56 protein-coding genes, 2 tRNA genes and 1 riboswitch (1 of these 59 running past the window's edge) are annotated in these 53,419 nt (G+C 70.2%); of the genes, 28 read left to right on the top strand and 30 right to left on the bottom strand.

What is annotated here, in order from left to right; all coding sequences use genetic code 11:
* Positions 1 to 94 precede the first annotated feature (94 nt).
* A complete protein-coding gene (locus ABZ815_RS02580; protein WP_357693160.1) occupies positions 95 to 532 on the bottom strand; it encodes a hypothetical protein in 438 nt (145 codons plus the stop codon).
* 219 nt (positions 533 to 751) lie between these two features.
* Here ABZ815_RS02580 and ABZ815_RS02575 point away from each other — a divergent pair, with 219 nt between their 5' ends.
* A complete protein-coding gene (locus tag ABZ815_RS02575; RefSeq protein WP_357693158.1) occupies positions 752 to 1,288 on the top strand; it encodes a peptidylprolyl isomerase in 537 nt (178 codons plus the stop codon).
* Between the two features lie 109 nt (positions 1,289 to 1,397).
* On the top strand, positions 1,398 to 2,261 hold the full coding sequence (locus ABZ815_RS02570; RefSeq protein ID WP_357693156.1) for a rhomboid family intramembrane serine protease: 864 nt from the start codon (positions 1,398 to 1,400) through the stop codon (positions 2,259 to 2,261).
* A 34-nt stretch (positions 2,262 to 2,295) separates the two neighbouring features.
* On the opposite strand, the gene ABZ815_RS02565 is transcribed toward ABZ815_RS02570, so the two are convergent.
* Positions 2,296 to 2,541 carry a cell division protein CrgA gene (locus ABZ815_RS02565; protein WP_357693154.1) on the bottom strand — a complete coding sequence of 82 codons (246 nt, stop codon included), beginning with the start codon at positions 2,539 to 2,541 and terminating at the stop codon, positions 2,296 to 2,298.
* A gap of 144 nt (positions 2,542 to 2,685) precedes the next feature.
* On the opposite strand from ABZ815_RS02565, the gene ABZ815_RS02560 reads away from it, so the two are divergent.
* Genes ABZ815_RS02560 through ABZ815_RS02550 form a run of 3 tightly spaced genes read left to right on the top strand, consistent with a single transcriptional unit; the run spans position 2,686 to position 4,038 of the window.
* On the top strand, positions 2,686 to 3,309 hold the full coding sequence (locus ABZ815_RS02560) for a class E sortase (protein WP_357693152.1): 624 nt from the start codon (positions 2,686 to 2,688) through the stop codon (positions 3,307 to 3,309).
* A 1-nt stretch (position 3,310) separates the two neighbouring features.
* Positions 3,311 to 3,469: a hypothetical protein gene (locus tag ABZ815_RS02555; protein WP_357693150.1), complete on the top strand. Its 159-nt coding sequence runs from the start codon at positions 3,311 to 3,313 to the stop codon at positions 3,467 to 3,469.
* Positions 3,466 to 4,038, top strand: coding sequence for a gamma-glutamyl-gamma-aminobutyrate hydrolase family protein (locus ABZ815_RS02550; RefSeq protein ID WP_357693148.1), 573 nt, complete (start codon positions 3,466 to 3,468; stop codon positions 4,036 to 4,038). Before ABZ815_RS02555 ends, ABZ815_RS02550 begins: the two co-directional genes overlap by 4 nt.
* A 173-nt stretch (positions 4,039 to 4,211) precedes the next feature.
* Here ABZ815_RS02550 and pknB read toward each other — a convergent pair whose 3' ends face one another.
* From pknB to ABZ815_RS02515, 7 genes are all read right to left on the bottom strand, one after another.
* The gene (gene pknB, locus ABZ815_RS02545) at positions 4,212 to 6,053 is read right to left on the bottom strand and encodes a Stk1 family PASTA domain-containing Ser/Thr kinase (RefSeq protein WP_357693146.1); all 1,842 of its coding nucleotides are present in this window, start codon (positions 6,051 to 6,053) and stop codon (positions 4,212 to 4,214) included.
* 83 nt (positions 6,054 to 6,136) lie between these two features.
* Entirely contained in the window at positions 6,137 to 7,507 is a 1,371-nt protein-coding gene (locus ABZ815_RS02540) for a protein kinase (RefSeq protein ID WP_357693144.1), read from the bottom strand.
* Between the two features lie 21 nt (positions 7,508 to 7,528).
* Positions 7,529 to 8,989 (bottom strand): penicillin-binding protein 2, encoded by a 1,461-nt coding sequence (locus ABZ815_RS02535; protein WP_357693142.1) that lies wholly within the window; start codon positions 8,987 to 8,989, stop codon positions 7,529 to 7,531.
* A complete protein-coding gene (locus ABZ815_RS02530) occupies positions 8,986 to 10,404 on the bottom strand; it encodes an FtsW/RodA/SpoVE family cell cycle protein (RefSeq protein ID WP_357693140.1) in 1,419 nt (472 codons plus the stop codon). The genes ABZ815_RS02535 and ABZ815_RS02530 overlap by 4 nt, the downstream gene beginning before the upstream one ends.
* Entirely contained in the window at positions 10,405 to 11,703 is a 1,299-nt protein-coding gene (locus ABZ815_RS02525) for a Stp1/IreP family PP2C-type Ser/Thr phosphatase (RefSeq protein WP_357693138.1), read from the bottom strand.
* A complete protein-coding gene (locus tag ABZ815_RS02520; protein ID WP_357693136.1) occupies positions 11,700 to 12,170 on the bottom strand; it encodes an FHA domain-containing protein in 471 nt (156 codons plus the stop codon). The genes ABZ815_RS02525 and ABZ815_RS02520 overlap by 4 nt, the downstream gene beginning before the upstream one ends.
* Positions 12,171 to 12,187: 17 nt before the next feature.
* Positions 12,188 to 12,928, bottom strand: coding sequence for a DUF3662 and FHA domain-containing protein (locus tag ABZ815_RS02515; RefSeq protein WP_125640997.1), 741 nt, complete (start codon positions 12,926 to 12,928; stop codon positions 12,188 to 12,190).
* Between the two features lie 197 nt (positions 12,929 to 13,125).
* On the opposite strand from ABZ815_RS02515, the gene ABZ815_RS02510 reads away from it, so the two are divergent.
* Positions 13,126 to 13,208 (top strand) — tRNA-Leu (locus ABZ815_RS02510).
* A 380-nt stretch (positions 13,209 to 13,588) separates the two neighbouring features.
* On the top strand, positions 13,589 to 14,668 hold the full coding sequence (pdhA, locus tag ABZ815_RS02505; protein WP_357693134.1) for a pyruvate dehydrogenase (acetyl-transferring) E1 component subunit alpha: 1,080 nt from the start codon (positions 13,589 to 13,591) through the stop codon (positions 14,666 to 14,668).
* On the opposite strand, the gene ABZ815_RS02500 is transcribed toward pdhA, so the two are convergent.
* Both ABZ815_RS02500 and ABZ815_RS02495 read right to left on the bottom strand, forming a co-directional pair.
* Entirely contained in the window at positions 14,638 to 15,684 is a 1,047-nt protein-coding gene (locus ABZ815_RS02500) for a hemolysin family protein (protein ID WP_357693132.1), read from the bottom strand. The genes pdhA and ABZ815_RS02500 overlap by 31 nt on opposite strands.
* Positions 15,681 to 17,027 (bottom strand): hemolysin family protein, encoded by a 1,347-nt coding sequence (locus ABZ815_RS02495; protein WP_357693130.1) that lies wholly within the window; start codon positions 17,025 to 17,027, stop codon positions 15,681 to 15,683. The genes ABZ815_RS02500 and ABZ815_RS02495 overlap by 4 nt, the downstream gene beginning before the upstream one ends.
* 244 nt (positions 17,028 to 17,271) lie before the next feature.
* Between ABZ815_RS02495 and ABZ815_RS02490 the strand changes: the two genes are divergently transcribed.
* The gene (locus ABZ815_RS02490; protein WP_357693128.1) at positions 17,272 to 18,531 is read left to right on the top strand and encodes an LCP family protein; all 1,260 of its coding nucleotides are present in this window, start codon (positions 17,272 to 17,274) and stop codon (positions 18,529 to 18,531) included.
* 46 nt (positions 18,532 to 18,577) lie between these two features.
* Here ABZ815_RS02490 and ABZ815_RS02485 read toward each other — a convergent pair whose 3' ends face one another.
* The gene (locus ABZ815_RS02485) at positions 18,578 to 19,225 is read right to left on the bottom strand and encodes a GPP34 family phosphoprotein (RefSeq protein WP_357693126.1); all 648 of its coding nucleotides are present in this window, start codon (positions 19,223 to 19,225) and stop codon (positions 18,578 to 18,580) included.
* A 22-nt stretch (positions 19,226 to 19,247) separates the two neighbouring features.
* Between ABZ815_RS02485 and ABZ815_RS02480 the strand changes: the two genes are divergently transcribed.
* From ABZ815_RS02480 to ABZ815_RS02465, 4 genes are all read left to right on the top strand, one after another.
* A complete protein-coding gene (locus ABZ815_RS02480) occupies positions 19,248 to 19,853 on the top strand; it encodes a TenA family protein (protein ID WP_357693124.1) in 606 nt (201 codons plus the stop codon).
* 37 nt (positions 19,854 to 19,890) lie between these two features.
* Positions 19,891 to 20,769 (top strand): DNA-formamidopyrimidine glycosylase family protein, encoded by an 879-nt coding sequence (locus ABZ815_RS02475; RefSeq protein WP_357693122.1) that lies wholly within the window; start codon positions 19,891 to 19,893, stop codon positions 20,767 to 20,769.
* Between the two features lie 26 nt (positions 20,770 to 20,795).
* Entirely contained in the window at positions 20,796 to 21,119 is a 324-nt protein-coding gene (locus ABZ815_RS02470) for a rhodanese-like domain-containing protein (RefSeq protein ID WP_357693120.1), read from the top strand.
* A gap of 51 nt (positions 21,120 to 21,170) precedes the next feature.
* Positions 21,171 to 21,284, top strand: a riboswitch (TPP riboswitch).
* On the top strand, positions 21,275 to 22,642 hold the full coding sequence (locus ABZ815_RS02465) for a cytosine permease (protein WP_357693118.1): 1,368 nt from the start codon (positions 21,275 to 21,277) through the stop codon (positions 22,640 to 22,642). It overlaps the preceding riboswitch by 10 nt.
* Here ABZ815_RS02465 and ABZ815_RS02460 read toward each other — a convergent pair.
* Positions 22,628 to 23,200 (bottom strand): methylated-DNA--[protein]-cysteine S-methyltransferase, encoded by a 573-nt coding sequence (locus ABZ815_RS02460; protein ID WP_357693116.1) that lies wholly within the window; start codon positions 23,198 to 23,200, stop codon positions 22,628 to 22,630. The genes ABZ815_RS02465 and ABZ815_RS02460 overlap by 15 nt on opposite strands.
* A gap of 95 nt (positions 23,201 to 23,295) precedes the next feature.
* Between ABZ815_RS02460 and ABZ815_RS02455 the strand changes: the two genes are divergently transcribed.
* Together ABZ815_RS02455 and ABZ815_RS02450 are read left to right on the top strand one after the other, a co-directional pair.
* Positions 23,296 to 25,164, top strand: coding sequence for a PAS domain-containing sensor histidine kinase (locus tag ABZ815_RS02455; protein WP_357693114.1), 1,869 nt, complete (start codon positions 23,296 to 23,298; stop codon positions 25,162 to 25,164).
* Positions 25,165 to 25,315: 151 nt separating this feature from the next.
* Positions 25,316 to 25,741, top strand: coding sequence for an ATP-binding protein (locus ABZ815_RS02450; RefSeq protein WP_357693112.1), 426 nt, complete (start codon positions 25,316 to 25,318; stop codon positions 25,739 to 25,741).
* Here the strand turns inward: ABZ815_RS02450 and ABZ815_RS02445 are convergent.
* From ABZ815_RS02445 to ABZ815_RS02435, 3 genes are all read right to left on the bottom strand, one after another.
* A complete protein-coding gene (locus tag ABZ815_RS02445; protein WP_357693110.1) occupies positions 25,738 to 26,379 on the bottom strand; it encodes a YidC/Oxa1 family membrane protein insertase in 642 nt (213 codons plus the stop codon). The two genes, ABZ815_RS02450 and ABZ815_RS02445, sit on opposite strands and share 4 nt — an antisense overlap.
* A 72-nt stretch (positions 26,380 to 26,451) precedes the next feature.
* On the bottom strand, positions 26,452 to 26,652 hold the full coding sequence (locus ABZ815_RS02440; RefSeq protein ID WP_357693109.1) for a DUF6412 domain-containing protein: 201 nt from the start codon (positions 26,650 to 26,652) through the stop codon (positions 26,452 to 26,454).
* Entirely contained in the window at positions 26,649 to 26,822 is a 174-nt protein-coding gene (locus ABZ815_RS02435; protein ID WP_357693107.1) for a hypothetical protein, read from the bottom strand. The genes ABZ815_RS02440 and ABZ815_RS02435 overlap by 4 nt, the downstream gene beginning before the upstream one ends.
* A 94-nt stretch (positions 26,823 to 26,916) precedes the next feature.
* Here ABZ815_RS02435 and ABZ815_RS02430 point away from each other — a divergent pair, with 94 nt between their 5' ends.
* The gene (locus ABZ815_RS02430) at positions 26,917 to 27,615 is read left to right on the top strand and encodes a response regulator transcription factor (protein WP_357693105.1); all 699 of its coding nucleotides are present in this window, start codon (positions 26,917 to 26,919) and stop codon (positions 27,613 to 27,615) included.
* 50 nt (positions 27,616 to 27,665) lie between these two features.
* Entirely contained in the window at positions 27,666 to 28,763 is a 1,098-nt protein-coding gene (locus ABZ815_RS02425; RefSeq protein WP_357693103.1) for an ATP-binding protein, read from the top strand.
* A gap of 81 nt (positions 28,764 to 28,844) precedes the next feature.
* Here ABZ815_RS02425 and ABZ815_RS02420 read toward each other — a convergent pair whose 3' ends face one another.
* Positions 28,845 to 29,258 carry a hypothetical protein gene (locus ABZ815_RS02420; protein WP_357693101.1) on the bottom strand — a complete coding sequence of 138 codons (414 nt, stop codon included), beginning with the start codon at positions 29,256 to 29,258 and terminating at the stop codon, positions 28,845 to 28,847.
* A gap of 172 nt (positions 29,259 to 29,430) precedes the next feature.
* On the opposite strand from ABZ815_RS02420, the gene ABZ815_RS02415 reads away from it, so the two are divergent.
* From ABZ815_RS02415 to mptB, 3 genes are all read left to right on the top strand, one after another.
* Positions 29,431 to 29,778: an STAS domain-containing protein gene (locus tag ABZ815_RS02415; protein WP_357693099.1), complete on the top strand. Its 348-nt coding sequence runs from the start codon at positions 29,431 to 29,433 to the stop codon at positions 29,776 to 29,778.
* Complete coding sequence (locus ABZ815_RS02410) at positions 29,775 to 30,506, top strand: glycosyltransferase (protein WP_357693097.1); 732 nt, start codon at positions 29,775 to 29,777, stop codon at positions 30,504 to 30,506. Before ABZ815_RS02415 ends, ABZ815_RS02410 begins: the two co-directional genes overlap by 4 nt.
* A 122-nt stretch (positions 30,507 to 30,628) precedes the next feature.
* Entirely contained in the window at positions 30,629 to 32,251 is a 1,623-nt protein-coding gene (gene mptB, locus ABZ815_RS02405; RefSeq protein ID WP_357693095.1) for a polyprenol phosphomannose-dependent alpha 1,6 mannosyltransferase MptB, read from the top strand.
* Here the strand turns inward: mptB and ABZ815_RS02400 are convergent.
* Positions 32,136 to 34,466, bottom strand: a complete 2,331-nt coding sequence (locus tag ABZ815_RS02400; RefSeq protein WP_357693093.1) for a hypothetical protein — start codon at positions 34,464 to 34,466, stop codon at positions 32,136 to 32,138. The two genes, mptB and ABZ815_RS02400, sit on opposite strands and share 116 nt — an antisense overlap.
* Positions 34,467 to 34,721: 255 nt before the next feature.
* Between ABZ815_RS02400 and ABZ815_RS02395 the strand changes: the two genes are divergently transcribed.
* From ABZ815_RS02395 to serS, 4 genes are all read left to right on the top strand, one after another.
* On the top strand, positions 34,722 to 35,912 hold the full coding sequence (locus tag ABZ815_RS02395; protein ID WP_357693091.1) for a glycosyltransferase 87 family protein: 1,191 nt from the start codon (positions 34,722 to 34,724) through the stop codon (positions 35,910 to 35,912).
* Positions 35,913 to 35,934: 22 nt separating this feature from the next.
* Entirely contained in the window at positions 35,935 to 36,357 is a 423-nt protein-coding gene (locus ABZ815_RS02390; protein WP_357693089.1) for a DUF4446 family protein, read from the top strand.
* 73 nt (positions 36,358 to 36,430) lie between these two features.
* Positions 36,431 to 37,351: a prephenate dehydratase gene (gene pheA, locus ABZ815_RS02385; protein WP_357693087.1), complete on the top strand. Its 921-nt coding sequence runs from the start codon at positions 36,431 to 36,433 to the stop codon at positions 37,349 to 37,351.
* Positions 37,352 to 37,449: 98 nt separating this feature from the next.
* On the top strand, positions 37,450 to 38,712 hold the full coding sequence (gene serS, locus ABZ815_RS02380) for a serine--tRNA ligase (RefSeq protein ID WP_357693085.1): 1,263 nt from the start codon (positions 37,450 to 37,452) through the stop codon (positions 38,710 to 38,712).
* Here serS and ABZ815_RS02375 read toward each other — a convergent pair.
* Together ABZ815_RS02375 and ABZ815_RS02370 are read right to left on the bottom strand one after the other, a co-directional pair.
* The gene (locus ABZ815_RS02375) at positions 38,676 to 40,043 is read right to left on the bottom strand and encodes a hypothetical protein (protein WP_357693083.1); all 1,368 of its coding nucleotides are present in this window, start codon (positions 40,041 to 40,043) and stop codon (positions 38,676 to 38,678) included. The two genes, serS and ABZ815_RS02375, sit on opposite strands and share 37 nt — an antisense overlap.
* 384 nt (positions 40,044 to 40,427) lie before the next feature.
* A complete protein-coding gene (locus tag ABZ815_RS02370) occupies positions 40,428 to 40,631 on the bottom strand; it encodes a cold-shock protein (RefSeq protein WP_080043977.1) in 204 nt (67 codons plus the stop codon).
* 250 nt (positions 40,632 to 40,881) lie between these two features.
* Between ABZ815_RS02370 and ABZ815_RS02365 the strand changes: the two genes are divergently transcribed.
* Positions 40,882 to 41,661, top strand: a complete 780-nt coding sequence (locus ABZ815_RS02365) for an HAD family hydrolase (RefSeq protein WP_357693080.1) — start codon at positions 40,882 to 40,884, stop codon at positions 41,659 to 41,661.
* Here the strand turns inward: ABZ815_RS02365 and ABZ815_RS02360 are convergent.
* On the bottom strand, positions 41,652 to 42,167 hold the full coding sequence (locus ABZ815_RS02360; protein WP_357693078.1) for a bacterial proteasome activator family protein: 516 nt from the start codon (positions 42,165 to 42,167) through the stop codon (positions 41,652 to 41,654). The genes ABZ815_RS02365 and ABZ815_RS02360 overlap by 10 nt on opposite strands.
* 5 nt (positions 42,168 to 42,172) lie before the next feature.
* The gene (locus tag ABZ815_RS02355; protein ID WP_357693076.1) at positions 42,173 to 43,129 is read right to left on the bottom strand and encodes an NAD(P)H-quinone oxidoreductase; all 957 of its coding nucleotides are present in this window, start codon (positions 43,127 to 43,129) and stop codon (positions 42,173 to 42,175) included.
* A gap of 114 nt (positions 43,130 to 43,243) precedes the next feature.
* On the opposite strand from ABZ815_RS02355, the gene ABZ815_RS02350 reads away from it, so the two are divergent.
* Positions 43,244 to 45,184 carry an AAA family ATPase gene (locus tag ABZ815_RS02350; protein ID WP_357693074.1) on the top strand — a complete coding sequence of 647 codons (1,941 nt, stop codon included), beginning with the start codon at positions 43,244 to 43,246 and terminating at the stop codon, positions 45,182 to 45,184.
* 1 nt (position 45,185) lies between these two features.
* Here ABZ815_RS02350 and ABZ815_RS02345 read toward each other — a convergent pair.
* The 7 genes from ABZ815_RS02345 to ABZ815_RS02315 all read right to left on the bottom strand — a co-directional run bounded on the left by ABZ815_RS02345 (position 45,186) and on the right by ABZ815_RS02315 (position 49,978).
* A tRNA-Ser gene (locus ABZ815_RS02345) sits at positions 45,186 to 45,272 on the bottom strand.
* Between the two features lie 131 nt (positions 45,273 to 45,403).
* Positions 45,404 to 46,252 carry an NUDIX domain-containing protein gene (locus tag ABZ815_RS02340; RefSeq protein WP_357693072.1) on the bottom strand — a complete coding sequence of 283 codons (849 nt, stop codon included), beginning with the start codon at positions 46,250 to 46,252 and terminating at the stop codon, positions 45,404 to 45,406.
* A gap of 11 nt (positions 46,253 to 46,263) precedes the next feature.
* Positions 46,264 to 46,995, bottom strand: a complete 732-nt coding sequence (locus ABZ815_RS02335) for a M15 family metallopeptidase (protein WP_357693070.1) — start codon at positions 46,993 to 46,995, stop codon at positions 46,264 to 46,266.
* Between the two features lie 29 nt (positions 46,996 to 47,024).
* Positions 47,025 to 47,510, bottom strand: a complete 486-nt coding sequence (locus ABZ815_RS02330) for a universal stress protein (RefSeq protein ID WP_357693068.1) — start codon at positions 47,508 to 47,510, stop codon at positions 47,025 to 47,027.
* A gap of 13 nt (positions 47,511 to 47,523) precedes the next feature.
* Positions 47,524 to 47,760 (bottom strand): hypothetical protein, encoded by a 237-nt coding sequence (locus tag ABZ815_RS02325; protein ID WP_357693066.1) that lies wholly within the window; start codon positions 47,758 to 47,760, stop codon positions 47,524 to 47,526.
* Entirely contained in the window at positions 47,757 to 48,182 is a 426-nt protein-coding gene (locus ABZ815_RS02320; RefSeq protein WP_357693064.1) for a hypothetical protein, read from the bottom strand. The genes ABZ815_RS02325 and ABZ815_RS02320 overlap by 4 nt, the downstream gene beginning before the upstream one ends.
* Positions 48,179 to 49,978 (bottom strand): MDR family MFS transporter, encoded by a 1,800-nt coding sequence (locus tag ABZ815_RS02315; protein ID WP_357693062.1) that lies wholly within the window; start codon positions 49,976 to 49,978, stop codon positions 48,179 to 48,181. Before ABZ815_RS02315 ends, ABZ815_RS02320 begins: the two co-directional genes overlap by 4 nt.
* Positions 49,979 to 50,077: 99 nt before the next feature.
* Between ABZ815_RS02315 and ABZ815_RS02310 the strand changes: the two genes are divergently transcribed.
* From ABZ815_RS02310 to ABZ815_RS02300, 3 genes are all read left to right on the top strand, one after another.
* Positions 50,078 to 50,638 carry a TetR family transcriptional regulator gene (locus ABZ815_RS02310; protein ID WP_357693060.1) on the top strand — a complete coding sequence of 187 codons (561 nt, stop codon included), beginning with the start codon at positions 50,078 to 50,080 and terminating at the stop codon, positions 50,636 to 50,638.
* Positions 50,639 to 50,780: 142 nt separating this feature from the next.
* Positions 50,781 to 52,103, top strand: a complete 1,323-nt coding sequence (locus ABZ815_RS02305) for a glycoside hydrolase family 6 protein (protein WP_357693059.1) — start codon at positions 50,781 to 50,783, stop codon at positions 52,101 to 52,103.
* Positions 52,104 to 52,228: 125 nt separating this feature from the next.
* On the top strand, positions 52,229 to 53,224 hold the full coding sequence (locus ABZ815_RS02300; protein WP_357693057.1) for an LLM class flavin-dependent oxidoreductase: 996 nt from the start codon (positions 52,229 to 52,231) through the stop codon (positions 53,222 to 53,224).
* On the opposite strand, the gene ABZ815_RS02295 is transcribed toward ABZ815_RS02300, so the two are convergent.
* Positions 53,221 to 53,419: the 3' portion of a hypothetical protein gene (locus ABZ815_RS02295; RefSeq protein ID WP_357693055.1), read on the bottom strand. The gene runs 260 nt beyond the window's last position; the window shows 199 of its 459 coding nt (coding positions 261-459); its start codon lies beyond the right edge, outside the window; it ends in the stop codon at positions 53,221 to 53,223. The two genes, ABZ815_RS02300 and ABZ815_RS02295, sit on opposite strands and share 4 nt — an antisense overlap.

Here is a 53,419-nt window from a genome sequence, read left to right as displayed (position 1 = left end):
TTCTCGCCGCCGCGTGCTCGCGCGACAACCGGCGGGGGCACCCCCCCGCGCCCCCGCGCCCCCCCGCGCGGGGGGCCGCGCTTTTCGAGCCGGATCAGGGCCTGTGGTGAGACGCCTGGTCCGTCTTGTTCTGCACGTTGGACGCCATCCGGTCCGCCGACTGCGCGGACCTGTCCGCCTTCTCGCTGACCCAGCGTGACGCATCGGAGGCAGAGTCCTTCATGTGCTCGGTCCACTGCTGGGCGTTGCGGCGGTAGGCCATGTAACCGATCGCGCCGACCGCAAGACCGGTCAGCAGCACCATCGTCGGCCACCGCCGTGACCGGGACGGTTTCGGGTCGATTCGCTTGGCCGCCGCCGTCAGCATCCTGCTGACCTTGGGGGCGACCTGATCCTCGAACCCGTGCGCCGCGGCGTCGAGCCTAGGCGCCGCCCAGTAACGGGCGTCTTCGATGCGCTGGGCGGTGGCCACCTTGGCCTGGTCCGCCATTGGCGCCATGCGATGGCCGGTCTTGACGGCCTGGGCCTTCATTCGGCCCATCCACGTGGCGGGTACCTCTATTACCACGCGGCGTCTCTTCAGTGTCAGGGACACGACAACCTCCCCTGTCGTTGGGGCCCCGCGCTTGACCTTCCCTGGACAAGGCGGCTCAATCATGGCGGTCCATGGGAGGATGGCCGAGGAGGCCGAACGGCCATATTCCTCAGGACATCACATACAACCCTGTACATAGAGGGGGGCAGCTGTCTCGTGGCTGAGAAGCTGATCGCTAATTTGAAGACCAATCGCGGCGACATCAAGGTCGAGCTTTTCCCGAACCAGGCGCCGAAGACCGTCCGGAACTTCGTGGAGCTCGCCGAGGGCACCCGCGAGTGGACCCATCCGGAGTCGGGCGAGAAGAGCACCGCCCGTCTGTACGACGGGACCGTCTTCCACCGGGTCATCTCCGGTTTCATGATCCAGGGCGGCGACCCGCTCGGCCAGGGCATCGGCGGCCCCGGCTACGAGTTCGACGACGAGATCCACCCGGATCTCTACTTCAACCGGCCCTACCTGCTGGCCATGGCCAACGCGGGCGTGCGGTTCGGCAAGGGCACCAACGGCTCGCAGTTCTTCATCACGGTCGTGCCCACGCCGCACCTCAACGGCAAGCACACGATCTTCGGTGAGGTCGTCGAGGGCCAGTCGGTCGTCGACGCCATCGCCAAGACCGACACCGACCGGCGCGACCGGCCCGTCCAGGAAGTCGTCCTGGAGTCGGTCACCATCGAGCGCGTACAGGGCTGAGCCGATCCCTGCGGGGGGCGGGCCACTCTCGGGTCCCGCCCCCTGGGGAAGCCCCGGAACCCCTGATCGACGGCACACAGCTGGGTCTGGTACGTCATAGGCTCTGGACATGACCAGCCAGCCGCCCAGCCCGCCCTCGCAGCCCGAGCAGCCCGCCGAGGCGGTCCCCACGTGCTTCCGGCACCCCGGCAGGGAGACCTGGGTCCGCTGCCAGCGCTGCGACCGGCCCATCTGCCCCGACTGCATGCGCGACGCCGCCGTGGGCTTCCAGTGCCCCGAATGCGTCGCCCAGGGCAACCAGGGCTTCCGCCAGGCCCGTTCCACCTTCGGCGGCCAGGTCGTCAGCACGCCGTACGTCACCTGGGCCATCCTGGCCCTCAACGTCCTCGTCTTCGGCGCCCAATACGTCATGCCCACGGTCACCGGCACGCTGCAGATGTGGCCGGCCGGAGTGGCGGTCCTCGGCGACTACTACCGGCTGGTCAGCGCCGCGTTCGTGCACGCGGGCGTCTTCCACATCCTGTTCAACTGCTGGGCCCTCTACGTCGTCGGGCCCTACCTGGAGCGCGCCTTCGGCCACGTGCGCTTCGCGTCGCTCTACCTCATCAGCGCCGTCGGCGGCAGCACGCTCAGCCTCTGGCTCGACCCGCTGAGCCAGCCGACGGTGGGCGCGTCCGGAGCCATCTTCGGCCTGTTCGGCGCCATCTTCGTGGTGAGCCGCAAGCTCAACATGGACGTACGCGGCATCGCCATGCTCATCGTGATCAACCTGGTGATCACCTTCGTGTTCCCCGGCATCAGCTGGACCGGGCACGTCGGCGGCCTGATCACCGGCTCGCTGCTGGCGGGAGCGATGGCCTACGCCCCCAAGAACAACAGGACCCTGTGGCAGGTGCTGGCGATCGTGGGAGCGCTGGCCGTGCTAGCCGTGCTCGTGATGGCCCGGACCTCGGCGATCCTGAGCTCGATCTGACTTCCCCAGGCTGTGGAAAAGACTGTGGAAAGAACTAACGCCAGCGGGTGGAAAGAACCACACCGAAGATGATGAACACAAACCCGATCAGCAGGTTCCAGTTCTGGAGGTCGCTGAAGAAGGGCGCCTGCGGGGCGACGTAGTAGATCGCGATCCACAGGATGCCGATGATCCACGACACCACCATGGTGGGCGCCAGCCAGCGCGGGCTGACCTTGATCTGCTGGGACTTCTGCGGCGGCGTGTAAACCGCCTTCTTGCGAGCCTTGGACTTGGGCACTGGGTAACTCCTGCTGAGGGCCTGGGCTTCCGGATCGTCCACAGGCTCTTCGTTAAGCGTAGTTGAAGCGTGCCCCAGGATAGTCGCCACGCGCACGCCATGGCGATCCCCCGCGTCGGGAGATGTGACGAATACGCTGACGACATGCGGTCCATCTTCCGGGCCGTGGGGGAGCTGAGCATCACCGCCGGCCTGGTCCTCATGCTGTTCTGCGCCTACCTGCTCTGGGGCACCGGCGCCTACACCAAGAGCCAGCAGTTGCTGCTCCAGCGCGAGCTGGCCGCCGAGAAGGCGGAGCACGACCGCGGCCGCATCGACAAGATCGAGCTCGGCAAGGCCGTCGCCATGCTGAGCATCCCGAGACTCGGCCACGACTACCGGTACGCCATCGTCGAGGGCGTGGACGCCGAGCACCTGAAGAAGGGCCCGGGACACTACCCCGACAGCGCCATGCCCGGCCAGATCGGCAACTTCGTGCTCTCGGGCCACCGGACCACGTACGCGGCCCCGTTCAACGAGATCGACGAGCTCGAACGCGGCGACGAGATCATCGTGGACGCCCCCGAGGCCCGCTACACCTACCGCGTGACCTCTCAGGACATCGTGGAGCCCACCGAGGTGGACGTGCTCGCCCCCGTGCCCGGCAAGCCCGACATCCGCCCCATCCGCGCCTACATCACCCTCTCCACCTGCCACCCCGAGTACTCCGCCGCCCAACGCCTCATCGTGTACGGCGTCCTCAAGAAGACCGAGCTCAGAAAGGAATGACATGTACGGCTGGATCTGGCGCAAACTGCCCGGCGACCCACGTACCAAGGTGCTGACGGCCGCCTTGCTGGTCGTGGTCGCGGGGGTCGTACTCTGGTATGCCGTGTTCCCGCTCCTGGAGCCCGCGGTGACGCTCGACGAGGTGACCGTAAGAAGATGACCCGCCTGCTGGTCGTGGACAACCACGACAGCTTCGTCCACACGATCGTCCAGTACCTGCGCGTCCTGGGCGCCGACTGCGACGTCCGCCCCCGCGACGTCGTCGGCGTGCGCGACGGCGACGGCTTCGACGGCGTCCTCGTCAGCCCGGGGCCCGGCACGCCGGAGGCGGCCGGCGTGAGCGTGCCCCTGGTGCTGCGCGCCGCCGAGCGCGGCACGCCCCTGCTCGGCGTCTGCCTCGGTCACCAGGCCATCGCGGTCGCCTTCGGCGCCACCGTGGCCCGCGCGCCCGAGCTGGTCCACGGGCGCACCAGCCCGGTGTTCCACGACGGCAAGGGCGTCTTCGAGAGCCTGCCGTCGCCGGTGCCGATGACCCGCTACCACTCGCTCGCCGTGCTGCCGGAGACCGTCCCCGAGGTCCTCGACGTGACCGCCCGCACCGACGACGGGGTCATCATGGGCCTGCGCCACCGCCACGCGCCGATCGAAGGGATCCAGTTCCACCCCGAGTCGGTGCTGTCCGAGCACGGCCACCGGCTGCTGGGGAACTGGCTGCGCGGGATCGTGTAACGCCCGGCTCGCGCAGAGCGACTACCAAATGAGCGCCCCCGCCGTTGCCCCCGAGCGGCGGGGGCGCTCTTCGCGCCCGCCCCTGGACGGCCGGCGCCGCGGAACCCTTCCGGGAGAACGACGAGGGCCGCCCTCCCCGTGGGGAAAGGCGGCCCGTCGTGCTTCGTCAGCCGTCAGAACTCGTCGTCGCCGATCGGGTTGTCCTCGGTCGGCTCGTCGGACGGGAAGTCCGTCTGGTCGTCGGTCGGCTGCTGGGTCGGCTGCTCGTTGGTGGGCGGCGGAGCCGTCTCGGGACCGGTGGACACCACGATCGTGATCGTCGTGCCCGGCATCAGCTTCTGGCCCGCGGGCGGGTTCTGCTGGATGACCGTGCCCTCGGCCTGGTCGTTGGCCTGCGGCGAGACCTTCACCTTGAAGCCGGCGCCCTTGAGCGTGGCGGTGGCGTCCTGCTGGGTGTAGCCGGTCACGTCGGGCAGCTCGGTCAGCTCGAAGGGCACGTAGAGGGTGACGCTGGCGTCCTTCTCGATCTCGGTGCCGGCCGCCGGCTTGGTCTCGAACACCTTGCCCTGCGGCTTGCTGGACTGCTTGGTCTTGACCACGCCCTTCAGCCCGACGTCGTCGAGGGCCTTGATCGCCTCCGTGGTGGTCATGCCGATGAGCCCGTCGGGGACGGCGACCTTCTCCTTGCCCTTGGAGACGAACAGCTTGACCGTGGCGCCCTTGTCGACCTTCTCGCCCTCCGCGGGCTCGGTCCTGATCACCGTGCCCTTGCCGAACTCGTCGCTGGCCTCCTGCACCACCTCGGGCTTCAGGCCCAGGCCGATGAGCGCGCGCTGAGCGGGCTCCAGCTTCTGCGTGGCCAGGGCCGGGATGGGGATCCCGGCGTCGGTGGGCGAGGCCTTGGTGCCGAACACCAGGTAGCCGACCGTGACGAAGGCGCCGATGACCAGGAGCGGGATGACGATCCACAGCGCAGTCCTGAGCGCGTTGCCGCCACCGCCGCCGGACGCCCTGCGCCGCCCCACGCGGCTGCCGCCGTCGCCGCCGTCGTACTCGTACGGCGGGATCGCGCCGGTGCGCTGCGTGGCCGGGCCCTGGGCCGCCTGGGTGGCGGTCATCATGCGGGTGCCCTGGTTGAAGTTCCCGGTCATCGCCATCGTCTGCGCGTCGACCGGCATGCCGGACATGGCGCGCTGGATGTCGGCCCGCATCTCGCCGGAGTTCTGGTAGCGGTGGGCCGGGTCCTTGGCCATGGCCTTGAGCACGATCGCGTCGGCCCACGCCGGGATCTCACGGTCGATCTGCGAGGGCGGGATCGGGTCTTCGCGGACGTGCTGGTAGGCGATCGCCACCGGGGAGTCGCCGGTGAACGGCGGCTGGCCGGTGAGCAGCTCGTACAGCACGCAGCCGGTGGAGTAGATGTCGCTGCGGGCGTCGACGCGCTCGCCGCGGGCCTGCTCGGGCGACAGGTACTGGGCGGTCCCTATCACCTGCGCGGTCTGGGTCATGGTGGCGGCCGAGTCGGCCATCGCGCGCGCGATGCCGAAGTCCATCACCTTGACGTCGCCGGCGCGCGTGATCATCACGTTGGCCGGCTTGATGTCACGGTGGACGATGCCGCCGCGGTGGCTGTAGTCGAGCGCGCGCAGGATGCCGTCGACCAGCTCGGCCGCCCGCTCGGGCAGCAGCCGCCGGTCCTGGCGCAGCAGGTCGCGCAGCGTCCTGCCGTCGACGTACTCCATCACGATGTAGGGCACGGGGGTGCCGTCGGTGACGTCTTCGCCGGTGTCGTAGACGGCGACGACGGCGGGGTGGTTCAGCGAGGCCGCCGACTGCGCCTCACGGCGGAAACGGGCCTGGAAGGTGTGATCGCGCGCCAGGTCGGAGCGGAGGGTCTTGATCGCGACTATGCGGTCCAGCCGGATGTCTCGGGCGCGATACACCTCGGCCATGCCGCCGCGCCCGACGACACCGTCGAGCTCGTAACGACCTCCGAGTAGCCGAGGCTGAGTCATTTCCTGCACTGTCCCTTACCGTTCATCTTGGGTACCGGCCTGCTCGGGGGGCCGCCGGTGTCCATCATCGACCCCGTAGCGCATCACGTCTCCTCCTGCGGCGGGTTTGTACCACCCGGGTCCGGCGAAGCGGTTGGTGTCGGAGTTGTCGGTGTCCTGCTGGGCGTTGGGGTGGTGGGGGTGGGAGTCGGGGTACGGGTGGTCGGGGTTGGCTTCGGTGACGGCTTCTTCGTAGGTGCAGCCGACTTGCTTACCGTAGCCGACCGCGAGGGTACCGGCCGCGTCGACTTCACCGGAAGCGCGGGTGGTCGGCGCGTGTGCTTCTTCGTCCGCGTGGGCCTGAGCAGCTCAGGCGACTGCATCGGGGAGTGGCTGGGTTCGGCGATCTCCGGAAGCGGCGGCGGCGTCGTATCGCGATTGGCGAACGTGATCGCGCTCAGGCCCACCGCGGCCACGCAGCCGGCCGTGGCGACCAGCGCCAGCGTCCTCGCGCCGCGGCGGCTGCGGGCCGGCGGCTCGGGCGGGCTCTGGACCGTCGTCGCCGGGGCGAGGTTCTCGGTCGCCTGCTGGTCCTCCGTGGCCGGCTCGCGCACCCGGAAACCCGCGGGATCGGTGAACATGCTGAGGACGGCGCCCTGCTCGACGCCCTCGACCAGCGACTGGCGCAGCACGTACGCCCGGTCGGCCGCCTCCAGCGCCGAGGCCGGACGCATCCCCGGCTCCTTGGCCAGCAGCGTCATGACCAGATCGCGCACCGGGACGGGCACGTCCGCGGTGAGCGGCGGCGGCTGCTCGTTGAGGTGCAGCAGCGCGATCGCCACCTGGCTGTCGGCCCGGAACGGCGTGTGGCCCGCCAGGCACTCGTAGGCCACCACGCCCAGCGAGTAGAGGTCGGTCGCGGGGGTGAGCGGGAAACCCTGGGCCTGCTCGGGGCTGACGTACTGGGCCGTGCCGAGCACCGTGCCGGTCTGAGTCACCGGCGCGGCCTCCAGGGCGCGGGCGATGCCGAAGTCGGTCACCTTGATCGTGCCCTCGCGGGTGACCAGCAGGTTGCCGGGCTTGACGTCCCTGTGGATGATCCCGGAGGAGTGGGCCGCGTGCAGCGCCTTGGCGGTCTGGTGCACCACGTCGAGCGCCACCTCGGGCCCGAGCGCGCCGTTGCGCGCCAGGATGGCCGACAGCGGCTCGCCGTGCACCAGCTCCATCACGAGGTAGGCCAGGTCGCTCTGCTCGCCGTAGTCGAAGATCTGGGCCACCCCGGGGTCGGCCAGGGCGGCGGTGAGGCGCGCCTCGTTGCGGAAGCGCTCGCGGAACGTGGGGTCGGCGTGCATGTGGCTGCGCAGGATCTTGACCGCGACCTCGCGGCCCAGAAGCTCGTCACGGGCGCGCCACACCTCTCCCATACCGCCCGTGGCGATGCGGGAGAGCAGGAGATAGCGGTTACGGAGCCGCATGACCCAGCACGTTACCGTCATTCACTTGTTCAGCACCGCCTCCAGCACAGCCTTTGCGATCGGGGCGGCGGTGTGGCCGCCCGTGGCCTCCGCGCCGACGTTGGCGGCGCCGGACTCGACGATGACCGCCAGCGCCACCTTCGGGTCCTCGGCAGGCGCGAAGGAGATGAACCAGGCGTGCGGCGGCGCGCCGTCGGCCGTCTCCGCGGTGCCGGTCTTGCCCGCCACCTGGACGCCCGGCACCTGCGCGAGGTTGGCCGTGCCGTTGTTGACCACGCTCACCATCATGTCGCGCAGCTTGCCCGCCGTCTCGGAACTGACCGCTTCGGTCAGCTCCTCGGGCTTGGCCTCCTCCATGACGTCGTTCTTGGAGTCGGTGATCTTGTTCACCAGGTACGGCTTCATCACCTTGCCGTCATTGGCGATGCCGGCCGCCACCATGGCCATCTGCAGGGGCGTCATCCGGTTGTCGCGCTGGCCGATCGAGGCCATGGCGAGCGCCGCGTCGTCGTACTTGCTGCCGAAGTCGCTCTGGGCCACCGACATCGGCACGCCGATCTGCTTGCCCATGCCGAACTTCTCGGTCTGCTCGTTGAGCTTGTCGTAGCCCAGCTGCATGCCGATCTTGGCGAACGGCGTGTTGCAGGACTTCTCCAGCGCGTACACGAGCTGGACCTGGCCGGCGCCGCAGGCCGCGCCGCCGTAGTTGGGCAGGCTGATGGTGGTGTTGGGCAGCGGCAGCCGCTGCGGCGCCTCGACGGTGGTGCTCGGGCCGCGCGAGGAGTCGTCCTCCAGGTACGCCGCCGCCGTCACCACCTTGAACGTCGACCCCGGCGGGTACGTCTGGGCGATGGCCCGGTTGAGCAGCGGCTGGCTCTTGTCCTTGTCCAGCTCGTTGTAGCGGCCGAACACCTTGCCCTTGTCGGTGCCCGACAGCTCGGCGGGGTCGAAGGTGGGCAGCGACACCATCGCCAGGATCCCGCCGGTCTTCGGGTCGAGCGCCACCAGTGCGCCGCGCTTGCCGCTTGAGCGCAACGCGTCGTAGGCCGCCTTCTGCGCCTTGGGGTTGATCGTGAGGTCGACGTTCGCGCCCCTGGTGGGCTCGCCCGTGAACAGGTCGATGCTCCGCCGCAGCAGCAGGTCGGCGCTGGAGCCGTCGAGCAGCTTGTTCTGGGTGCCCTCGATCGCGCTCGCGCTCTCGGGCGAGAAGTAGCCCGTGACGTGCGCGTAGAGCTTCCCGTCGGCGTACTTCCTGATGAACCGGAAGTTCTTGTTGTCGGTCTCCACCGACTGGGCGATCACCTTGCCGCCGGCGGTGATCCGGCCGCGCTCGACGGCGTAGCGCTCGTAGTAGTTGCGGCGGTTGCTCGGGTTGGAGCGGTAGTCGTCGGCCCGGACCGCCTGGAGGATGTTCACGTTGATCATCAGAAGCGCGAACATGACCAGGCAGGCCACGGCCGCGCGCTTCAGAGTGCTGTTCATCGCTGGAACACCTGGGTGAGTCCTTCGTTCTGGATCGCCTGGGGCGGGGGCCGTCGCGCCGCGTCTGACATGCGTACCAGGAGCGCGATAAGGATCCAGTTAGCCAGCAGGGCCGAGCCGCCCTGCGACATGAACGGGGTGACCAGGCCGGTCAGCGGGATGAGGTTCGTCACGCCGCCGACGATGATGAACACCTGCCAGGCGAGGATGAACGACAGGCCGCCCGCCAGCAGCTTCGAGAACGGGTCGCGGGCCACGAGCGAGGTGCGCAGGCCGCGTTCGACCAGCAGGGCGTAGAGCATGAGCAGCGCCATCAGGCCGGTCAGCCCGAGCTCCTCGCCGGTCGCGGCGAAGATGAAGTCGGAGAAGCTCAGCGGGATCAGGTCGGGGTGGCCCTGGCCGAGCCCGGTGCCGAGGATGCCGCCCGCGCCGAACCCGAACAGCCCCTGCATGATCTGGTAGCTCTTGCTGCACATCGGGTCGCCCGGCGGGTCCTCCAGGCAGACGGGGGCCGTGCCGAAGAAGACCGGGTTGCTCGGGTCGAGCCAGGCGGCGAAACGCGCGCCGACGTGGTCGAAGACCTGCCCGGCGAGGAAGGCGCCGCCGACGAAGAGCAGGATGCCGATGAGCACCCACGAGGTGCGCTGGGTGGCGATGTAGAGCATCGCGATGAACGTGCCGAACACCAGCAGCGAGGTGCCCAGGTCCTTCTCGAAGACCAGCACCAGCAGGCTGAGCCCCCAGGTGACCAGGACCGGGCCGAGGTCTCTGGCCCGCGGCAGGTCGATGAAGAGCAACCGCCGCCCGGCCAGGGCCAGCACGTCACGCTTGGCCACCAGGTAGCCGGCGAAGAAGATCACCAGCGCCAGCTTGGCGAACTCGCCCGGCTGGATGGAGAAGCCGCCGATGCGGATCCAGATCTTCGCGCCCTGCACCTCGCTGAGCGAGCCGGGCAGCAGCGCCGGGATCGCCAGCAGCACCAGGCCCACCGCGCCCGCCGTGTACGTCAGGCGTTGCAGCATGCGGTGGTCGCGCAGCACGACCAGGGTGATCGAGAACATCACGACGCCGACCCCGGTCCACATGATCTGGTTGGTCGTGGAGGCGCCGCCCATGTCGGCCGACTCCAGCCGGTAGATCATCACCAGCCCTAGACCGTTGATCAGCGTCACCAGTGGCAGGATCAGCGGGTCGGCCCAGGGTGCGAACTTGGCCAGCACCAGGTAGGCCGCCAGCATCAGGCCGCCCAGGCCCAGCCCGTAGGCCAGCATGCCGGCGGGAACCTTGCCGTCGACGGCCAGGCCGACGTTGGCGTAGGCGCCCATGATGATCAGCACCGCCAAGGCGAGCAGGACCAGCTGGGCCATCCGCCGTTTGGCCGGCATCGGGACGGGGGTCGCGAGCATTTCTGCCATTTATTGCGATTTCGTCTTGGTGGCGGAGGGAGTCGGGGACGTGGCCGTGGTGGAGGTCGTGTCGCCCGTGTCGCCCTTGTCGTCCTGGGAGAACTTCAATCCGTTTATCTTCGTCACGCCTTCGTCGACGTCGGTGACGGGGATGCCGCTCTTGATCAGGGCCTGGTCCGCCGGGGACAGCTTGGAGAGCGGACGGCCCGTGCGCTTCTCCACGTGGAAGAACTCGATCGGGCCCACCTCCTGCTTGATCCCCTGGAAGATGACCACTTCGTCGCCCCTGGCACCGACGAAGAACTGGTCCTGGGTCCACTGCCATCCGAGGTAACCGCCGGCGCCCAAGGCGACGACGCCCACCCCGAGCACGGTGACCAGCACGGGCCACACACGACGACGCCGCCCCGAACGCCGGGTCGCCTGCGCGACCGGCTCATCGAAGTCGTCGCCGTCGGTGATCGCCGGCTGGGGTGCGGTCACCGCGCTCACTCGCCCCGGCTGGGTCTCCGGGGCGCCTCCTCGTAGCCTGGTCATCCCCGCGGCGCCGACCACCGCGGGCTCCGCGGGAACCTCCTGGCCGTCGGTGATCTCCAGCACGTCGGCGAGCACGCACGTGATGTTGTCGGGCCCGCCGCCCCGGTTCGCCAGATCGATGAGCTGGCGGACCACCTCTTCGGGGTCGTCGATGTTGGTGAGCGTGGCGTGCAGCGTCTCTGCGCTCACCACGCCCGACAGGCCGTCGGAACAGAGCAGGTAGCGGTCGCCCACCTGCGCCTCGCGCAGCGTGAGGTCGGGGTCGACCTCGCCGCTGCCGTCGAGGGCGCGCAGCAGGATCGATCGTTGGGGGTGCGTGGCCGCCTCTTCGGGCGTGATGCGCCCGTCGTCGACGAGCTGCTGCACCAGGGTGTGGTCATGGGTGATCTGGTAGAGCTCGCCGCGTCTCAGGAGGTAGGCGCGCGAGTCGCCCACGTGCACCAGGGCGACCTGGGTGCCGTTCCAGAGCATGGCGGTGAGCGTCGTGCCCATGCCTTTGAGGCTGGGATCCCGCCCGACCATCTCGTGCAGCCGGCGATTGGCGTCGCGTACCGCTGCCTCGATGGCGTTGAGCAGGTCACCCCCCTGTTGGGCCTCTTCCAGAGAGGCCATGGCGGCGATGGCGACGGAGCTCGCCACCTCGCCGTGTGCGTGCCCGCCCATGCCGTCGGCGACGGCCAGCAGGCGGCCGCTAGCGTACGCCGAGTCCTCGTTCCCTTCGCGGAGGAGGCCGACGTCCGAGCGGGCGGCGTAGCGGAGTGCGATGGTCATTTGCGCAATTCAATGACTGTCTTGCCGACACGGATCGGAACACCGAGCGGCACCGGGGTCGGACGGGTGACTTTCGAGCGGTCGAGATACGTGCCGTTGGTCGAACCGAGATCTTCCACGATCCACTGACCGTCCTGAGGGAAGAGCCGGGCATGCCGGCTGGATGCGTAGTCGTCGCTGACTACCAGCGTGGCGTCGTTCGCCCGGCCAATGGTGATGGGCGTCTCCGTGAGGTTAATGGTGGTGCCCTGCAATGGGCCACCGGTAACGATGAGCTGGCGTGGCTCGCCCTTCTTGCTCTTGGGCTTGGCCACCGGTTTGGCGGGCTTCACGGCTTTCCGTGGGCCCGCGGGAGCCGTGCGTGAACCGAACAAGTCAGTCCGGATCACGCCGACTGCGGCAATGACGAAGAACCACAGCACCGCCAGGAAGGCGAGCCGGATCAGCAGCAGCGTGAGCTCGGACATGGACCGTCTGTCTACCCCTAATCGCGCCGGAACACCAGAGTCGTGCGTCCCAGCGTCACTCGCGTGCCGTTCTGGAGCTCGATTCTGCGTACCGGCTGGCCATTGACGAAGGTGCCGTTCGTCGAACCGAGATCGACGAGGGCCACGAGCTGGCCCTCGACGCGCAGCTCCGCATGATGCCGCGACACTCCCGGATCGACAAGACGAAGATCGCAGTCGGTGCCCCTGCCGAGCAAGGTCACCGGCGTGGTGAGCTCGTAGGAGCGGTCGCCCTGCGGGTCGTCCTGGGTGGAGACGAGCAGCCTGGGCCGCCCGTTGAAGGCCCCGGGCCTGGACGGGGGCAGGTCGCTCGCCGGCTGGCGGATCTCGTCCTGCTCGACCGTCGCGCCGCGGATGACGCCCGACCGGATGCGGAACAGGCCCACAGCCAGGTCTCCGGCGGTCTCGAAGCGCACCCGGACCGGTCCCACGAAGGAATAGCCCTGTTCCTTGGCATACTCCCTGGCGAGGTTGGCCAGTTCGTGGCTGATGCTGTCGGCGTAGACCTCAAGCCTCTCGCTGTCGGTCGTGGACAGCTCCACCACGAAGTCGTTGGGCACGAGCGTGCGGCCCTGTGCGACGATCGCCGCCCGCTCATCCATCTCCCGCTGAACCGCGCTGGCGACCTCGACCGGCTGAAGGTCAGATTTGAACGCCCGCGCAAAGGCCCCCTCAACCAAGCCTTCGAGCCTTCGCTCGAAGCGCTGAAGGACTCCCACCGGGTACCTCCCTTCTTCCCTGCATATGATCGCGGCCCCAGACGCTTCCGGCGCCCGGTTTCCGCTCGTCCCACGTGGCGGCGTCGTGCGCTCGTTGCCAGTCGCGCCCAGCTCCTCCGCTTCCGTGTCTTCTGCGATCGTATCCGGGTTCAGTACCAGTGGCTGTTCCGTGCTACTGTTTCTCCGCACCCACAAACGGGCGGGTGGCGGAACGGCAGACGCGCACGGTTCAGGTCCGTGTGTCCGAAAGGACGTGAGGGTTCAAATCCCTCCTCGCCCACTTGGTGACTAGGGGATCCTTGGTCGCCGACCTTACAGGTCGGCTTCCTCGGGTCCCCTCGTCATATCTGCCCGGGGATAACCCCCGGACCCCCAGGGGGACAAGCTTCGGAGGATACTCCCCCGGGCCCCCGTTCATGGTGGTTGCCCTCTCGCCTCTTTTGGACTGGCCCACCGTTTCGTACCGTGTCTTGGTTCGCAAGGGTCCTGTGGTTTCTTTCTTGTGACGTGGCTCAAACGACTTTAGATCGGGGTCCTTGCAGGGGGCTTTCGGGTGGCTTGCGTGATTTAGGTCACATTGGTTTGGTGGGCGGGTTCGGGTGATCCTGGGGGCTACGGCAAACTGTGGCCGCTGGGTTCCGTTCAGGGGGGTTGCCGCTCATGGATGACTCGATGGTTCAGTTGCTCACGCCCTCCGGCGAGCGCGTGGAGCATCCGGAATATCCGTTGCTTATCTCGGATGATGAGATTCGCAGTCTTTATCGGGATCTCGTGATCGTCCGGCGGATCGACTCCGAGGCTGTCGCGCTCGCGCGGCAGGGCGAGCTGGGGCTGTGGACGTCCCTGCTCGGTCAGGAGGCCGCCCAGGTCGGTTCCGGGCGCGCCGTCGGCGATCTGGACGCCGTCTTCCCCTCGTACCGGGAGCACGGGGTCGCCTACTGCCGCGGGATGGACCCGCTCGACGTGGTCGCCATGTGGCGCGGCGTCAACCACGGCGGCTGGGACCCGGCCCGGCACAACTTCTTCCTCTACACGATCGTGATCGGGACCCAGGCGCTGCACGCCACCGGATACGCGATGGGCATGCAGCGCGACGGCGTCATCGGCACCGACAAGGCCGGGGCGACCATCGCCTACTTCGGCGACGGCGCCACGTCCCAGGGCGACGTGAACGAGGCGTTCGTCTTCGCGGGGGCCTGCCACGCGCCGATCGTGTTCTTCTGCCAGAACAACCAGTGGGCCATCTCCGAGCCGCAGGAGCGCCAGTCGCGCATCCCGCTGTACCGCAGGGCCGAGGGCTTCGGCTTCCCCGGCGTCCGGGTCGACGGGAACGACGTGCTGGCCTGCCTCGCGGTCACCCGCAAGGCGCTGGCGGACGCGCGGTCAGGGCAGGGGCCCACGCTCGTCGAGGCGTTCACGTACCGGATGGGGGCGCACACCACCTCCGACGACCCCACCCGCTACCGGGCCAAGGACGACGTGGAGGCATGGCGGCGGCGCGACCCCATCGAGCGGGTCAGGGCGTACCTGACCGCGGCCGGCACCGGGGAGGACTTCTTCGACGAGGTCGAGGCCGACGCCGCCAAGATCGGGGCCGAGCTGCGGAGGCGCTGCCTCGAACTGCCCGACCCCGTTCCTTCTGCGATGTTCGAGCACGTCTACGCCGAGCCGCACGCGCTGATCGAGTCCGAGCGGGCCCAGCACGCCGCCTACCTCGACGGGTTCGCCGCCGGGGAGTAGGCGCGCGAGGCGGCCTTGGTGTCCAGGAGCTCGCCCAGCAGGTCCGTGAGGCTCACCATGCCGATGACCGCGCCGCCCTGGCCGGTGACCAGCGCCAGGTGCGCACGGGCTTCCTGAAGGGCCGTCACGGCCTCGGGGACCTGCGTGACGCAGGCGAGCCTCGGCAGCGGCCTGGCCAGTTCCCCGGCCGTCAGCGTGGGCTGCAGGAGGGCGTCGCGGGCGTGCAGGACGCCCTCGATCCCGGCGGGGCCGCCCACCAGCAGCCGCAGGTGGCCGCTGCCCGCCGCCCTGGCCCTGATCTGGGCCGCTCCGGCGGTCGGGAGCACCTTGACGGCCCGGTCGATCGGGACCATCAGGCGCTCGATGCCCTCGGCCTGGAGCCGCAGCGCGCGGGTGAGCAGGTCGTGCTCCTCGCGGTCGAGCAGGCCCATCCGGCCCGACTCGCCCACCAGCATGGCGAGCTGCCGGGGAGTGCGGGTGGTGGCCAGCTCGTCACGCGGCTGCACGCCGAACAGCCGCAGTATGAGGTTGGTCAGCGCGTTCAGCGACGACAGCAGCGGGCGCATGAGCTGCGTGAACCCGCGGAACGGCAGCGTCAGGACCAGCGCCGCCCGCTCGGGGTGCGTCAGCGCCCACGACTTGGGCGCCATCTCGCCCACCACCATGTGCAGGAACGTCACCAGCGCCAGCGCGATCGTCAGCGCGATCGGCATGCGCAACGACTCCGGCACGCCGACGGCCGCGAAGGCCGGCTCCAGGAAGTGCTCGATGGCGGGCTCGGTGACCTGGCCCAGGCCCAGCGTGCACAGCGTGATGCCGAGCTGCGCGCCGGCCAGCATGAGCGAGAGCTGACGCCCGCCGCCCACGGCCGACTTGGCCGCGACCCTGACCAGGCGGTTGCCGCCCGAGGCCATCTCCTCCAGGCGGTGCCGTCTGGCGGAGACGAACGCGAACTCGGCGGCCACGAACAGCGCGTTGAAGAACAGCAGCGCGAGGCTGATGAGGATCATCGTCATCGGGACGCCTCCGCATGCTGCACGGGCGCGAGCCGCACCCATTCGGGGACCCGGCGGTTGAGCGACATGACGGTCAGCTCCGCCAGGTGCTCGGCCGCGTCGTCGGCGAACGGGTCGGTGTCCCCCTCGATCGGTACGGTCACCACGTCGCCGGGGTCGGGCATCCGGCCCAGCCGGGCCAGCACCAGGCCGGCGAGGGTGTCGTAGTCGTCGCTCTCCGGCAGCGCGACGCCGGTCGCGCGCTCGACCTCGTCGAGCCTGAGCCAGCCGGGCACCTCCCAGACGCCGCCGGGACGCTCGACGGCGCCCGCCGGCTCGGGGTCGTTCTCGTCGACGAGCTCGCCGACCAGCTCCTCGGCCAGGTCCTCGACGGTCAGCACGCCGGCCAGGCCGCCGTACTCGTCGATGACGCAGACGATGTCGTCGTTGGCCGCGCGCATCCGGTCGAGCACGGCCGGCAGCGGCAGCGAGTCGGGCACCAGCAGCGCGGGACGGGTGACGCTGCCGACCAGGCCCTCGTCCAGGCCGGACTCCAGCAGTTCGCGCACGCCAGTCACGCCCACCACGTCGCCGTCGTCGCCGACCACGGGGTAGCGGGAGTGGCCGCGTTCGCGCATGACGTCAAGCAGGTCGGAGATGGGCTGGGAGTCGCGCAGCGCCACCACGCGGGGGCGCGGCACCATGATCTCCTCGGCGTTGTGGTCGCCGAACTCCAGGGCGCGCTCCAGCAGCTCCGAAAGCCTCGGGGGCAGCTCGCCCGCCTGGGTCGACTCCTCGATGATCCGGGACAGCTCCTCCGGGGTCGCGCCGTGCTCGACCTCCTCGACCGGCTCGATGCCGACGCGGCGCAGCAGCCCGGTGGCGGCGGAGTCGAACAGCTTGACGACCGGTCCCACGACCGCCAGGTAGACCAGCGTGGACCCGGCCAGGAACTTGGCCACGGTCTCGGGCCTGGCGATGCCGAGGTTCTTCGGCGCCAGCTCGCCGAGCACCATCTGCACCACGGTCGCCACGAACACACCGGCGGCCACGGACAGTCCCGTGATCGCGGCGTCGGGCAGGCCCGTGGTGCCGAGCCAGGGCCGTACCAGGACGGCGATGGCGGGCTCGGCCAGGAAACCGACGAGCAGGGCCGTGACGGTGATGCCGAGCTGGGCGCCCGAGAGCATGAACGAGAGCCGGGAGGTCACCTGCAGCGCCTTTTCGGCCGCAGGGTCACCGGCGGCGGCCTGCTCGCGCAGGAGACCCCGGTCGGCGGCGACGAAGGCGAACTCCTGGGCGACGAAGTAGCCGGTGGCGGCGGTGAGGAGGAAAAGGGCCAGCAGGCCGAGATAGGCGCTCACCAGAGTGAGCCCTCAGAGGAACCCGTGCCGAGGCACGGGCCAAGACTCCACGAGTCCGGAGCGGACACGATCATCCCTTCGATAGAGGTCGTCCATAACGCTAACGACGCAGTCCGCGTCTATGTTTCCGCAGTGACTCTCCGCTAGTTCTGTGTACTTGTCCGTGGGAGAAACTTGGTGAGATGTCTTCACTGCAAGGGGGTTGGACGTAGCGTCTATGGCAAACCGAAGGGAAGAAGGCGAAGTGTCTGAGGACGACCGTACGCGGGCCATGCGCTCGCCGGGCGACGGCCGCCCGCTGCCACCGAGGCCCGGCGACGGTCCCCGCTCCGGTGGCGCACCCGCCCACCAGGTTCCGCCGGGCGTGCCGAACGCGCCCACCCACAAGCTGCCCGCCTACTCCGACGAGCAGCAGTCCCCGCCGCCTCCCAGATCGGGCGGCAAGGTCTACGGGCGGGAGCGCGCCGGGAACAGCCCGGTCAAACCGCTCAGGTCGTCGGACGACGAGCCCACGCCGGAGAGGCCGCGCGGGCCCAGAAGGCCACGGGTGCGCGGCAGGACCGTGCTGAAGATCGTCGCCGGCCTGGTCGCGCTGCTCCTGGTGGCGGCCGTGGGCCTGTTCTTCTGGGTCGACTCCAGACTGGCGGGCATCGACGGCGTGCTCGACGAGTACGAGGGCCGTCCCGCCGACACACCCGGCACCAACTGGCTGCTGGTCGGCTCCGACAGCCGCAAGGGCCTGACCGCGGCCCAGCGCAAGAAGCTGGCCACCGGGCGCGCGGTCGGGCAGCGCACCGACTCGATGATGCTGCTGCACATCTCCGACAACGGCGACAAGCCCACCCTGGTCAGCCTGCCGCGCGACTCGGCCGTGACCATCCCGGGGCGGGGGCGCGACAAGCTCAACGCGGCGTACGCGTCCGGCGGGCCGAAGCTGCTGGTGCGCACGGTCGAGACCGTCACCGGTGTGCACGTCGACAACTACATGGAGATCGGCTTCGCCGGGTTCGTGGGCATCGTGGACGCCGTCGGCGGCGTCGAGATCAACGTCCGGGCCGACGTGGACGACCCCAAGGCCGGGCTCAAGCTGAAGAAGGGCAAGCAGGTGCTCAACGGCTCCCAGGCCCTCGGCTACGTGCGCACCCGCAAGGGCGGCGCGCTGCCGGACTTCGAGCGCACCAAGCGGCAGCGGCAGTTCCTCGGCGCGGTGGTGAAGAAGGCCGCCAGCCCCGGTGTGCTGATCAACCCGTTCACGTCGATCCCGCTGGCCATGAGCGCCACGGACGCCGTCGAGGTGGACTCGAGCACGGGCGCGTTCGACATGCTCTCGCTGGGGCTGGCCATGGGCGACAGCCCGGTCACGACCGTGGTGCCGTTCGGCGGGAACGAGATCGTCGCCGGCGGCGGCGCGGCGGTCAAGTGGGACCGGCTCAAGGCGCTGGCCCTCTTCGACGCCCTGAAGGCCGACAAGCCGGTGCCGAAGGAGATCGTGGACGCGGGCTGACCCGCCCCCTGAGGCGCGCTCCCGGCGCGCCTCACAGGACTGCGGATCAGCTCGTGGCGGCGACGGTCGCGGCGGTGGTGGTGGTGAGGATGACGGCCGCCGTGATGGCGCTGATCGTCTTGGCGACCGCCTGGCCGGCCCACTCGCCCTCGGCGATCTCCTTGACGCGCCCGCGGTCGGCGCCGGGGAACGCCTTGAGGTCGAGCTTCGCGGCGTACATGATCGCGATCAGGGTGGCCGTGCGCTGGTCGGGCTCGGCGCCGGCGAGGACGGCCGTCACGCGTTCGCGCACGTCGGCCTCCACCTGAGGGTCGGACTCCGGCCAGCGGGTGGTCGGGAAGATCCCCAGGACCTTCCTGCGCTCCTCGGCCAGCACGCCCGACTCGGCGAGCCTGGTGAGCAGCCGCCGGCGCAGCTTGCCCGACTGCAACCGCTGCACCCACCACGCGGGCTTCCTGGCCTTGCCGTCCTCGGCCATGCGGGCGAGGGCGGCGTCGAGCTCCTCGTCGCCCGGCGGGGCCGGGTCCTTGACCGTCACCTTGTCGTCGGCCAGTTCCACGCGGCCCGCGGCGGCCAGCTCGGCGAGGATCGCGCCGCCGAGCGCGGGGTCGAGCTGGATGCCCCCGATGAGCTGCCTGCCTTCCTCCTCGCCGTAGGCGAGCAGGAGGAGTTCTTCGGCGATCGTCACGGTCATGCCTCGACACTAACCTCCCAGCATGAGCATCTCGGAAAAACTTCACGCGATCGGACGTCCGCTGCTCCAGGCGCAGCTCGACCATCCCACGGTGGCCGGGATCGGGCGTGGCGACCTGCCGGAGCCGGTCTTCCGGTCCTGGCTGGAGCAGGACTACCTGTACCTGCTCGACTACGTGCGGGTGTTCTCCAGGCTGGCCTGGCAGGCGCCGGACGGGCATCTGGGGGACCTGGTGGATCTGGCGCACGCGACGTACCACGACGAGTTGCGCCTGCATCGGTCGTTGTCGGCGGAGTTCGGGGCCGACCTGGACAACGCGGTGAAGGGGCCGGCGTGTGTGGCGTACACGGCGTTCCTGTTGGAGGCGGCGGGGTCTTATGGGGAGGGGCTGGCCGCGCTTTATCCGTGCATGTGGGGATATTCGAGTCTTGGGAAGATCCTTGCGGAGAACCCGCCGGCCGAGCCGCGTTACCGGGCCTGGGTGGACACGTACGCCGATCCCGGGTTCGCGGCGCTGACCGTACGGATCGGGCAGATGATCGACGAGGCCGACCCCGACCCCGTACGGGCGGAGGCGCTGTTCACCGAGGGCATGGCCCACGAACTCGCCTTCTGGGACGTGCCGTAGTCGCGTGACGGCCCGGCGCGCGCCATACCCTGGTGGCATGCCGGAACTTCCCGAAGTGGAGTCGCTCACCCACTTCCTGCGCGAGCGGGCGGTCGGCCGTTCGATCGCGGGCGTGGACGTCGTCGCCTTCCAGGCGCTCAAGACGTTCGACCCGCCGGTCACCGCGCTCGGCGGGCTCACCGTCACGGGCGTGTCGAGGCACGGCAAGTTCCTCGACCTCGACTGCGACGGCCTGCATCTGATCATCCACCTGGCCCGCGCCGGCTGGCTGCGCTGGCGTGACGACCTGTCCGGCGCGCGGCCGGTGCGGCCGGGCAAGGGGCCGCTGGCCGTACGCGTACGGCTGGCGCCCGACGACGACGGCCTGGCCCCCGGGTTCGAGCTGACCGAGGCCGGCACGCAGAAGCGGCTGGCCGTCTACGTCACCGACAAGCCGGAGGACGTCCCGGGCGTCGCCGCCCTGGGCCCCGACCCGCTCGACGACGCCTTCACCGTCGAGGCGCTCAAGCGCATCGTGGGCGGCAACCGTGCCCAGATCAAGGGCCTGCTGCGCGACCAGAAGGTGATCGCCGGCATCGGCAACGCCTACTCCGACGAGGTGTTGCACGCCGCCAGGATGTCGCCGTTCAAGATCGCGGCGACGCTGACCGACGCGCAGATCGCCGACCTGCACGAGGCCATCGTGACGACGTTGCACGACGCCGTGGAGCGGGCGCACGGGCTGGCGGCCAAGGACCTCAAGGCGGAGAAGAAGTCCGGGCTGCGCGTGCACAACCGGGCGGGCCAGCCGTGCGACGTGTGCGGCGACACGATCCGCGAGGTGTCGTTCGCCGACTCCTCGCTCCAGTACTGCCCGACCTGCCAGACGGGCGGCAGGCCGCTGGCCGACCGGCGGATGTCGCGCCTGCTCAAGTAGGGTCCCGGGCGCGGGATGATGGAAGCATGACCGTTCCAGAGATCGAGGCCACCGCCGTTCCCGACGACGCCTACCTGCTCGACGTCCGCGAACAGGACGAATGGCTGGCCGGCCACGCCCCCGAGGCCGTGCACATCCCCATGTCGCAGATCCAGGGCCGCGTCGAGGAGGTGCCCGCCGACCGCACCGTCTACGTGGTGTGCCGGGTGGGCGGCCGGTCGATGCAGGTCACGGCGTGGCTCAACCAGCTCGGGCGCGACGCCGTCAACGTGGGCGGCGGCATGCAGTCGTGGGAGTTCGCGCGCCGTCCGATGGTCAGCGAGACCGGACAGCAGCCGTTCGTGGCCTGAATGCCCCACTGTGGCGGTTCTTCCGCCACTGAGGCATGATGAGGGCGCCAACTGCATAGTCGCGGGAGCTCGGGGTGCCGGGCTGAGAGGGCAGCAACACAGCCGCTGCCGACCGCCTGAACCTGTCCGGGTAATGCCGGCGTAGGGAGTGTGCGATGACGCATGTCGTCGACGAAGTACCGCTGACCCTTGACGGCGCGCCCCCCAAGACCCTCGGCGTCCTCGACCAGGGCGCGCTCTGGGCCAACCTCGGCGTCAGCCTCCTCGGTTTCTCCGGGGCGCTCATCCTGATCGACCCGCTGGGCGGCGCCCCGCTCAGCCTCGTGGCCGCGCTCACGGCCGCCGTGGTCGGCAGCCTCATCGGCACCGCCATGGTGGGCCTGTCGGCCATTCCCGGCACGCAGACCGGGCGGCCGGCCATGGTGCTGCTGCGCGGGCTGTTCGGGGCGAAGATGTCGTACGTCCCGTCCGTGCTGAACATCGTGCAGATGCTCGGCTGGGGGGCCTTCGAGCTCTGGGTGATCGCCAAGGCCGCGAACGCCATCTTCGGGGACGTCCCGTACCAGGTGTGGGTGGTGGTGGCGGGCGTGCTGACCACCGCGCTGGCCGTCTGGCCGCTCGGGTCGATCAGGCTGCTGCGCCGGTACGTGACCGTCGGCGTGATCGTGTCGCTGATCTGGTTCACCGTGTCGTTCCTGGGTGAGGCGCCGACGTACACGGGCGGGTCGTGGACGGCCTTCGCCCCGGCCGTCGACTACGTGATCGCCCTGTCGGTGTCGTGGGTGCCGATGGCCGCCGACTTCGCCAGGCACTCGCGCTCCAGCCGGGCCGCCTTCACCGGCGTCGTCGGCGGCTACACCGTCGCCCAGGTGGCCTGCCTGGCCCTCGGCGTGTACGCGGTGGCCATCGCGGGCGCCCAGGCGGTCCAGGCCGACGGCATGGTCGTGTTCCAGCCGTTCGTCGTGGCGCCGCTGGGCGCGCTGTTCTTCGGCATCCTGGTGCTGCGCGAGACCGACCAGTCCTTCGCCAACGTCTACTCCACCACCGTCTCGCTCCAGAACCTCATGCCGAAGGTCGACCGGCGGGTCGTCTCCACCGCGATCGGCGTGCTCACCACCGCGATCGCCCTGGTCGTGGACGTCACCTCCTACGGCGCGTTCCTCGGCGTGATCGGCGCGGTGTTCGTGCCGATGTTCGCGGTGCTGGCCGTCGACTACTTCGTGCTCGGCGGCGCCGCCCGCTGGAACACCGCCGAGGACGCGCCCTCGCGCTGGCTGATGCTGCTGCCGTGGGCGCTCGGCTTCGCCGCCTACTGGTTCACCACCTCGACGCCCACCGTCGCCGGCTGGGACGACTTCTGGGCGGCCGCCCGCGACGCGGTCGGCTTCACACGGGAGATGTGGATGAACGGCGCGCTCGGCGGCGCGCTCGTCGCCGCCCTGGTGACCCTGCTGATCGGTGGGCTGACCGGTGGACTGACCGGTGGGCTCACCAGGGGCCTGCGCCGGTCAGCGGGCCGTTGAGACGCGGCGCTCGACGTTGAGCAGGTGCTGCTTGGCGGCCACGCCTCCGGCGTAGTCGCCGAGCTCGCCGTCCTCACGGACCACCCGATGGGAGGGCACGATCACGCAGACGGGGTTGGCGCCGACCGCGTTGCCGACCGCGCGCAGCGCGCGCGGCCGTCCGATGCTCGCGCCGATCTCCTCGTACGTCGTGGTCGTGCCGTAGGGGACGGCCATGGTCTTCTGCAGCACGCTACGGGCGAACGGCGTGGCCAGCGCGAGGTCGACCGGCGTGGCGAACGTGCGCAGCCGCCCGGAGAAGTACGCGTCGAGCTCCCGGCGCACCGGGTCGAGACGGCGGGCGTCGGGCCCGATGAACGTGCCGACCTCCTTGGCCACCCGCTCGTACACGACGTTCTCGGACTCGAAACTGCAGGCCGCGATGCCTTTGCCGGTGACCGCCAGGACGAGCCTGCCCACGGCGCCGTCGTAGGTGCCGAACGCGATGTGCGGCGGGCCCTCGCCCTTGTAGGTGTTGGAGGTCACTCTCAGCAGGGCATCGAGGTCGCTGCTCGACATGCCTCTCACCCGTTTCAGCCACCGGAATCTTCGTGAGCGCAGCGTATCGGACGGATCGCCCGTCAGACCCACCACGCCACGTGCACTATGGAGGTGTGGGGGACACATGGGTCGGCAGTGACGAGGAGATCGCTCGCGCTGTGCTCGCCGGTTCCCCCAACGCCGTGGTGGCGCTCGACCGCGACCAGAGCGTGCTGGTCTGGAACGCGGCGGCCGAGCAGCTGTTCGGCTGGACGGCCGCCGAGATGCTGGGGCGCCGGGCGCCGATCGTCCCCGACGAACTGACCGCCGAGCACAACGCGGTGCTGGAGCGCGTACGGACCGGGGGGCAGGTGTCGTTGCGCACCAAGCGCGTCCACAAGGACGGCGGCGCGCTCGACCTGCGGGTGGACATCAACGCCCTGCGCCTGGGCAACTCCGTGGTCGGCTACGTCTGCGTCCACCATCCCGCCCGGGCCGACGAGGTGGCCGGGCTGCGCATGGAACGCCGGGCCAGGCTGGTGCGCCGGCTCACCGACGTGGTCGGCGACATCAACTCCGAGCTGGAGCTGCCGGCCGTGCTCGACCGGATCTCGGCCAGCCTGACCGAGCTGACGGGCGCGGACGCTGGCGGCTTCGTGCTGATCGAGGGGGAGCGGCTGCGGCTGGTCAGCACGTACCGGCTGCCGGAGACGCTCAGGGGCACCACCACCGGCCTGCGGACGAGCCTGGTGGACAAGCTCTTACGCACGGGCAAGACCGTGATGCTGGAGTCTCACGGGCTCGACGACCTGGTGTGGGCCAGGCTCAACGGGCTGCACACGATCGCGCTCGGCCTGGCCGCGGTCGGCGGACGCCCCTACGGCGCCCTCTACGCGCTGTTCGCCGGGGCCGTCCCCGGGCACCTGGAGCTGGAGCTCCTCGAACTGCTGGCCGGGCACGCCGGCATCGCGGTCGGCAACGCGGTGGCCTACCAGGAGGCGGTACGGCAGCGGGCGCACGAGCGGGCCGTGTTCGACGCCAGCGCCGACGGCATCGCCGTGCTGGACGACGCCGGCCGGGTCGTGCGCTGGAACCCCGCCGCGGCCGAGCTGACCGCCTTCCCTGCCGACGTCGTGATCGGCGGGCCGCCGCCGTTCCCGCTGCCCAGCCCCGGGGAGAAGCTGACGTTCCAGATGGAGAACGGCCGGTGGCTGGACGTGGTGAGCGCGAAGATCGAGGAGACCGGCGAGGTCGTCATCGACTTCCGCGACGTCACCCAGGCCAAGGAGCTGGAGGAGGCCAAGGACCTCTTCCTGGCCACGACCAGCCACGAGCTGCGTACGCCGATCACGATCGTGCGGGGGTTCGCCAGCACGCTCGACGCGCGCTGGGACAAGATGAGCGACTCCGAACGGCGCTCGGCCGTGCACACGATCGCCGAGCGGGCCGGCTCGCTGGGTCAGCTCATGGACCATCTCCTGCTGGGGGCCAGGGCGGGCGCGGACGAGCTGGCGGTGCGGATCGAGGCGTTCGACCTCGCCGCCCGCATCCACGCGGCCACGCTCGGCCTTCCCGTGTTGTCCGACCGCCACCGCGTCGAGGTCCGCATTCCGGACGGATTGCCCCCGGTGCTGGGCGACGCCCTGGCAACCGACATCGTTTTGGGGCAATTGCTGGAGAACGCGTTTAAATATTCCCCTATGGGTGGATTGATCTGTGTTGAAGCTTGGTCCGAGGGCGACGACGTGGTCGTAGTGGTGGATGACGAGGGGGTCGGAATCTCACCGCCTGACCGCGAACGGATCTTTGAGCGCTTCGTCCAGGTGGACAGCGGGGACCGGAGGCGCTTTGGTGGAGTGGGGCTCGGGCTCTATATCGTGCGCGGTCTGGCCCGGGCGCAGGGGGGAGAAGTGAGTGCTCAACCGAGGTCCGGAGGGGGTACGAGGATGCGGTTGGTGCTGAGGCGCGCTTCCACTATCCGATCCGACACACCGATGCGGTAACGAGGTGGTCACAGTTGAGCTGATCTATCGTCCAATGTGTACAAGCTGTGATCGAGATGCGGTTTCTGCGATTGGCTAACGGGGCATTTCGGTCGTACCGGGGAGTGTTCCCGCGGGGGGCACAGGGAACGGGGAGGTGGGTGTGTCAAGCGTGGTGCTGCTGCCGTACGCGCCGTCCAGCGTCGCCGTCGCCCGCCAGCGTCTGAGCACTGACCTGCAGGATTGTGGGGTCTACACCGCCGCGATCGACGATGCCGTGCTGGTGGTGAGCGAGTTGCTGAGCAACGCGCTGCGGCACGCGCATCCGCTGCCTTCAGGCATGGTGAGGGTCGCCTGGATGCGTAGCGACGATCACATCGAGGTGGCGGTGAGCGACGGGGGTGCGGCGACAGAGCCGCGGGCGGGCCGCCCGACCCTGTCTTCGCTCGGGGGCCGGGGGCTGGGAATCGTCGAATACGTGGCTGAGAGCTGGGGGGTTCGTCACGACGGGGACACGACGACCGTGTGGGCCATCCTGCCCGCACCCAACGGCGCGTCGGTGAACGGGCAGGTCGCGGCCCTGAAGGAGGCCGGTTAGGCGGCCCTGGCCGCTAGCACGGCCCGTTCGGTGACGGCCCATGCCGTGGAGACCACGAGGTACAGGCCGCCCGCCAGGGGGAGCACGAGCGCGGCCAGCGCCGAGCCGTACGGAAGCAGCGGCATGACCTTCCGCAGCAGCTCCGGCTGGTCCTCCGAGACCTTGATCGAGCGTGCCGACAGCCATGCCAGCAGCACGAGCCCCGCGATCACGACGACGAAGACCGAAACCGGCCAACTGATCAGACCGAAATTGGCCACCACACCCGCGATCTGCTGCCCCAGCGGAGCTCCGAACAGCGTGTGCCCGGCCAGCGCGGTCGGATGCGTGGCCACCCTGAACATCAGCCACATGAACGGCAATTGCGCCAGCATCGGCAAGATCCCCGCGAACGGCGACGTGCCTTCCCGGGCGTACAGCGCGGTCAGCTCCTTGGACAACCGCTCGGGATCGCGTCCGTGACGCTTCTGCAGCTTTCGCAGCTCCGGCGCGAGCCGCTGCTTGACCCGGTTGGTACGCGCCTGGCGGACGTTGAGCGGCAGCAGGACCAGGCGTACGGCGAGGGTGAACAGCACGATGGCGAGCGCGGCGTTACCCCCGGACACGCCGATGACGAACGTGACAAGTGAATCGATCATGAGCCCTTCAGACATGACGACGGATCAGGGCTCACAGGTGATGAGCCCCGCTTGACCGGAAGCGGGGCTCGGCTAAGGCGCTCGTGGACGCGGGCGTCCGGCCGCGTCGGGATCGCGCAGCCGCTGGAAGGCCGTGCGGCGCGCGTAGGACAGCGGGAAGCCGGAGTGCTCACCGCCGAGTGCGGGCAGCAACGTGGCTGCCCACGTGGCCAGCAGGAGGATCGCCATCATGGTGATCCCCACCAGCCACGGATCGAACAGGAACGACGTCACTGTGACGAACGGGACTTACCGACGATGGTGACCGCGATGAAGACGATCAGTGCGACCACACCGACGATCAGGACGAGCTTGAACAGACCTGCCAGCAGGGGCAGAACGAAGGTGAACAGCACGAAGAGACCGAGGATGGCCCCTAAAACGAGCATGACGACTCTACTCATGAGGCCACCGTACGTCCTCCGAGGATGATCCGCGAGGCTTACGAACCTGTGACGTACATGTCCCCTACGTGGGGCTCAGCCGTACGGTGAGACGGTGAACACCCGCATTCTGGTGGTCGACGACGATCCGACCGTGTCCGAGGTCGTGGCGCGCTATCTGGAGCGCGACGGGCACGAGGTCGAGTGCGTGGACGACGGGGCCGAGGCGTTGCGCAGGGCGCTGGCCGATCCGCCCGACCTCATGGTGCTCGACCTGATGCTGCCCAGGATCGACGGCCTCCAGGTGTGCAGGAAGCTCAGGGAGCGGTGGCCGGTCCCGGTGATCATGCTGACCGCGCTCGGCGAGGAGATCGACCGGGTGGTCGGCCTGGAGACCGGGGCCGACGACTACGTGACGAAGCCGTTCAGCCCGCGGGAGCTGGCGTTGCGCGTCCAGTCGGTGCTGCGCCGGGCGCGGGGGGCGTCCGTCACGGCCGGGACCGGCGTGCTGCGCGACGGCGATCTCGTCGTCGACGTCGGGGCCCACGAGGTGCTGCTGGGCGGCCATCGGGTGCTGCTGACGGCCAGGGAGTTCGACCTGCTGGCCTACCTCATGCGCAACCCGCGGCAGGCGTTCAGCAGGTCGGCGCTGCTCGACCAGGTGTGGGGCTGGTCGTTCGGCGACTCCTCGACCGTGACCGTGCACGTGCGGCGGTTACGGGAGAAGATCGAGGCGGACCCGACGCAGCCGCGGCGGATCGTCACGGTCTGGGGCGTCGGATACCGGTACGAGCCACTGGAGATCGCGCGGTGACACCCGCCGAGCCGTGTCTGCTTGAGACGTGCCCGGAGGTCGTGGTGTCCGTGAGCGAGCTGCCCATGGTGGTGGCCGTCTCGGCGGTGCTGGGGCTGCTGGTCGCGGCCGCCGGCGTGTGGGCGATGGGACGGCTGCGGACCAGGTCGATCGGGGTGATGCTGGCCGTCGTCGTGGTGGTCGCCGTGGCGGCGACGCTGGCGGGCGTGGTCGCGATCACCATGAAGATGATCATCGAGGGCGCGGTCAAGGACTTCGTGCTCAGCGTGGTGGCGGTTGGCGGCCTGGTGGGGCTCGGGGTGGCGTTCGTGCTGGCCAGGCGGGTGGTGGGCGAGAGCAGGCGGCTGGTGGCGGCCGTGCGGGAGGTGCCGTTCAGGGCGCCGCAGGGGTTGCCGGCCGAGCTCCAGGAGATCGCCGGCACCCTTGAGGAGGCGTACGCGCGGGAACGCGCCCTGGAGGGCGCGCGCCGGGAGCTGGTCGCCTGGGTGAGCCACGACCTGCGCACGCCGCTCGCCGGCCTGCGGGCCATGGCCGAGGCCCTGGAGGACGGGGTGGTGGCCGACCCCGCGACGGTCACGCGCTACCACGCCCAGATGAAGCTGGAGGTCGAACGGCTCTCGGCCATGGTGGACGACCTGTTCGAGCTGTCGCGGATCCACGCGGGCGCGTTGCGGCTCTCGCGGGCCAGGATCGGGCTCGCCGACCTCGTGGCCGACACGCTGGCCGGGGTCGAGCCGCTGGCCAGGGCCAAGGGGGTGGTGCTCACGGCGGAGGCGGCGGGGGCCGTGCCCGTGGAGGTCGACGCGGCCGCACTGGGCCGGGCCCTGCGGAACCTGGTCGTCAACGCCGTCCGGCACACGCCCTCTGACCGGGCCGTGGTGCTGCGGGCCGCGGTGGACGGGCAGGGGATGGCCTGTCTGTCGGTGGCCGACGGTTGCGGGGGGATTCCCGAGGAGGATCTGCCTCGGGTGTTCGAGGTGGCGTTCCGGGGGGAGGCCGCGCGTACGCCCACCGCCGACGGCGGCGCCGGGCTCGGGCTGGCGATCGCCCAGGGGATCGTCGAGGCGCACGATGGGATGATCGGGGTGGTCAACGAAGGACCGGGGTGCCGGTTCGAGATCCGCCTGCCCCTGGTGCCCGGAAGTTGACGTTCCCGCACGGTGTCCTGCCTCGATCTTCCGCTTGTGGCTCCGCTCCTCGATCGTGGGCTGCCCCGTCTGGCTGCGGGGTCAGGCGGGTTCGGGGAGCGCCGTGTCGCGATGGCCGAACGACTCTGACATCGCCCGGAATGTCGGGCAGGGCCAGCGCCACATGCAGCTCCGGCACCGCAGGATCGGGTTGGCGGTGTCGCTCGTGATGCCACCCGCGTCGCGCGGCTGGTGCAGGTCGAGCAGCCGCAGCCCGAGCTCGGCGAACCTGAGCAGGTCGGCGCGTGAGCCGGCCAGGAAGTCGAGGTCTTCGCTCGCCAGCCTGGTGCGGATCGGGACGTAGCCCTCGTGGTTCAGCAGCCCGCGCAGGCGCGCCGCTTCGTCATGCCATGACGTGGCCTTTTCTGTGCGGATGAGGATGGTCTCCAGACGCTCCCGGAGCCCCTGACGCTGTGGATCTTCAGGTTTCTCTGCATTCATCGATACGAGGCCCATGGGGCGGGCCCCAGCCCCTCCTTCTCCGTGAAGCGTTGCCGGTTCCGGTGTCACGCTGTCAAGCTTCGCGTACTCTCCGTTTTGATGGAGCCCAAACGGAGGACAAAAACCTGTCGTTCCCCTCTCGGCGTGACAACGTGACCGGAAGCCTCCGCGCCGCTAGCCTGCCCATGTGGAGCTCAAGGTCTCGACTCGATCACATGCCGGGTGCGCACTCGTTGCCATCACCGGAGAAATCGACCTCTATACGGCGCCTCACCTGCAGGCCGAGTTCACTCGGCTGCTGCAGGACGGGCCCAGCCGGGTGGTCATCGACATGTCCGCCGTGGATTTCTGCGACTCCACGGGGATGAACGTGCTGCTCTCGGCGCTCAAGCGCATGAAAGAGCGGGGAGGCGTGCTGGAGGTGGCCGCGCCGCGTCCGGCCGTCCGCAAGATCCTGCAGGTCACGGGGCTCGTCTCGGTGTTCACCGTGCATGACGAGCTGCCGCAGGAGTTCCTCATCACCGAGGGATCATGACGCAGGCTGACACGGCTGTCGTCATTCCCGCGGTGAACGAGGGCGACCGCATCGCGGCCACCGTCGCCGCCGCGGCCGGCCTGCTCGGTGTCGATCTCGTCGTGGTCGTCGACGACGGCTCGACGGACCGCACCGGCAAGGTGGCGCGGGCGGCGGGGGCGCGGGTGGTCCGCCACAGCCGCAACCGGGGAAAGGCCGCGGCCATGGAGACGGGTGCGGAGGCCGTACGCCTCCTCGACGAGGACCGTACCCCTCGCCACCTGCTCTTCCTCGACGCCGACCTGGGTGACACGGCGCGCGCCGCGGCGCCGCTGGTGGAGCCCGTGCGCGAGGGCAAGGCCGACATGACGATCGCGGTGTTCGGCACGCGGGTGAAGCTCGGCGGCCACGGCTTAGTCGTGCGCGTGTCCAGAGACGGCATCCGTCGCGCCACCGGCTTCGAGGCCGCCCAGCCGCTCAACGGCCAGCGCTGCCTGACCAGGGCCGCCTTCGAGGCCGCGCGGCCGCTGGCGCACGGGTTCGGTGTGGAGACGGCGCTGACGATCGACCTGTTGCGCAAGGGGTTCAGGGTCGTCGAGGTCGAGGTGGAGATGTCCCACCGGGCCACCGGCAACGACTGGCGCGCCCAGTTGCACCGGGCCCGGCAGCTGCGGGATGTGGCGCTGGCTCTGGCGAGTCGCGAGCCGGTGGTCGTGGAAAACCTTGGCAAACTTCTTCCGAAGCGCTGATTTCGGGCTCCGGGTTATCCACAGGCGTGGATGATCTGGGGCTGGGGTCGTCATGAGTGTGCTGGAATTTGCGGGTGACTTCGGAGAGACGCCGCAAACAGGCACAAGCGCGACCCTTCTGGGTGGCATCGCTGCGTCTCCCGTGGTCCGGCGGCTCGACGAGCATGTCCGGCCTCCTCGCCGACGGCGACGGGCGCCGGTTCTCGCCGGCCCCGATGGCCTGGATGTCCGGCGCGGGTGAGTGGGCCGCCGCGCCTCGGCGGGATCGGCCGGTCGGCGCGGTCCGGGAGCGGCTGGCGTTCCCCGGGCTGATGATGATCGCGGTCTCGGTGCTGCTGACGATCACGATCGGGCTGCTCGGGCCCTCTCCCATGGTTCCCGCGCTAGGCGGGTCGGGGTGGCAGCCGCCGTACTCGCTGGCGGCCGGGCCTGATCCGTATGTGGTGATCGTGCTGGCCGCTGCGGCCGTGGTCATCGGCGGGCTCGGGTTGCTGGCGGCGCTGGCGGCCGGTCCGCGTCCTGTGCCGAGCCCCCGGCTCCTGGTGCTTCTCGGGTGTCTCGCCGCGGGGGTGCTCGCGTTCCTGCCTCCTTCGGGTTCCGGCGACCATCTCAACTACGCCGCATATGGCCGGATGGTCACGTTGGGGGTGAACCCCTACACGCACGGCGCCGACGACCTGCCGGGTGATCCGATCGCCGACGCCGTCGAGCGTCCCTGGCGCGAGGAGCCCAGCGTCTACGGGCCCGTCGCCACCGCTCTCCAGGCGCTGGCGAGCTGGATCGGCGGCGACTCGCTCCGGCTGACCATCTTCGTGCTGGCGGTGTTCAACGTCGCGGCCTTCGTCGTCACGGCGCTGCTGATCGACCGGTTCACCAGGCACGACCCCGTCCGCCGGACGCGTGCCGCCTTGTTGTGGGCGGTCAATCCGCTGCTGCTCTACCACCTGGTCGCGGGCATGCACGCCGACACCCTCGCGATCGCCTGCATGGTGGCCGCGTTGCTGGCCAGGGCGCATCCGGTGAGGTCGGGGGTGCTGCTCGGGCTCGGGGTGGCGACGAAGCTCAACGCGGGGCTGGTGGCGCTGGGGCCCGCGTGGGAGCTGCGCCGCCGTCCGGGGCGGCTGGCCGTCATGGCGGTGAGCGCGCTGGCCGTGGTGGTCGTCGGCTACGCGATCGTCGGGCCCGAGGCGATCGCGCCGGTGACGACGACCAGCAAGGCGATCTCGCACGCCTCGTTCTGGAAGCTGGTGCAGGGGTGGCTCTGGGCCCTGGTCGCCCCCGGGAGCGCGTACCGGGGGGAGATCCAGGTCGGCGCGCTGGTGGTGCTCGCCCTCGTCGCCTGGCCGTTGCTCCGGCTGGCGTCCCGGCGGGCCTCGGCCGGTCAGGGCGCGGGGGCTGCCGGGGGGTTGCAGGCGCCCGTCGTGGCGGCGGCGCTGGTCGTGGCCTACCTGTTCGCCACGCCGTACATCCTGCCCTGGTACGACGGGCTGGCGTTCGGGATGCTGGCCCTGGTGGGCGCCTCGGCCGTCGACCGGTTCATGGTCGCCCACCTGCTGGTCCTGTCCCTGGCCTACCTGCCCGCCCGGGTGGACGGGCAGCCGCCGGGCGTCGAATGGCTCAGCGGCGTCCTCAGGCCTCAGATCGCGTGGGCGCTGCTGGCGTTGACCGTCCTGCTGGTGGTGTGGGCGTGGCGAGCTGGAGGGCCCGTACGCAGGCCGCGAGCGTCAGCGGCACCGCCACCGTGAGCGCCATGGCCGGGATGGCGATGCCCGAGTCGTTCATGAGGAAGCCCAGGAAGGCGCAGGTGAGCGTCCCGAGCAGGCCGGCCCTGAGCGGCGGAGCCAGCGCGTACGCCTGACCGAGCGCCGAGGCGCCCCACCGCGACGGACGGGCCAGCACCAGGAACAGGAACGCCAGCGCGACCAGCGAGAGAAGGGTCAGCGGCCAGTTGCCCACGGTCACGCCGATCATGGCCCCGAACTTGCGTCCGACGACGGTCCACGCCTGGCCGTCGATGATCTGCTGCACGAAGGCGCCGAGGTGGGTCCGCCTGTCCGCGGGGCGCATCCAGTCGACGAACGAGATGGCGGCGATCAGCGCGACCGCGACCGCTCCGACCAGGAGCAGTTTCAGCACCGACACGCGCCTGCCGGACAGCAGGATGAGAAAGACCGCCACCCCGATCACGAACGCCGGAACGCCGCCGAAGTCCGCACCCCACGAGGGTGAGCCGTCCGCGAAGACGGCGAACGCGCCGTACAGGCCGCACAGCGCCACCACGATCGTCCGGGAGACGCCCCTGCCGAGCAGCCAATGGGCCACGCCGGCCAGGCCGAGGATCGTGCCGGTGGCGTAGACGGCGAAGGCGATGTTGCTGAAGCCGTAGAACCGTCCTCCGGTGACGGGTTCGTAGCCGGTTACGGCGTTCACCTGGAGTGCTGAGCCGGTCATCACGTCGATGAGGAGGGCGAGCGAGGTGACGGCGGCGACCACGGTGAGCGGGCCGAGCACGTGCGTACGCCAGGGGCCGGCGAAGGCGAGGGCGGTGATCAGCGCGGCGATGGCCAGGATCGTCACGATCACCGAGACCATCGGCATCGGCAGGCTCCACCACGGCACGAGCTGGGCCAGGAAGGTGGAGACGGCGACGGCGCCGCTGACGGTCGCCACCACCTGGATGGCCGCCAGCAGCTTCGAGGCGTCGGCCGGCTCGCCGTCCGCTTGGGGGGCCGGGTGGTCCTTCGCCGTGGCGGCGTCCGCCGGGGGCGCGTGGCCGTCGGTGGACGGCGTGCTCTTCCCGGCGCGGGTGGAGCGGCGGCGGCGGAGCGCCAGGGCGGCGAGGGCGTAGAAGATCAGCTGGACGGTGACCAGGACGGTGAAGAAGGGCCCGCGTACGTCGCGGAGCACCTGGCTGGCCAGGTCGCCGTCGGCGAGCCGCGTCACCGTGGCGGTGGCCGGGGCGGGGCCGTTGCCGTCGGGCTGCCAGGCGCGGCCGACCACGTCGCGGGGGGCGGTCAGGCCCAGGAGCTGGATGGCGGTGGCGGTGAGGTCGGTGATGGTGACCAGGGCGTCCTGACGGGTGGAGGAGGCCGTGAGGTAGCCCTGCGGGTACGGCTGCCCGGTCGGGGACGGTCCCGTGGCGATGGCCGCGTGGAGGTGGGCGTTGGGGCTGACGTCGGAGGTCCCGGCGAGCAGGAGGGTGGTGTTCGGGGGCAGCTTGCCGATCAGGGCGGCGATCTGCTGGTCCGCCCGGGTCGCGGCGGCTTGGCGTTCGGCGGCCGGGAGGGAGCCCGGGACGCCGGCCTCGTCGGGCACGCCCTTGGTCCAGGCGGTGGCGAGGTCGGCGGCTTCGAAGACGATCAGGTTGTAGGGGGTCAGGTCGTTCAGGCCGTCGAGGGTGGGGGCGTATTTAGTGATTTTTCCGGCTTTGTCGGCGGCGGCGAGGGCGGCGCCGGGGCCGATCGCCGCCACCTTGCCCCCGCCGTCGGCCACCAGCTGGCCCAGCGTGCCCAACTGGGCCGCGTAGCCGGTGTCGGACTGGAAGGCCACCAGGTCCCGCCAGTTGGGGACGGTGGCGCCTTCGCCGGCGGGCTGGGGGGACGCCGGGGAGGGACAGCCTCGGCCGGGGGCGCCGGCGCGCTGGCCCGCGGAGATGGTCAGCCAGCCGGCGATGGGACAGGTGATGCCGCGGTCCGGGGGCGGGACGGCGCGGGTGGACAGCGATGCCGAGCTGCCCTGGGTGACGAGCTTCCACAGGGTGGGGGTGCCCGACTGGCTGAAGTCGCTCCACTGCAGGCCGGGAACCCCGACCAGCGCCACCCGCCGACCCTCCGGACCGGCTGGGACGTGCATGCCGCCTGCGGCCGTCGCGGTGGCCGGGCCGTCCAAGCTGCCTGAGGTCGTTGCCGCGGCGGCCGGGCCGGGGAGGAGGACGGTTGCGAGCAGGAGGCCGAGGATCACGGTGACGAGCGGGCGGCCTGCGCGAGGTCCCACCGCCCTGAGCCGCTGCCGGAGGGCGGGGACATCCGAAGTCGGACGGAGGCGCGGCAGGAAGCCGGGGGCGGGGGCGTCCGAGGTCGGGGCGAGGGGTGGCAGAGGGTGGGGCGTGGGGCGTACGCGGGGCTCTTGGTGCTCGGCCCCGAGCGTGGCGTAAGGCATGTACGGAACCCCCAGTGTCTGCGCCCTCGATGAACAGCCACGGTAACGTGCCACATCGTGACAAGAGGCGAGGTGCGGGTGATCCGGCGGCAGTGGTGGGCGTGGGTCGTCGTGGCGCTCGTCGTCGCGGCGGCGGCGGCGCCCCTGGTGCACACGTGGCTGACCAACCCGGACGACCAGCGGCTCGTCGACCTCGACGTCTACCGTACCGGCGGCCAGATGCTGCTCGACGGCCGTCCGGTGTACGACTTCTTCACGCCCGCGCCCCAGCTGCTGCCCTTCACCTATCCGCCCGTCGCGGCGATGCTCGCCGTGGCGCTGGCCGAGATGTCCTGGGGCACCGCCCAATGGGTGTGGACGGCCGGGATCTTCGTGGCGCTGGCCGTCACCGTCTGGTTCGCCTTCCGGCAGGCTCTGCGGGCCTACGTGCCGTGGGTGTTCGCGCTGCTCATGGTGGCCTGCACGTACCTGATGCCGATCCGCGACCAGGTGCGGTTCGGTCAGGTGGACATCCTGCTGGTCGCCCTGTGCCTGGTGGACTGCGTGGCGCGGCGGCCCTGGCTGCCCCGGGGGTTCCTGGTCGGGCTGGCCACGGCCGTCAAGCTGACGCCGGGCGTCTTCCTGATCTACTTCCTGGTCACCAAGCAGTGGCGGCCGTTCTTCATGGCGGCGTTCGTGGCGGCGGTGCTGACGTTGCTGCCGTTCGTGGTGATCCCGCAGGACGCGTCCGCCTTCTGGTTCTCGGCGCTGCTCGATCCGGAGCGGCTGGGGGCGAACACGGCCACCACGAACCAGTCGATCCGGGGCATGCTGCTGCGGCTGTACATGCCGGATTCGCTGACGTTCGTGATCTGGGCCGTGATCGTGGCGGCCGTGGCCTGGTACGGGTTCCGGGCGGCGCGGGCGGCGTACCAGGCGAAGGACGAGCTGACGGCGGTCGCGCTCACGTCGCTGATGGCGGTGCTGCTCTCGCCCGTCGCCTGGATCCACCATCTGGCCTGGGTGGTCGTGGTGCTCGGGGCGATCGTCGGCGACGGGCGCGATCCGGTCAGGCTGCGGGTGGCCGCCGGCGTCTGGCTGTTCTACGTGGTTCCCGTGCCGTGGTGGGGGGTCTCGCTGATCGCCGCCAAGGTCCCGGGGGTGAGCCTGGTGCTCGGGAAGATCGTCCAGGACGGGTTCGGGCTCGGGGCGCTGGTCCTGGTCTGGTTGCTGGCGTCCTGGTTGCCCAAACGGCGGCAATTGGCTTGACCGAAGTATTACCCTCTGTGGCGTGCTCATTACCGCGTGGGTAGTCGTGGGTCTCGTGGCCGGGGTGAGTGGCGTGTTCATCGGCTACATGGGGCTCAGGCAGGCGAGGTCCGCCGTCGACGACTGCCTGCGCAGGGTGGCCAGGCAGACGAGCGAGGGCGCCGGCGATCTCAAGGCCATCAGAGACGTGGCCGTGTGCCGCTACGACGCGCTCGCCGAGATGAGCGGCAGGCTCTCATTCTCGGTGGCCATGATCAACGGGCTGGGCGACGGCATCGTCCTGACCTCGATCAACGGCACCAGCGAGACGCGCACGTACGTGCGGCCGGTGGTGGGCGGCAAGGGGCAGCAGCCGCTGTCGCCGGAGGAGGAGCAGGCGGTCCGGGCGGCCCGGCTGGGGCTGGGGCCGCTGGTCCCGCCGCGGATGCTCAAGAGCTCACACTGAGTGTCCGGACGGGTGCCGTACGCGGTCGGCGAAAGGGCGGCGTGCTGCGGCCACCTGCGGATACTCTGGATGCATGCCCAGACTCGCCTATCTCGGACCGGAAGGGACCTTCACCGAAGAGGCCCTGAGGCTCCTCGACCCCGCCGCCGAGCGCCTGCCGTGCGCCACGGTCAGCGCGGCGCTCAACGCCGCCCGTTCCGGTGACGCCGACGGCGCCGTCGTGCCGCTGGAGAACTCGATCGAGGGCGCGATCACCACGACACTCGACGAGTTCGCCTGGGGCGAGCCGCTGACGATCACGGCCGAGCTGCTGCTCCCGGTCCAGTTCTCGCTGCTGGCCAGGCCCGACACCGAGATCGTGCACATCAAGCGGGTCTACACGCACCCCGCGGCCATCACGCAGTGCCGCGCCTACATCGCCCGCGAGCTGCCCGACGCCGTGGTGGTCGCCGCGCCCTCGACGGCGGCCGCGGCCCAGGAGGTCTCGCTGCCCGGCTCGCCGTACGACGCGGCCATCGCCGCGCGCATCGCCGGCGAGCACTACGGGCTGGTCCCGCTGGCCGGCGACATCGGCGACCGGTCCGACACGGTGACCAGGTTCGTCAAGGTGAGCCGTCCGGGGCCGCTGCCCGAGGCGACCGGGTCCGACCGCACCACGCTGGTGGTCTTCCTCGCCGACGACCACCCGGGCGCGCTGCTGGAGATGCTGACCGAGTTCTCCGTGCGCGGGGTCAACCTGACCCGCATCGAGTCGCGGCCGACGGGCGACGGCATCGGGCGCTACTTCTTCCACTTCGACTTCGAGGGGCACATCGCCGACGCGCGGGTGGGCGAGGCCGTCTCCGGCCTTCACCGGATCTGCGGCGAGGTGCGCTTCCTCGGCAGCTACCCCCGCGCCGACGGGGTCGCGCCGCAGATCAAGAGGGGCACGGCCGACACCGAGTTCGCCGGGGCCGCCGACTGGCTGGCCCGCGTCCGGTCCGGGCAGGTCTGACCCGCCTGGGGGTGCGTTCAGGCGGGCCGTCCGGCTTCCGAGCGGCGTGCCGGGGAATCCGGGGGCGGGTCGGGGGCGCGCGCCGGTAGCCTTTCCTTGTGATTGACCTGCGTACCCTTCGTGAGGATCCCGACCGGCTACGGGCGTCGCAGCGTGCCCGCGGTGAGGACGACTCCGTCGTCGCAACGCTGCTCGACCTCGATGAGCGTCACCGATCCGCGCTGACCTCGTTCGAGTCGATGCGCGCTGAGCAAAAGAGCATGGGCAAGTCGGTCTCCAAGGCGCAGGGCGAGGAGAAGGCCGCGCTGCTCCAGCGGGCCAAGGACCTCGCGAGCCAGGTCAAGGCCGCCGAGGCCGAGGCGGAGAAGCTGGCCGCCGAGCTCGACGAGCTCATGCAGACGGTGCCCAACATCGTCGAGGAGGGCGCCCCTCCCGGTGGCGAGGACGACTATGTCGTCCTGGAGACGTCCGGCACGCCGCGCGAGTTCGACTTCGAGCCGAAGGACCACCTGGAGCTGGGCGAGGCGCTCGGCGCGATCGACATGGAGCGCGGCGCCAAGGTGTCCGGCTCGCGGTTCTTCTTCCTCAAGGGCGTCGGCGCCCGGCTCCAGCTCGGCCTGCTCAACATGGCGATGCAGCAGGCGATCGAGGCCGGGTTCACGCCGATGATCACGCCGGTGCTGGTCAAGCCGGAGACCATGCAGGGCACCGGCTTCCACGTCGCCCACGACAAGGAGATCTACCGCCTGCCCGAGGACGACCTCTACCTGGTCGGCACCTCCGAGGTGGCGCTGGCCGGCTACCACGCCAACGAGATCGTGAGCGGCGACGAGCTGCCGCTGCGCTACGCCGGCTGGTCGTCGTGCTTCCGGCGCGAGGCCGGCTCGTACGGCAAGGACACCCGGGGCATCATCAGGGTCCACCAGTTCGACAAGGTGGAGATGTTCTCCTACGTCCGTCCCGAGGACGCGCACGAGGAGCACCAGCGGCTGCTGGCCTGGGAGAAGGAGATGCTCGCCAAGATCGAGGTCCCCTACCGGATCATCGACACGGCGGCGGGCGATCTCGGCATGTCGGCGGCGCGCAAGTTCGACTGCGAGGCCTGGATCCCGACCCAGGGCCGCTACCGCGAGCTGACCTCGACCTCCAACTGCACCGAGTTCCAGTCCCGCAGGCTCGCCGTCCGTTATCGGGACAAGGACGGCAAGCCTCAGCATCTGGCCACGCTCAACGGCACGCTGGCCACCACCCGGTGGATCGTGGCGATCCTGGAGAACCACCAGCAGGCCGACGGCTCGGTGGTGGTTCCCAAGGCACTGCGTCCCTACGTGGGGCTCGACGTGCTGGAGCCGTCCAAGTAGGGGTGGCGGCGGGCGTCGATCGCGATGACGGCGGCGCCCGCCACCACGACCAGGCAGGTCAGCACGGCCGCCAGCGCGGCGGCGGTGCCATGGGTCTCGGGCGTGCCGATCGCCCAGCCGCGGAAGGGCAGGTAGACGGCCGCGTAGACCAGCGGCGCGGCCACCAAGCCGACCGTCGCGCTCACCGCCCGCGGCTTTCCGTCCCAGGCGAACATGACGCATGCCACCCCGGTCGCCAGCGCCACCGACCAGCCGAACAAGCCGGTGAGGTTGACGAGCAGCACCTTGTGGGTCTCGCTGTCCAGCGCGGCGTACATGGCCAGCGCGCCGATCACCCCTGATCCCGCGAACCAGCCCTGGCGCCTGCGCATCCCGGCGCCGACGCCGCCGAGCAGCATGCACACGGCCAGGAAGAGCGCGATGTTCCGTTCGGGCGTGAGGTCCACCTCGTCGGCCTGCACGGCGTCGGCGCTGTAGGACCAGCCGAGGCGGCGCCAGGCGCCCGACACGTCCCGGACCAGGATGCCGTCCACGCCGTTGGCGACGACCACGACGTGCCCTCCCGGCCTCGCCTGCACCGCCAGGTCGTAGGACCTGAGCGAGCTCTCGTCCACGTCGTACTGCCTGGCCAGCCGGTCCTGGGCGCCGGGGGACGGTGGCCAGGAGGGCTGCCAGGTCCGGCCGCCGTCGTCGGACTGGTCCACGCCCAGGCGGTCCTGGCGGACGCGGTAGCAGCGGGTCACGTGGCCGGGGACGCACTGGGCGCTGATCGACGTCCGCGTCGAGGCCGGGGCCGTGCCGTCGGTCCAGGTGGTCCCGCCGTCGTCGGAGAGGCGGGAGTCATGTACGGCGGCGGTCGTCCGTACGACGATCTTGCCCGAAGCGGTCACGTCCACGGACACGGCCTCAAGCGGCGAGACGGGCGCGGCCGTGGCGGTCACGGCCAGGACGGCCAGGGGCACGGTGGCCATGATCCGCCGGCGCGGGGAGTCCGTGGTGGCGCTGCGCCGCCGTACCCACCAGGCCAGGGCGAGGGCGGGCAGGGCGATCAGGTCCGTGGGGTCGGCCAGGACGCGCGAGGGCCCGGCGACGAGGCTCCAGGCTTGGGAGGCGAGCTCGGCGCCCGTCCCGGTGGTCTTCACGAACGTGAACAGCAGGCCGGTCAGGACGGTGGCCGCCAGGTCGGCGCGGCGTCCGAGGAGCAGTGCCGCCAGGGCGGGGGCGACCACGAGTCCGGCCAGGTCACTGAGCTTGCCGGTGAGGAAGCCCGGCCAGAGCGGTTTGAGAAGGTGGTCGTTGACCAAGAGCACGATGACCCCGGTGATGGTCACGGGGTGACATAACCACGCGTACCTCATATACGGGTGGATGGCGGAGAGTGGCGGGAAGTTGAGCTTTCCGCAAGGCCGTGACTGACTTGTGAGGCTTCCCGGTCACGGCAGGAGTTTTCCACAGGATGACGCGCACCTGTGGATGAACAATGCCTGTGTGGCGAACCGGCCCTGTGAGGGCTTCAGGTGGCCCTTACGCGCGAGCACATGTCTGGACAATGCAGGAGACCGGATGACACCCGTCAGGGCCACCACGGCGTTGTGAGGCTCGTTCCGAAGGCATGGATGCGGTTGTCCGGAAGCTCGGTCGGGGTGAGAAGCAAAAAGACCGGAGTCCGCTGGAATGCGGACCCCGGTCTTACTTGTCGAACTACGAACTACAGGTCAGAGGGCACGGACCTGGGAGGCCTGCGGCCCCTTCTGTCCCTGCGTGATCTCGAACTCGACCCGCTGGCCGTCTTCAAGGCTGCGGTAGCCGTTGCCGACGATCTCGGAGAAGTGCACGAACACGTCCGGCGCACCGCCGTCCGGGGCGATGAAGCCGAAGCCCTTCTCGGCGTTGAACCACTTGACGGTTCCCTGAGCCATAAAAGCTCTCCCTCAGGATGTGAATCTATGGGATCCACACCTCGTGGATCCCGGTGTGTCGTACAGCAAGCACCCGGGGTGGCTCAGACAAAGTCATGCTGGTTTTCACTACGGGATCAGCTAATACAACGCCATCACATCTAACACCATTCTGGCGCGTTGGTGTTCCCGTCCCTACGAAGATTTCTGTCAGGCGGCATCACCGGGCAAACTGGAACCTGTTATGCGAAGCCTTGCACCGCCGCGCCTAGTGGCCACCGACCTCGACGGCACCGCTCTGCGCGCCGACGGAACCGTGTCTCCCCGGACGGCTGCGGCCTTCGCGAAAGTCGAGGAATCCGGGGCCGCGCTGGTCTTCGTGACCGGCCGGCCGCCGAGGTGGATGAGCGGGGTCGCGGGCGCCGTAAGGCACCGTGGCCTGGCCATATGCGCGAACGGTGCACTGATCTACGATCTCCATACCGAACGGATAGTGGAATCTCACCTGATCGAAGCCGACGTACTCGGGGAAGTCGTCGCTCAGCTACGAGCGAACGTGTCCGATCTCGCATTTTCGGTCGAGTATGAAGGTGGTTTTGCGCATGAGTCAGATTTCAGGCTCGGCGGGCTGGATCGCAAGGGGGTCGGAGTTGTCCGGATTGACCGGGACGCGCTGACTGCCCGGCCATGCGCCAAGCTGCTCGCCCTTCATCCCGACATGGGCGCCGACGAGCTGCACGCGGCCGTGCACGACCTGGTCGGGCACCTGGTGACCGCGACCCATTCCAGCTCCGGCGGCCTGGTCGAGATGAGCGCCCAGGGCGTGACAAAGGCCACGGCGCTGGCCGCGCTGGCCGGGCGGCACGAGATCAAGCCGGCCCAGGTGATCGCATTCGGCGACATGCCGAACGACCTGCCCATGCTGAGCTGGGCAGGCACGTCGTACGCCGTCGCGAACGCCCACCCCGACGTGCTGGCGGCGGTCGATCACGTGACCGCGTCCAACGACGAGGACGGCGTCGCTCAGGTGCTGGAGCGGCTCTACAGGTAGGGGCCGGAACCGCTCGGCGGCCGGTGGCCCTCGTCACCCTGCGGTACACCGGGCAGCGCCCGACGCATCTGCTCCAACTGCGCCCTGGCCGCCATCTGCTGGGCGAAAAGGGTGGTCTGGATACCGTGGAACAAACCCTCCAGCCAGCCCACGAGCTGGGCATGCGCGATACGCAGCTCGGCCTCGCTGGGCGGCGTGCCGTTGTCGTCGGTGAACGGGAGCGACAACCGTTCCAGCTCGTCGACCAGCTCCGGCGCCAAACCGTCCTCAAGCTCCTTGATGGAGGACTCGTGGATCTCCTTCAAGCGCTTGCGGCTGGCCTCGTCGAGCGGGGCCGCGCGCACCTCCTCCAGCAGCTGCCTGATCATGCTGCCGATGCGCATCACCTTGGCGGGCTGCTCGACCAGGTTGGTGACCGAGCGCTCCTCTTCACCGCTGTCGCCCTGACCTTGGAAGTCGGGCCCCACCACCACGATGTGAGGGGTGTTGTTGTCCTCAGCATTCATAACACTCACCGTACTAGCAGGATCTTGCCGACGTGCTCTCCCGAATCCAACATTCGGTGTGCATCGGCCGCCTCCGCCATGGGCACCCTCGCGTACACGATCGGACGTACGGCACCCGCCTCGACCAGCGGCCAAACGTTGTCCACGACGCTGCGCACGATGACGCCCTTCTCGTCCACCGGACGGGCGCGCAGCGTGGTGCCGTGGACGGCGGCCCGCTTGGTCAGCAGCGCGCCGAGGTCGAGCTCGGCCTTCCCGCCGCCCTGGAGGCCGATGACCACCAGCCGGCCGCCGGTGCGCAGCGCCCGTACGTTGGCCGCCAGGTATTTGGCGCCCATGATGTCGAGGATGACGTCGGCCTCCACCCGGTCGGCGAAGTCCTCCTCGCGGTAGTTGACGACCTCGTCCGCGCCCAGCTTCCTGACCTGCTCGGCCTTCGCCTCGGACCCGACCGTGGCCGCCACCCGCGAGCCGAGCGCCTTGGCGAGCTGCACCGCGAACGTGCCGATGCCGCTGGCGCCGCCGTGCACCAGCAGGGTCTCGCCGCGGCGCAGCCGGCCGACCATGAAGACGTTCGACCACACCGTGCACGCCGCCTCGGGCAGCCCCGCCGCCTCCTCCAGCGGCACGCCTTGCGGCGCGGGCATGACCTGCTGCCAGGGCACCGCCACGCGCTCGGCGTAACCGCCGCCGGCGAGCAGCGCGCACACCTCGTCCCCGGCCTTGAACTGCTCGACGTCCGCCCCCACGGCGGCCACCACGCCCGACACCTCCAGCCCCGGGTACGGGGGTGCGCCGGCAGGCGGGTCGTAGAAGCCGTGCCGCTGGTGGACGTCCGCGCGGTTCACCGCCGAGGCGGCCACGTCGATGAGCACGTCGCCGCGCCCGACGGACGGATCGGGCACCTCACGCCACTCCAGGACCTCGGGTCCACCCGGTTCGGTGATCTCAATGGCTCGCATGCGATCCACGGTAGCCGGGCAAAGAAGTTGTGGGTTGCCGAGCTGCGCGGGAACGCGTGGCGTTAACCTGCAAAGTATTTGCTGCCCCTTTAGACCCACCCGAGGGGGAACACGGTGGCAAGACACGATCGAGAAGAATCTCTCGAGGAACAGCTGGCCTGGCTGGACGCGATCAAGGAGACGGAGGAGACGCCGGTCTCCGTCGGAGCCTCGTCCGCGTCGGTGGACGAGCCGGTCGCTTCGCCGTACCCCAAGGACCCGTGGCTGCTCGTACCGGCCCATGACACGCCGACGCCGCCGCTGTTCCGCGCCGCCGTCGACTCCGTGTACGGCCACGCGGCGGCCGAGGAGCTGCCCGAGGAGGAGAGCGAGGCCGGGGAGTGGCTGGACCGGGCCGGCACGCAGGAGGGCGGCACGGAGCAGGAGAGCGCCGCGGGCGAGCCCGCCGCGCCGCCGGTGAGCCTGGGCCGGTCCGAGGACCCCTTCCTGGCGCCGCTCAAGCCGCTGCCGCGGCCTGACGACACCGACAGCTACCCGTTGTCGTTCACGTCCCCCGAGCAGGCGGAGAGCGGGGAGAAGGCCGAGGAGCAGGACGAGGAGCCGGGCTGGCCGTCCCCCGCCGACTGGTCGCGGCCCGCCGAGCAGTCGAGCGAGACGCAGCCGATGATCACCGAGCTGCCCCAGGTGTTCGACGTGCCCGCCCGCACAGAGCCGCCCAGGGCCTTCGACGAGCAGCCGAAGACGTTCGAGCAGCCGAAGACGTTCGAGCAGCCCAGGGGGTTCGAGGAGCCCAAGCCCGTCGAGGAACCCGAACCGGTCGAGGAGCGCGTACAGAGAGAGCCGGTCGAGGAGGCCCCGGCCGACGAGCGGCCCCGCTGGGACGAGCGGCCGCAGTGGTCCGACACCTCCTTCCGCGAGGGCCGCCCCCAGCCGCCCGAGATCACGCACGGCGAGCCCGCCCCCGCCCCCCAGGAGGCCCCACGGGACGAGCGCCCGCAGTGGAGCGACCGCCAGGAGTGGCGGCCGGCCGAGCGGGAGATCCCGCCGCCGCACGAGCGCCGGCGACGTCCGGCGCCCATCCCCGTGTTCACCGCGCCGCAGCGGCCGCCGCTCACCGGCAGGCCGACCGCCGACAGCCTCGACCCCGAGTCGCTGCTGCGCGGCAGGCGCAACGCGCCCTCCAAGGGCTGGCGGCGGCTGGTCTACAAGGCGTCCGGCGGCTGGATCAAGCCGGGCGAGGCGCCGGAGGTGCGCCGTCGCCGCGAGCTGGTGACCAGGGCACGCACCCCTGTGACCACCGGCCACCACCGGGTCGCCGTGCTGAGCCTGAAGGGCGGCGTGGGCAAGACCACGACCACGGTCGGCCTCGGCGCGACGCTCGCGCAGATGCGCGGCGACCGCGTGATCGCCGTCGACGCCAACCCCGACCGGGGCACGCTGTCCGACAAGCTGGTGCTGGAGACCTCCGCCACCGTGCGCGACCTGCTCAACGAGCGCGACCAGGTCAAGCGGTACGTGGACATCAGGGCGTTCACCTCGCAGGCGCCCTCACGGCTGGAGGTGCTGGCCTCCGACCGCGACCCGTCGGTGTCGGAGGCGTTCAGCGGCTCCGACTACCAGGCCGTCTCCCAGGTGCTGGAGAACTTCTACTCCATCTGCATCACCGACTGCGGCACCGGCCTGCTCCACTCCGCCATGGGCGGCGTGCTCGGGCTCGCCGACCAGATCGTGCTGGTCAGCAGCCCTTCCGTGGACGGCGCCAGGGCCGCCTCGGCCACCCTCGACTGGCTGGAGGCCCACCACTACGCCGACCTGGTGAAGAACGCGACCGTGGTGCTGTGCAGCGTCCGGCCGCGGTCGAAGTCGGCGGTGGACATCAGAAAGTTGGAGGCCCATTTCGCCGCCAGGTGCCGCGCGGTGATCATGGTGCCGTACGACCCGCACCTGGAGGAGGGCGCGGAGATCGACCTCGACCGGCTCCAGGAGGCGACCAGGGAGGCCTACCTGCAGCTCGCCGCCAGCGTGGGCGACGGGTTCGCGGGGATGCGCGAGTGAGCGGAGGGTGTGGGATTCGAACCCACGAGGCCATCGCTGACCTGGCCGCTTTCAAGGCGGCTGCACTCGTCCACTATGCGAACCCTCCTGTGCGCACACCACGATAGCGGCTGTGGTGGCAGGGGAGTACGTTCAGGAGGCGGCGGATCCGGAGGCCCAGGTCGAGGCGCTCGCTCCGACCGGTCTGCGAGCGGCCGCCTCCGACGGCGTGTTCGCGGTCTAGCCTCGGCCGAGCTGTGACAGCAGCCAGCGGGGGCCCTCGGTCTCGGCTCCGAGCTCGGCCACCCGCTCCTTGAGCCGGCGGTCGGCCGTGACGACGAGCACCCGCTCCCACGGCTTCACCTGGCCCACGATGTCCACGATCGCGTCGTCGCCGCTGCCCGTGGCCGCGACCACCTGAAGCCCCGGGATCTCGGGGGTGCTCCTGGCCGCGCCCTCCACCACCGCGACCACCCGCGGGAACCACTGCGACAACACCGGATGGGTGAGCCTGAGCTCGGCCACCTCGGTGAGCAGGCGCGTGGTGGCGCCCAGCCGGTCCTTCCACCAGCCGTGCTCGGCGCGCGCGCCGATGATGTTGGCGACGTCGAGCACGATCGTCTCGGGGCGGATGGCGGCCTGGACACGGTCCCACGTGGCGGCGAAGCCGGGGTGCAGCTTGCGGCCGGCCAGTTCGGGCAGCGGCAGCCAGCGCAGGTCGGTGCTCTCGCTGTTGGCGGGCCTGGCCGGGACCAGCTCGGCGGACTCGGCGATCACCGTCTCGAAGGTCCAGCCTCCGTGGTCGTCGAGGTAGACGCCCTGCACGCGGAACCCGTCGCCGCCGAGGGCGGCCTCCTCGTGGGCCTCGCGCAGCGCGCTGGTGACGGCGTCCTCGTGGCTGTCGCGGGCGCCGCCGGGCAGGCCCCAGGTGCCGCCGTGGTGGCTCCACAGCGAGCGTTCCTGCATGAGCACGTGGGGCACGCCGAGCAGGTCATGATGGACGAGGAGCAGGCCCGATGCTCCGTGGATGCCCCAATGCCTGTGTCCGAGCCCGCATTCGGCCCAGCCGTCGCCGTCCTTAGCCGCCATGAGGGATTGTCTCAGCCTCCGCCCTTACTGAAATGTTGCAGGTCCTTGGCACCCGCCCAGTAGCCGCCCCACTCCCAGCCGACGTCGGCGAAGGCCCTTACGACCTTGTCTCCAGGGTTTACCACACCTTTACCCTTCAGTGGGCGCTCGGTGTACCTCTTGGCATTTTGGTGTGCGGTGCCACCGCTTGCAGTGACATATGGGTTCTCGCGGGGATTGATGTCAATGGCTTGGCCGTACGCATGGTTCGACCAATTGCTGGAGCCGGTCGCGCGACGGCAGTTGAATGCCGAGGTGTTGTCCGCCTCGATGGAGGCGAAGTCGTCGCCTTTGTAGACGTCGACCAGCTTCATCTGCCTGATGGGCCAGCGCCAGTCGTACAGCTTGCGGAAGACGGTCTCGATGTCGTCGGTGACCGTTTTGCGGACGACCAGCTCGCCCGTGTGCGGTTTGTCGTCGAAGCCCCAGAACGACATGGTGACGAGCCGGAGGTCCTGGTAGGAGACCGGGCACCCGGGCCGCCACGAGTACGGCAGCCGTTCGCGCGCCACCTTCGTGACCTTCGACGTGAACGGCGGCGGAGCCGTCGGGCTCGGCTCGCTCGTCGGTGAGGTCGTGGGCGAGATCGTCCCGGATGCCGGCGCGGAAGGCGTGGGCGTGGCGCCGGACGAGGCGACGGGCTCCTGCCCTGCGCACGAAACGGACGTGAGCACCACGAACGCCATGGCGGCTGTACGTTTCATCTGGCCACCATATGCGACGTCATGCCAGGTCAGGGGACTATCAGCACGGTACGGCGAGCCCGTTTCGCCAGGCCGACGGCCACCGAGCCGCCCAGGGCGTGCCAGGAGGAGCGCGACCTGCCGACCACGATGGCGTCGGCCCGGTAGGAGCTGGCCAGTGCCTCCAGCTCCCGGGCGGTGTCCCCGCGGACGCTGACGAACTGCCAGGGCACGCCCGCGCCTCTCAGCTCGTCCCGGAGGTCGTCGGTGAGGTCGGCCGCGGAGTCGGGGATGACCGGAGAGCCGGCGAAGAACCACATGGTGGTGCTGTTGATCGGCTCCACGAAGGCGACGAGCAGCGCGGCGGCGTCCCGACGGGCCAGCCCGGCCGCGTACGCGAGCGCGTTGCGGCTGGGGTCCGACCCGTCGAAGCCGACGACGAGCAGTCCGGCGCCGTCCTTGCCGATCTCGAACTGCCCCGCGGGGAGCCGGCCCTCCAGTGGCTCCCAGCCGGAGTCTGTGCTACCGCCGAACACGGCATGACTCGCGTCAGGCGTCCGCGTGCTTGCCGCGGCGGGCCAGCTCGCGCAGGGAGTCGGCGGCGTAGATCACCAGGGCGACGAACGACACGGCGGCGAGCCCGCCACCGACCCACAGGTCGTTGACCGTCGCGTTCGCGTACGAGGCGCCCCGGGGCTGGTAGCCGACCGCGAACGGCGCGGCGACCAGCCACAACCCGGTCAGGAACAGCAGGACGAGGGCGGCGATGCCCAGTTTGGTCTTCATCGGGACTCCTCCAGACCCACCAGGGTGGTCTTGCCGTTCTGACGGTGCTCACCGCCGCGGCTCGGGTTGTGCATGTCCTCGCGCAGCGCCTCCACGAGCGGGGCGAGCAGGCTGGCCAGCTCGGCGGAGGACGCCTGCGGCGCGACGGGCACGGGCTCGTGCTCGGGCTCCGGCTTCACGCGCTCCTTGACCGCCACCAGGCCGCGCACCACGAGCTCTTCGTGGATGGCCAGGACGAAGCCGACGACGCCCACGAGACCGAAGACGGTCACGCCGAGGCCCGAGAAGAACTCGGTCGTGGTGGGGTCGGCCCAGTCGGCGTTCTCGGGCTGCGTGCCGAGGGCGAAGGGGGCGATCATCAGCCACAGGCCGGCCATGACCGCCAGGGCCGCCGCTACGGCGCCCACGAACTTGCGAATCATTGAGAGACTCCTCCGGATACGAGGTCTTGCTGCGCCGGCCTGGCCTGCGCGATGAGGGCGCGCGAGGTGGGCCGAAGCACGTTCTGTGCGACCGTCCAGGCGCGTTCGCGCTCGGGGCGGCCGTCGGGCGGCGCCATCCTGGCGACCGCGGAGAGCAGCGCGGACGGCTGGCCGTTCGACCGCTCGACACGCTGGGCGATGAGCTCCAGGAGCAGCCCGGCCAGGACCAGGTCGTCCTTGCCGAGTGGCTTGGGGCCGGCCGGCATCGTCGTGCCGCGCAGCGGCAGCTCCTTCAGGAACAGCGCCGCGATGAACCCGAGCAGCGCGATCGGCACGCCGACCAGGAACACCGTCTCCAGAGCCCGGGTGAAGGACTCCAGGATGATGCCCTTCAGCGGCTCGGGCAGGTGCTGGATCGCGGCGGGGCTGCCCAGCTTCTGCCCGGTGCCGGGCAGGTGGAGGCGGGCCTTGGCCACGAGGTCGGCGAACTCGCTCGCCTGCCGGTTGGTCAGGATCGCGCCGAAGCCCGCGACGCCCATCGCGCCGCCGAGCGAGCGGAAGAACGAGACGCCGGCCGTGGTCGAGGCCATGTCGCGCAGCTCGGAGCCGTTCTGGGCGGCCAGGATGAGCATCTGCATGGACAGGCCGAGGCCGATGCCCAGCACGCCCACGTCGAGGCCGATGAGCCATTCGCTGGAGTCGACGTGCAGCCGGGAGAGCAGGAACAGGCCGACGGCCACGATCACGAGGCCCGCCACCGGGAAGATCTTCCACTTGCCGGTGTTCGTGACGATCTTGCCGGAGATCACGCCCGCCAGGAACAGCGCCACCACCATGGGCAGCGTCATCAGGCCCGAGTTCGTCGGGCTCAGGCCCTTGACGATCTGCAGGTACTGCGGCAGGTAGATCATCGCGCCGAACATGGCCATGCCGACGAACAGCGAGGCCGCGCTGGTGAGCACGAACGTGCGGTTCCTGAACAGCCGCGGGGGCAGGATCGGGTTGCGCGCCGTACGCTCGGCGAGCACCGCCAGGGCCAGCATGAGCACGGCGAACGCGCCCAGGAAGTAGGTCCAGAACGAGTTCCACTCGAACTCGGTGCCGCCCAGCGTCAGCAGCAGCATCAGCGAGGCCGCGCTGGCCGTGATGGTCGTGGCGCCCCAGATGTCGATCGAGGTGTTCCGCTTGACCTTGGGCAGCCGCAGCACCTTCTGCACCACCGCGAACGCGACGATGGCGAACGGCACCACGACGTAGAAGCACCAGCGCCAGCCGAGCCAGTCGGTGTCCACGATGAACCCGCCGAGCAGCGGTCCCGCGACGGTGGAGATCCCGAAGACGGCCCCCATGTAACCGGAGTACCGGCCGCGTTCACGCGGCGAGACGATGTCTCCCAGGATCACCTGCGCAAGGGCCGACAAACCACCCACACCCAGGCCCTGTACGGCACGTGCCGCGATGAGCTGTCCCATGTTCTGGGACAGACCGGCCACCAGTGAAGCCGCCACGAACAGACCGAGAGCGGTCTGGAAGAGCAGTTTCCGTCCGAACAGGTCGGACAGTTTGCCCCACAACGGTGTCGAGACCGTCATCGTCAGCATGGTGGCGCTGGCCACCCATGAGTACTGGTCCTGACCGCCGAGTTCCCCCACGATCGTCGGCAACGCGGTGCCCACCACGGAAGTGGAGATCATCGACGTCAGCATGGCGAGCATGAGCCCGGACATGACCTCGAGGATCTCGCGGTGGGTGTACTGCCTTCGGGCGGGGGGAGCGGCCTGTGCCTGGGCTACCAAGACACCACATCCCCTTCATACGCACTTGTCCAAGGTTGAGTATACGTATGTTTACTAGCCGCGCGGCAAGTGACTTTATTCCTGAGTAGAGTTCGAAACATGGACGCCCAGACGACGGACGCCCGGCCCCGCGGACGCGAGGCCACCCGGCAGCGCATCCTTGACGCGGCACGCGTGCTGTTCGGCGAGCACGGGTACGAGCAGGTCACCGTCCGCATGATCGCCGCGGCCGCGGAGGCCAACATTGCGCTGGTCGGCCGCTATTTCGGCTCCAAGGCCGGGCTCTTCGGCGCGGTGCTCGAAGGCGAGCCCACGTTCGTCGCCCTGCTGGCCGGCGAGCCCGGGAGCCTGCCGCGCCGCCTGGCCGAATACGCGGCCGAGCGCATGCACCACGACCCCGAGAGCCCGGTCCTGCGCACCCTCGAACGCTCGGCCGCCCATCCGGAGATCCAGGACGTCGTGCGCGAGCGCCTGCGCACGTCCATCCTCGATCCGCTGGCCGCGCAGCTCGACGGCCCGGACGTCCAGGCGCGGGCCAGGATGGCGACGGCCGTCTTCCTGGGCATCGGCGCGATGCGCCGCCGCCTGGGCCCGGAGCAGCCCACGGCGGCCGACGTCGAGCGGCTGACCGCGGTGTTCGAGGCGTGTCTGGCGGAGTGAAACTTTCATCGCTCTGACCGGCTGTGGCCTGGGAGAAGCCGGTTCGCAGCGGTCCGATGTCTTTCTGCGGGACAGCCCGGCTACCTACGATCCAGACATCGTGGGAGCGCTCCCACTCCCACATTACGGACGGAGTAACCTCATGTCTCGCAGAAAGCCCGCGCTCGCGGCGCTCCTCGCCGCCACCGCCATGGCCGCGGCGGGAGCGGTCGTCCTCGCCTCGTCCACCGCCCAGGCCGCCGACTCCGCTTTCTACGTGGATCCCCTGACGAACGCCGCCAAGTGGGTCGCCGCCAACCCGGGCGACAGCCGTACGGCGGTGATCAGGGACCGGATCGCCGCCGTGCCCCAGGGCCGGTGGTTCGCCACGTACAACCCCGCGACGGTCCGGAGCGAGGTCGACTCCTACGTCGGGGCCGCCGCGGCGGCGGGCAAGGTCCCGATCGTCGTCGTGTACGACATGCCCAACCGCGACTGCGGCGGCGCGAGCGCGGGCGGCGCGCCCGACCACGCGTCCTACCGGGCGTGGATCGACCAGATCGCGGCCGGTCTGGGCGGGCGGGCCGCGACCGTCGTGCTCGAACCCGACGCGCTGGCCATCATGACGAACTGCATGAACGCCTCGCAGCAGGCCGAGGTGAAGGCGTCCATGGCGTACGCGGGCAAGAAGTTCAAGGCGACGTCGTCGCAGGTCAAGGTGTACTTCGACATCGGTCACGACGCCTGGTTGTCGGCCTCGGAGGCCGCGTCCAGGCTCAACGGCGCCGACGTCGGGGGCAGCGCGGACGGCATCGCGCTCAACACGTCCAACTACCGCTCGACGCCGGGGCTGGTGTCGTACGCCAAGAGCGTCATCGCGGCGACCGGCGTCTCCAGGCTGAAGGCGGTCATCGACACCAGCCGCAACGGCAACGGCCCGGCGGGCAGCGAGTGGTGCGACCCCGCCGGCCGGGCCACCGGCCTCTGGAGCACCACGAACACCGGTGACGCGGCGATCGACGCCTACCTGTGGGTCAAGCCGCCGGGCGAGGCCGACGGGTGCATCGCGGCGGCCGGGCAGTTCGTGCCGCAGCGGGCGTACGACCTGGCCATGGCCGCGCCCTCACCGACCGTCACCCCGACCGTCACGCCAACGGTCACTCCCACTGTGACGCCCACCACCGGCCCGGTCGGCTGCTCGGCCGCCTACAAGGTGACCAGCCAGTGGCAGGGCGGCTTCCAGGCCGAGGTCACCGTCAAGAACACCGGCTCGTCGCCGACCGCGGGCTGGAAGGTCCAGTGGACGTTCCCCGGCGGCCAGACGATCAGCCAGCTCTGGAACGGTACCCTGTCCGGCAACGCCACCGTGACGAACCTGAGCTGGAACGGCGCCCTGGCCGGCGGCGCGACGACCACGTTCGGCCTCCTCGCCAACGGCAACGCCGCCACCAGCACCCCACCCGCGCTCACCTGCACCGCGTCCTGACGCCCGCCCACGCCCCTCGCGCACCGTCGCGAGGGGCGCCGGGGAAACAGGCGGGGAAATAAGCGGAGAGCCGTTACGGTTGCACTCGCCGATGGCCACCGTCCAGGCGAAAGGGCTCGTACCCCATGACTGTTCCACTCTCCATCCTTGATCTGGCGCACATCGGCGACGGAGAGACGGCGAGCGAGAGCCTGGCCGCGAGCGTGGGCCTGGCCCAGCGGGCCGAAGAACTGGGATACCACCGCATCTGGTACGCCGAGCACCACAACATGCCGAGCATCGCCTCCTCGGCCACCAGCGTGCTCATCGCCCACGTAGCCGCCCACACCAGGACGATCCGTCTCGGAGCGGGCGGCATCATGCTGCCCAACCACTCCCCGCTGACCATCGCCGAGCAGTTCGGCACCCTGGAGACCCTCCACCCCGGACGCATCGACCTCGGCCTCGGCCGCGCCCCCGGCAGCGACCAGCAGACCATGCGCGCCCTGCGGCGCACCCCCGGCGCCGCCGACACCTTCCCCCAGGACGTCCTCGAACTACAGGGATACCTGACCGGCGAGTCGCGCATCCCCGGTGTGGACGCCACGCCGGGCAAGGGCACGAACGTGCCGCTGTACATCCTCGGCTCGTCGCTGTTCGGCGCCCAGCTCGCCGCCGCGCTCGGGCTGCCGTACGCGTTCGCCTCGCACTTCGCGCCCGACGCGCTGGAGGAGGCCGTGGCGCTCTACCGGCGCGAGTTCAAGCCGTCCGAGCAGCTGGCCGAGCCTTACGTGATCGCCGGGGTGAACGTGATCGCCGCCGACACCGGCGAGGAGGCGCAGGAGCAGCTGCTGACGGCCAAGCGGTACCGGGTGAGCCGGTTCCTCGGGCGCGGACGCACGTTCACGCCGGAGGAGGCCGACATGGTGCTCGAATCGGCGGCCGGGCAGCAGATCCTGCGGATGATGCAGTACTCCGCCGTCGGCACGCCCGCCGAGGTGGAGGACTATCTGACCCGCTTCGCCGCGCACGCCCAGGCCGACGAGCTGATCGTCGTCTCCTCGGCGCCCGACAGGAAGGCGTGGCTGCGTTCCATCGAGCTGCTGGCCGCCGCCCACGGCCTCGCGGGCGCCGCCTCCTAGTCGGCCGAGCGCTGCGGCCTCAGCAGGTGAGGCCCGGTCAGGTCGGACGGCGGCGCGGGCGACAGGCCGGCGTCGACGAGCTGGGAGCGCAACGCGAGCACCGTGCGTTCGAGGGCCCGGATCTGGGCCTGCAACCGGCGGATCTGGTCGCGCATCGCGACCGAGCTGCTCTGCTCGTCGACCAGCTCAGCGCCG

The sequence above is a fragment of the Nonomuraea sp. NPDC047529 genome (assembly GCF_040642995.1).
Taxonomy (GTDB): Bacteria; Actinomycetota; Actinomycetes; order Streptosporangiales; family Streptosporangiaceae; genus Nonomuraea.
This window is presented reverse-complemented; position numbering and strand designations above follow the sequence as displayed.

Coding starts and splice junctions, on each gene's coding strand:
- ABZ815_RS02550 (WP_357693148.1), top strand. CDS start 3,466: ATGACCCGCCTGCTGGTCGTGGACAACCACGACAGCTTCGTCCACACG.
- ABZ815_RS02355 (WP_357693076.1), bottom strand. CDS start 43,129: ATGCGAGCCATTGAGATCACCGAACCGGGTGGACCCGAGGTCCTGGAG.
- ABZ815_RS02325 (WP_357693066.1), bottom strand. CDS start 47,760: ATGAAGACCAAACTGGGCATCGCCGCCCTCGTCCTGCTGTTCCTGACC.
- ABZ815_RS02320 (WP_357693064.1), bottom strand. CDS start 48,182: ATGATTCGCAAGTTCGTGGGCGCCGTAGCGGCGGCCCTGGCGGTCATG.
- ABZ815_RS02500 (WP_357693132.1), bottom strand. CDS start 15,684: ATGACGATGATCCTCATCAGCCTCGCGCTGCTGTTCTTCAACGCGCTG.
- ABZ815_RS02360 (WP_357693078.1), bottom strand. CDS start 42,167: ATGAATGCTGAGGACAACAACACCCCTCACATCGTGGTGGTGGGGCCC.
- ABZ815_RS02580 (WP_357693160.1), bottom strand. CDS start 532: ATGAAGGCCCAGGCCGTCAAGACCGGCCATCGCATGGCGCCAATGGCG.
- ABZ815_RS02560 (WP_357693152.1), top strand. CDS start 2,686: ATGCGGTCCATCTTCCGGGCCGTGGGGGAGCTGAGCATCACCGCCGGC.
- ABZ815_RS02445 (WP_357693110.1), bottom strand. CDS start 26,379: ATGATCGATTCACTTGTCACGTTCGTCATCGGCGTGTCCGGGGGTAAC.
- ABZ815_RS02460 (WP_357693116.1), bottom strand. CDS start 23,200: ATGTCGAGCAGCGACCTCGATGCCCTGCTGAGAGTGACCTCCAACACC.
- ABZ815_RS02370 (WP_080043977.1), bottom strand. CDS start 40,631: ATGGCTCAGGGAACCGTCAAGTGGTTCAACGCCGAGAAGGGCTTCGGC.
- pheA (WP_357693087.1), top strand. CDS start 36,431: ATGCCCAGACTCGCCTATCTCGGACCGGAAGGGACCTTCACCGAAGAG.
- ABZ815_RS02305 (WP_357693059.1), top strand. CDS start 50,781: ATGTCTCGCAGAAAGCCCGCGCTCGCGGCGCTCCTCGCCGCCACCGCC.
- ABZ815_RS02340 (WP_357693072.1), bottom strand. CDS start 46,252: ATGGCGGCTAAGGACGGCGACGGCTGGGCCGAATGCGGGCTCGGACAC.
- ABZ815_RS02525 (WP_357693138.1), bottom strand. CDS start 11,703: ATGACCATCGCACTCCGCTACGCCGCCCGCTCGGACGTCGGCCTCCTC.
- ABZ815_RS02335 (WP_357693070.1), bottom strand. CDS start 46,995: ATGAAACGTACAGCCGCCATGGCGTTCGTGGTGCTCACGTCCGTTTCG.
- pdhA (WP_357693134.1), top strand. CDS start 13,589: ATGGATGACTCGATGGTTCAGTTGCTCACGCCCTCCGGCGAGCGCGTG.
- ABZ815_RS02535 (WP_357693142.1), bottom strand. CDS start 8,989: ATGAACAGCACTCTGAAGCGCGCGGCCGTGGCCTGCCTGGTCATGTTC.
- ABZ815_RS02485 (WP_357693126.1), bottom strand. CDS start 19,225: ATGACCGTGACGATCGCCGAAGAACTCCTCCTGCTCGCCTACGGCGAG.
- ABZ815_RS02570 (WP_357693156.1), top strand. CDS start 1,398: ATGACCAGCCAGCCGCCCAGCCCGCCCTCGCAGCCCGAGCAGCCCGCC.
- ABZ815_RS02555 (WP_357693150.1), top strand. CDS start 3,311: ATGTACGGCTGGATCTGGCGCAAACTGCCCGGCGACCCACGTACCAAG.
- ABZ815_RS02410 (WP_357693097.1), top strand. CDS start 29,775: ATGACGCAGGCTGACACGGCTGTCGTCATTCCCGCGGTGAACGAGGGC.
- ABZ815_RS02540 (WP_357693144.1), bottom strand. CDS start 7,507: ATGCGGCTCCGTAACCGCTATCTCCTGCTCTCCCGCATCGCCACGGGC.
- ABZ815_RS02420 (WP_357693101.1), bottom strand. CDS start 29,258: ATGGGCCTCGTATCGATGAATGCAGAGAAACCTGAAGATCCACAGCGT.
- ABZ815_RS02475 (WP_357693122.1), top strand. CDS start 19,891: ATGCCGGAACTTCCCGAAGTGGAGTCGCTCACCCACTTCCTGCGCGAG.
- ABZ815_RS02520 (WP_357693136.1), bottom strand. CDS start 12,170: ATGTCCGAGCTCACGCTGCTGCTGATCCGGCTCGCCTTCCTGGCGGTG.
- ABZ815_RS02480 (WP_357693124.1), top strand. CDS start 19,248: ATGAGCATCTCGGAAAAACTTCACGCGATCGGACGTCCGCTGCTCCAG.
- ABZ815_RS02310 (WP_357693060.1), top strand. CDS start 50,078: ATGGACGCCCAGACGACGGACGCCCGGCCCCGCGGACGCGAGGCCACC.
- ABZ815_RS02470 (WP_357693120.1), top strand. CDS start 20,796: ATGACCGTTCCAGAGATCGAGGCCACCGCCGTTCCCGACGACGCCTAC.
- ABZ815_RS02300 (WP_357693057.1), top strand. CDS start 52,229: ATGACTGTTCCACTCTCCATCCTTGATCTGGCGCACATCGGCGACGGA.
- ABZ815_RS02465 (WP_357693118.1), top strand. CDS start 21,275: ATGACGCATGTCGTCGACGAAGTACCGCTGACCCTTGACGGCGCGCCC.
- pknB (WP_357693146.1), bottom strand. CDS start 6,053: ATGACTCAGCCTCGGCTACTCGGAGGTCGTTACGAGCTCGACGGTGTC.
- ABZ815_RS02435 (WP_357693107.1), bottom strand. CDS start 26,822: ATGAGTAGAGTCGTCATGCTCGTTTTAGGGGCCATCCTCGGTCTCTTC.
- ABZ815_RS02530 (WP_357693140.1), bottom strand. CDS start 10,404: ATGGCAGAAATGCTCGCGACCCCCGTCCCGATGCCGGCCAAACGGCGG.